Annotated in this window: 59 protein-coding genes (2 of these 59 only partly in view); 23 read left to right on the forward strand and 36 right to left on the reverse strand. The window is 70.1% G+C overall.

The genetic code is table 11. The features are described from left to right. The 4 genes from cysS to PXH83_RS12970 form a co-directional block, all read right to left on the reverse strand. Window positions 1–565, reverse strand: partial view of a cysteine--tRNA ligase gene (cysS, locus tag PXH83_RS12955; protein WP_274560073.1) — the 5' portion only. It extends 839 nt beyond the left edge of the window; 565 of the gene's 1404 nt are visible here — the first part of the coding sequence; it begins with the start codon at window positions 563–565; the stop codon falls past the left edge of the window. A 73-nt stretch (window positions 566–638) separates the two neighbouring features. Further along, window positions 639–1151, reverse strand: coding sequence for a 2-C-methyl-D-erythritol 2,4-cyclodiphosphate synthase (gene ispF, locus PXH83_RS12960; RefSeq protein ID WP_274560075.1), 513 nt, complete (start codon window positions 1149–1151; stop codon window positions 639–641). After that, entirely contained in the window at window positions 1141–1896 is a 756-nt protein-coding gene (ispD, locus tag PXH83_RS12965; RefSeq protein ID WP_274560077.1) for a 2-C-methyl-D-erythritol 4-phosphate cytidylyltransferase, read from the reverse strand. Before ispD ends, ispF begins: the two co-directional genes overlap by 11 nt. A gap of 325 nt (window positions 1897–2221) precedes the next feature. Then, the gene (locus PXH83_RS12970; protein WP_006380568.1) at window positions 2222–2704 is read right to left on the reverse strand and encodes a CarD family transcriptional regulator; all 483 of its coding nucleotides are present in this window, start codon (window positions 2702–2704) and stop codon (window positions 2222–2224) included. A gap of 600 nt (window positions 2705–3304) precedes the next feature. Here PXH83_RS12970 and PXH83_RS12975 point away from each other — a divergent pair. Continuing rightward, complete coding sequence (locus PXH83_RS12975) at window positions 3305–3985, forward strand: DUF461 domain-containing protein (RefSeq protein ID WP_274560080.1); 681 nt, start codon at window positions 3305–3307, stop codon at window positions 3983–3985. 89 nt (window positions 3986–4074) lie between these two features. Here the strand turns inward: PXH83_RS12975 and phoP are convergent, their stop codons facing one another. Both phoP and phoR read right to left on the reverse strand, forming a co-directional pair. Next, window positions 4075–4755, reverse strand: coding sequence for a two-component system response regulator PhoP (phoP, locus tag PXH83_RS12980; RefSeq protein ID WP_028814608.1), 681 nt, complete (start codon window positions 4753–4755; stop codon window positions 4075–4077). Next, entirely contained in the window at window positions 4752–6017 is a 1266-nt protein-coding gene (phoR, locus tag PXH83_RS12985; RefSeq protein WP_274560085.1) for a two-component system sensor histidine kinase PhoR, read from the reverse strand. Before phoR ends, phoP begins: the two co-directional genes overlap by 4 nt. Window positions 6018–6203: 186 nt before the next feature. Between phoR and phoU the strand changes: the two genes are divergently transcribed. Next, a complete protein-coding gene (phoU, locus tag PXH83_RS12990) occupies window positions 6204–6887 on the forward strand; it encodes a phosphate signaling complex protein PhoU (protein WP_274560086.1) in 684 nt (227 codons plus the stop codon). A 212-nt stretch (window positions 6888–7099) separates the two neighbouring features. Beyond that, on the forward strand, window positions 7100–7258 hold the full coding sequence (locus tag PXH83_RS12995) for a hypothetical protein (protein WP_274560087.1): 159 nt from the start codon (window positions 7100–7102) through the stop codon (window positions 7256–7258). Between the two features lie 63 nt (window positions 7259–7321). Here the strand turns inward: PXH83_RS12995 and PXH83_RS13000 are convergent, their stop codons facing one another. Next, on the reverse strand, window positions 7322–8083 hold the full coding sequence (locus PXH83_RS13000) for a phosphoglyceromutase (protein ID WP_274560088.1): 762 nt from the start codon (window positions 8081–8083) through the stop codon (window positions 7322–7324). A gap of 133 nt (window positions 8084–8216) precedes the next feature. Here PXH83_RS13000 and PXH83_RS13005 point away from each other — a divergent pair, with 133 nt between their 5' ends. Beyond that, the gene (locus PXH83_RS13005; protein WP_274560089.1) at window positions 8217–9512 is read left to right on the forward strand and encodes an MDR family MFS transporter; all 1296 of its coding nucleotides are present in this window, start codon (window positions 8217–8219) and stop codon (window positions 9510–9512) included. Window positions 9513–9919: 407 nt separating this feature from the next. Here PXH83_RS13005 and PXH83_RS13010 read toward each other — a convergent pair whose 3' ends face one another. Together PXH83_RS13010 and mshA are read right to left on the reverse strand one after the other, a co-directional pair. Further along, complete coding sequence (locus PXH83_RS13010; RefSeq protein WP_274560090.1) at window positions 9920–10432, reverse strand: type III secretion system chaperone family protein; 513 nt, start codon at window positions 10430–10432, stop codon at window positions 9920–9922. Then, window positions 10425–11771, reverse strand: coding sequence for a D-inositol-3-phosphate glycosyltransferase (mshA, locus tag PXH83_RS13015; RefSeq protein ID WP_274560091.1), 1347 nt, complete (start codon window positions 11769–11771; stop codon window positions 10425–10427). Before mshA ends, PXH83_RS13010 begins: the two co-directional genes overlap by 8 nt. 219 nt (window positions 11772–11990) lie before the next feature. Between mshA and PXH83_RS13020 the strand changes: the two genes are divergently transcribed. The 3 genes from PXH83_RS13020 to PXH83_RS13030 all read left to right on the forward strand — a co-directional run bounded on the left by PXH83_RS13020 (window position 11991) and on the right by PXH83_RS13030 (window position 15704). Beyond that, window positions 11991–12800, forward strand: a complete 810-nt coding sequence (locus PXH83_RS13020) for a class I SAM-dependent methyltransferase (RefSeq protein WP_274560092.1) — start codon at window positions 11991–11993, stop codon at window positions 12798–12800. Window positions 12801–13001: 201 nt separating this feature from the next. Next, window positions 13002–14051: a C40 family peptidase gene (locus tag PXH83_RS13025; protein ID WP_274560093.1), complete on the forward strand. Its 1050-nt coding sequence runs from the start codon at window positions 13002–13004 to the stop codon at window positions 14049–14051. A 297-nt stretch (window positions 14052–14348) separates the two neighbouring features. Next, window positions 14349–15704, forward strand: a complete 1356-nt coding sequence (locus PXH83_RS13030; protein ID WP_274560094.1) for a PP2C family protein-serine/threonine phosphatase — start codon at window positions 14349–14351, stop codon at window positions 15702–15704. Window positions 15705–15750: 46 nt separating this feature from the next. Here the strand turns inward: PXH83_RS13030 and PXH83_RS13035 are convergent, their stop codons facing one another. From PXH83_RS13035 to PXH83_RS13060, 6 genes are all read right to left on the reverse strand, one after another. Further along, on the reverse strand, window positions 15751–16095 hold the full coding sequence (locus PXH83_RS13035) for a DUF2516 family protein (protein ID WP_274560095.1): 345 nt from the start codon (window positions 16093–16095) through the stop codon (window positions 15751–15753). A 111-nt stretch (window positions 16096–16206) separates the two neighbouring features. Beyond that, window positions 16207–16791, reverse strand: coding sequence for a hypothetical protein (locus PXH83_RS13040; protein WP_274560096.1), 585 nt, complete (start codon window positions 16789–16791; stop codon window positions 16207–16209). A gap of 20 nt (window positions 16792–16811) precedes the next feature. Next, window positions 16812–17201 carry a helix-turn-helix domain-containing protein gene (locus PXH83_RS13045; RefSeq protein WP_214929047.1) on the reverse strand — a complete coding sequence of 130 codons (390 nt, stop codon included), beginning with the start codon at window positions 17199–17201 and terminating at the stop codon, window positions 16812–16814. 209 nt (window positions 17202–17410) lie between these two features. Continuing rightward, entirely contained in the window at window positions 17411–17914 is a 504-nt protein-coding gene (locus PXH83_RS13050) for a DinB family protein (protein WP_274560097.1), read from the reverse strand. Between the two features lie 112 nt (window positions 17915–18026). Next, entirely contained in the window at window positions 18027–20066 is a 2040-nt protein-coding gene (locus tag PXH83_RS13055) for a HelD family protein (protein WP_274560099.1), read from the reverse strand. A gap of 42 nt (window positions 20067–20108) precedes the next feature. After that, a complete protein-coding gene (locus tag PXH83_RS13060) occupies window positions 20109–20723 on the reverse strand; it encodes a TetR family transcriptional regulator (RefSeq protein ID WP_274560100.1) in 615 nt (204 codons plus the stop codon). 109 nt (window positions 20724–20832) lie between these two features. On the opposite strand from PXH83_RS13060, the gene PXH83_RS13065 reads away from it, so the two are divergent. Next, entirely contained in the window at window positions 20833–21822 is a 990-nt protein-coding gene (locus PXH83_RS13065) for a zinc-binding dehydrogenase (RefSeq protein ID WP_274560101.1), read from the forward strand. Between the two features lie 210 nt (window positions 21823–22032). Here the strand turns inward: PXH83_RS13065 and PXH83_RS13070 are convergent, their stop codons facing one another. From PXH83_RS13070 to PXH83_RS13095, 6 genes are all read right to left on the reverse strand, one after another. Further along, window positions 22033–22572 carry a cupin domain-containing protein gene (locus PXH83_RS13070; protein ID WP_420803159.1) on the reverse strand — a complete coding sequence of 180 codons (540 nt, stop codon included), beginning with the start codon at window positions 22570–22572 and terminating at the stop codon, window positions 22033–22035. Then, the gene (locus tag PXH83_RS13075) at window positions 22569–23792 is read right to left on the reverse strand and encodes a cytochrome P450 (protein WP_274560102.1); all 1224 of its coding nucleotides are present in this window, start codon (window positions 23790–23792) and stop codon (window positions 22569–22571) included. Before PXH83_RS13075 ends, PXH83_RS13070 begins: the two co-directional genes overlap by 4 nt. Window positions 23793–23834: 42 nt before the next feature. Continuing rightward, a complete protein-coding gene (locus tag PXH83_RS13080) occupies window positions 23835–25001 on the reverse strand; it encodes a type III polyketide synthase (RefSeq protein WP_274560103.1) in 1167 nt (388 codons plus the stop codon). Between the two features lie 219 nt (window positions 25002–25220). Beyond that, window positions 25221–27209 carry an aminoglycoside phosphotransferase family protein gene (locus tag PXH83_RS13085; RefSeq protein ID WP_274560105.1) on the reverse strand — a complete coding sequence of 663 codons (1989 nt, stop codon included), beginning with the start codon at window positions 27207–27209 and terminating at the stop codon, window positions 25221–25223. 140 nt (window positions 27210–27349) lie between these two features. Continuing rightward, entirely contained in the window at window positions 27350–28093 is a 744-nt protein-coding gene (locus PXH83_RS13090; RefSeq protein WP_274560106.1) for an HAD family hydrolase, read from the reverse strand. Beyond that, window positions 28093–28974, reverse strand: a complete 882-nt coding sequence (locus PXH83_RS13095; RefSeq protein WP_274560107.1) for a GntR family transcriptional regulator — start codon at window positions 28972–28974, stop codon at window positions 28093–28095. Before PXH83_RS13095 ends, PXH83_RS13090 begins: the two co-directional genes overlap by 1 nt. A 163-nt stretch (window positions 28975–29137) precedes the next feature. On the opposite strand from PXH83_RS13095, the gene PXH83_RS13100 reads away from it, so the two are divergent. Together PXH83_RS13100 and PXH83_RS13105 are read left to right on the forward strand one after the other, a co-directional pair. Further along, window positions 29138–29326 (forward strand): hypothetical protein, encoded by a 189-nt coding sequence (locus tag PXH83_RS13100; RefSeq protein ID WP_274560108.1) that lies wholly within the window; start codon window positions 29138–29140, stop codon window positions 29324–29326. A 169-nt stretch (window positions 29327–29495) separates the two neighbouring features. Further along, entirely contained in the window at window positions 29496–29684 is a 189-nt protein-coding gene (locus tag PXH83_RS13105) for a hypothetical protein (RefSeq protein WP_214929038.1), read from the forward strand. 29 nt (window positions 29685–29713) lie between these two features. Here the strand turns inward: PXH83_RS13105 and PXH83_RS13110 are convergent, their stop codons facing one another. The 3 genes from PXH83_RS13110 to PXH83_RS13120 all read right to left on the reverse strand — a co-directional run bounded on the left by PXH83_RS13110 (window position 29714) and on the right by PXH83_RS13120 (window position 32698). Continuing rightward, the gene (locus PXH83_RS13110) at window positions 29714–30958 is read right to left on the reverse strand and encodes a GNAT family N-acetyltransferase (RefSeq protein WP_274560109.1); all 1245 of its coding nucleotides are present in this window, start codon (window positions 30956–30958) and stop codon (window positions 29714–29716) included. Between the two features lie 110 nt (window positions 30959–31068). Beyond that, entirely contained in the window at window positions 31069–32040 is a 972-nt protein-coding gene (locus PXH83_RS13115) for an asparaginase (protein WP_274560110.1), read from the reverse strand. Window positions 32041–32095: 55 nt separating this feature from the next. Next, window positions 32096–32698 (reverse strand): RsiG family protein, encoded by a 603-nt coding sequence (locus PXH83_RS13120; protein ID WP_274560111.1) that lies wholly within the window; start codon window positions 32696–32698, stop codon window positions 32096–32098. 125 nt (window positions 32699–32823) lie between these two features. Between PXH83_RS13120 and dtd the strand changes: the two genes are divergently transcribed. Beyond that, window positions 32824–33249, forward strand: a complete 426-nt coding sequence (dtd, locus tag PXH83_RS13125; protein ID WP_214929034.1) for a D-aminoacyl-tRNA deacylase — start codon at window positions 32824–32826, stop codon at window positions 33247–33249. Between the two features lie 41 nt (window positions 33250–33290). Here dtd and ygfZ read toward each other — a convergent pair whose 3' ends face one another. The 3 genes from ygfZ to PXH83_RS13140 are packed head-to-tail and all read right to left on the reverse strand — an operon-like array spanning window position 33291 to window position 35329. Further along, the gene (gene ygfZ / locus PXH83_RS13130; RefSeq protein WP_274560112.1) at window positions 33291–34256 is read right to left on the reverse strand and encodes a CAF17-like 4Fe-4S cluster assembly/insertion protein YgfZ; all 966 of its coding nucleotides are present in this window, start codon (window positions 34254–34256) and stop codon (window positions 33291–33293) included. A 32-nt stretch (window positions 34257–34288) separates the two neighbouring features. Continuing rightward, on the reverse strand, window positions 34289–34726 hold the full coding sequence (locus tag PXH83_RS13135) for a Fur family transcriptional regulator (RefSeq protein ID WP_274560113.1): 438 nt from the start codon (window positions 34724–34726) through the stop codon (window positions 34289–34291). Window positions 34727–34756: 30 nt separating this feature from the next. Continuing rightward, window positions 34757–35329, reverse strand: a complete 573-nt coding sequence (locus tag PXH83_RS13140; protein WP_274560114.1) for a heme-binding beta-barrel domain-containing protein — start codon at window positions 35327–35329, stop codon at window positions 34757–34759. 356 nt (window positions 35330–35685) lie between these two features. Between PXH83_RS13140 and PXH83_RS13145 the strand changes: the two genes are divergently transcribed. Beyond that, entirely contained in the window at window positions 35686–36048 is a 363-nt protein-coding gene (locus PXH83_RS13145; protein WP_274560115.1) for a DsrE family protein, read from the forward strand. 27 nt (window positions 36049–36075) lie between these two features. Here the strand turns inward: PXH83_RS13145 and PXH83_RS13150 are convergent, their stop codons facing one another. From PXH83_RS13150 to PXH83_RS13180, 8 genes are all read right to left on the reverse strand, one after another. Continuing rightward, a complete protein-coding gene (locus PXH83_RS13150) occupies window positions 36076–36336 on the reverse strand; it encodes a DUF3099 domain-containing protein (RefSeq protein WP_214929029.1) in 261 nt (86 codons plus the stop codon). Window positions 36337–36436: 100 nt separating this feature from the next. After that, on the reverse strand, window positions 36437–36724 hold the full coding sequence (locus PXH83_RS13155) for a DUF1416 domain-containing protein (protein ID WP_185029473.1): 288 nt from the start codon (window positions 36722–36724) through the stop codon (window positions 36437–36439). A 32-nt stretch (window positions 36725–36756) separates the two neighbouring features. Then, window positions 36757–37596: a sulfurtransferase gene (locus tag PXH83_RS13160; RefSeq protein ID WP_274560116.1), complete on the reverse strand. Its 840-nt coding sequence runs from the start codon at window positions 37594–37596 to the stop codon at window positions 36757–36759. A gap of 179 nt (window positions 37597–37775) precedes the next feature. After that, complete coding sequence (locus tag PXH83_RS32465) at window positions 37776–37859, reverse strand: putative leader peptide (protein WP_374225205.1); 84 nt, start codon at window positions 37857–37859, stop codon at window positions 37776–37778. A gap of 192 nt (window positions 37860–38051) precedes the next feature. After that, window positions 38052–38750 carry an LmeA family phospholipid-binding protein gene (locus PXH83_RS13165; RefSeq protein ID WP_274560117.1) on the reverse strand — a complete coding sequence of 233 codons (699 nt, stop codon included), beginning with the start codon at window positions 38748–38750 and terminating at the stop codon, window positions 38052–38054. A gap of 98 nt (window positions 38751–38848) precedes the next feature. Beyond that, on the reverse strand, window positions 38849–40048 hold the full coding sequence (locus PXH83_RS13170) for a hypothetical protein (protein WP_420803160.1): 1200 nt from the start codon (window positions 40046–40048) through the stop codon (window positions 38849–38851). Next, the gene (locus tag PXH83_RS13175) at window positions 39984–40238 is read right to left on the reverse strand and encodes a MoaD/ThiS family protein (RefSeq protein ID WP_214929025.1); all 255 of its coding nucleotides are present in this window, start codon (window positions 40236–40238) and stop codon (window positions 39984–39986) included. Before PXH83_RS13175 ends, PXH83_RS13170 begins: the two co-directional genes overlap by 65 nt. A gap of 44 nt (window positions 40239–40282) precedes the next feature. Next, the gene (locus PXH83_RS13180) at window positions 40283–41245 is read right to left on the reverse strand and encodes an alpha/beta hydrolase family protein (protein WP_420803161.1); all 963 of its coding nucleotides are present in this window, start codon (window positions 41243–41245) and stop codon (window positions 40283–40285) included. Between the two features lie 219 nt (window positions 41246–41464). Between PXH83_RS13180 and PXH83_RS13185 the strand changes: the two genes are divergently transcribed. The 5 genes from PXH83_RS13185 (at window position 41465) to PXH83_RS13205 (ending at window position 46909) form a co-directional block, all read left to right on the forward strand. Next, window positions 41465–42292, forward strand: a complete 828-nt coding sequence (locus tag PXH83_RS13185; RefSeq protein ID WP_274560131.1) for a response regulator transcription factor — start codon at window positions 41465–41467, stop codon at window positions 42290–42292. A 24-nt stretch (window positions 42293–42316) separates the two neighbouring features. Beyond that, window positions 42317–43345: a LacI family DNA-binding transcriptional regulator gene (locus PXH83_RS13190; protein ID WP_274560132.1), complete on the forward strand. Its 1029-nt coding sequence runs from the start codon at window positions 42317–42319 to the stop codon at window positions 43343–43345. A gap of 214 nt (window positions 43346–43559) precedes the next feature. After that, window positions 43560–44642, forward strand: coding sequence for a S1C family serine protease (locus PXH83_RS13195; protein ID WP_274560133.1), 1083 nt, complete (start codon window positions 43560–43562; stop codon window positions 44640–44642). 120 nt (window positions 44643–44762) lie between these two features. Beyond that, window positions 44763–45482: a response regulator transcription factor gene (locus tag PXH83_RS13200; protein WP_214929020.1), complete on the forward strand. Its 720-nt coding sequence runs from the start codon at window positions 44763–44765 to the stop codon at window positions 45480–45482. After that, window positions 45479–46909, forward strand: a complete 1431-nt coding sequence (locus tag PXH83_RS13205; RefSeq protein ID WP_274560134.1) for a sensor histidine kinase — start codon at window positions 45479–45481, stop codon at window positions 46907–46909. The genes PXH83_RS13200 and PXH83_RS13205 overlap by 4 nt, the downstream gene beginning before the upstream one ends. 67 nt (window positions 46910–46976) lie before the next feature. On the opposite strand, the gene PXH83_RS13210 is transcribed toward PXH83_RS13205, so the two are convergent. Beyond that, entirely contained in the window at window positions 46977–48800 is a 1824-nt protein-coding gene (locus tag PXH83_RS13210; RefSeq protein ID WP_274560135.1) for a bifunctional metallophosphatase/5'-nucleotidase, read from the reverse strand. Window positions 48801–48919: 119 nt separating this feature from the next. Here PXH83_RS13210 and mshD point away from each other — a divergent pair, with 119 nt between their 5' ends. The 6 genes from mshD to PXH83_RS13240 all read left to right on the forward strand — a co-directional run. Further along, the gene (gene mshD / locus PXH83_RS13215; protein WP_274560136.1) at window positions 48920–49846 is read left to right on the forward strand and encodes a mycothiol synthase; all 927 of its coding nucleotides are present in this window, start codon (window positions 48920–48922) and stop codon (window positions 49844–49846) included. 97 nt (window positions 49847–49943) lie between these two features. Beyond that, window positions 49944–50342, forward strand: coding sequence for a GntR family transcriptional regulator (locus tag PXH83_RS13220; protein ID WP_274560137.1), 399 nt, complete (start codon window positions 49944–49946; stop codon window positions 50340–50342). Continuing rightward, a complete protein-coding gene (locus tag PXH83_RS13225) occupies window positions 50339–51241 on the forward strand; it encodes an ABC transporter ATP-binding protein (RefSeq protein WP_274560139.1) in 903 nt (300 codons plus the stop codon). The genes PXH83_RS13220 and PXH83_RS13225 overlap by 4 nt, the downstream gene beginning before the upstream one ends. After that, window positions 51238–52263: an ABC transporter permease gene (locus PXH83_RS13230; RefSeq protein WP_274560141.1), complete on the forward strand. Its 1026-nt coding sequence runs from the start codon at window positions 51238–51240 to the stop codon at window positions 52261–52263. Before PXH83_RS13225 ends, PXH83_RS13230 begins: the two co-directional genes overlap by 4 nt. A gap of 239 nt (window positions 52264–52502) precedes the next feature. Beyond that, window positions 52503–54734: an RNA degradosome polyphosphate kinase gene (locus PXH83_RS13235; RefSeq protein ID WP_274560143.1), complete on the forward strand. Its 2232-nt coding sequence runs from the start codon at window positions 52503–52505 to the stop codon at window positions 54732–54734. 43 nt (window positions 54735–54777) lie between these two features. Continuing rightward, on the forward strand, window positions 54778–54964 hold the beginning of the coding sequence (locus PXH83_RS13240; RefSeq protein WP_274560145.1) for a CHAD domain-containing protein. It continues 890 nt past the right edge of the window; only the first 187 of its 1077 coding nucleotides appear in the window; its start codon is at window positions 54778–54780; its stop codon lies beyond the right edge, outside the window.

Consider the following 54964-nt stretch of genomic DNA (forward strand, 5'->3'; position numbering starts at 1 on the left):
CGGGCTTGCTCGCCTTCCACATGGCGAAGTCGCGCGGGTCGCGCTTGCCGGTGATGCCTTCCTCGGAGGGCTGGCGCAGGTCGTCGATGTCCTGGTTGGACAACGCCAGGTATTCGGGGAAGGACCGCACGTCGAAGTAGACGCTGCCGTCGGCCTCGTACGCGTGCCCGCGCTCGATGAGGCCGCGCATCATCTCGACCATCTCGGTGACGTGGCCGGTGGCGCGGGGCTCGTAGGTGGGCGGGAGGCAGCCGAGGGCGTCGTAGCCGTCGTTGAAGGCGCGCTCGTTCTCGTACCCGATGGACCACCAGGGGCGGTCCTGGACGGCCGACTTGTGGATGATCTTGTCGTCGATGTCGGTGACATTGCGGATGAACGTCACGTCGTAGCCGCGGTAGGAGAACCAGCGGCGCATGATGTCGAAGTTCAGCCCCGACCGGATGTGGCCGATGTGCGGGGCGGCCTGCACGGTAGCGCCGCAGAGGTAGATCGAGACGCAGCCCGGCGTGAGCGGGGAGAAGTCGCGAGTCTGCCGGGCGCTGGTGTCGTACAGCCGAATAGTCACTACACCAGGGTAGTGGGCGCACGACAGTGCCCTGCGACCCTTTCCCTTACCCGTGCGCCCGCTGAGGAGAAACTCAGCCTGTACGGACCACCAGCGCCGTGGCGATGGCCGCGAGCCCTTCACCTCTGCCGGTGAATCCGAGACCGTCGGTGGTGGCGGCGGACAGCGAGACAGGGGCGCCGGCGGCGGCCGAAAGCACCTTCTGCGCCTCGTCGCGGCGCTTGCCGATCTTCGGGCGTACGCCGACGACCTGGACGGCGACATTGCCGATCGCGAAACCCTCGGCCCGTACGATCCGGGCGGCTTCGGTCAGCAGCGTGATCCCGGAAGCGCCGGACCACTCGGGGCGGCCGGTGCCGAAGTGGGCGCCGAGGTCGCCGAGACCGGCGGCGGAGAAGAGGGCGTTGCAGGCGGCATGGGCGACGACGTCGGCGTCCGAGTGGCCGGCCAGGCCGGGGCCTTCGCCCTCCCAGAGCAGGCCGCCGCACCAGAGCTCGCGGCCTTCCACGAAGGCGTGAATGTCGGTGCCGATGCCGACGAGGGGCAGCGGGGGGAGAGCCGGGATCGGGGGGTTCTCAGAAGCCATCTTTGGCCCTCCTGCGGGCGAGTACTGCATCGGCCAGGACGAGGTCCAGGGGCCGGGTCACCTTGAATGCCTCTTCGTGGCCGGGTACGACCACGACCTGTACGCCGAGCTGCTCGACCATGCCCGCGCAGTCCGTCGCGCCTTCGCCGTTCGGCGCGATCGCCTGGTGTGCGCGGACGAGGGTGTCGCGGTCGAAGCCCTGCGGGGTCTGTACGGCGCGCAGCAGCGCCCGATCGGGGGTGGCGACGACCGGCTCGGGCTCGCCCTTCTCCCGGGGCTCGACCTGCTTGACGGTGTCGGCGAGCGGCAGGGCGGGTACGACGGCGGGCGCTCCGTCCCGTACGGCCTCGATGACCGCGTCGACCGTGTCGACGGGCACGAGCGGGCGGGCCGCGTCGTGCACGAGGACGGTGGTGATGCCGGGGGGCAGTGCGTCGAGGCCGAGGCGCACCGACTCCTGACGCGTTTCGCCGCCCGGTACGACGAGGAAGTCGGTCCGCTCGGGCAGCGCGTGTTCGTCGAGGAGGTTCTTGACCTCGACGGCGCCGTCCGGTGGGGCCACCACGACGACGAGGGAGACGGCCCTGGAGTTGGCCATGGCGCGCACCGCGTGGATCAGCATCGGGGTGCCGCCCAGCATGCGGAGCGCTTTGGGGGCGCCCGGGCCGAGCCGTACGCCGCGGCCGGCCGCCGGGATCACGGCGGCGGTGCGGGGAGAGGGGGTGGGGCGCGGTACGTCTGTCATCGGTAGCTCCGGGGCCGACTGGCTTCAGGGACGGGTTGGCTCCGCCAGGTTTGTGTCCGCGCCCGAGGTGGGTATGGCCACAGCGTGCCGGGCGCGACGCCTTGACCGGCCCCTTCCGTGACGACTGGTCGAGCCAGCTGCCCGGGCCCGGCACGCCAGAGCTTCAGGCGCGTATGGGCGGACGTGTCCCGGGGGTACCTCGGGGTGTACGGCGGTAAACGGAGAGATGCCGCAGTGCCCGGCGACAAAGGCTGGACGGCCTTGTCAGCGGGCACCACGGCATCGAAATCACTGGGTGTCAGGGGAGCGCCCCCCGGACCCGGAGTCAGGACGCGAGGACCTCGTCGAGCAGAGCCTCGGCCTTGTCTTCATTGGTGTTCTCCGCGAGTGCGAGCTCGCTCACCAGGATCTGGCGCGCTTTGGCGAGCATGCGCTTTTCACCTGCGGAGAGACCGCGCTCACGCTCACGACGCCACAGGTCGCGCACTACCTCGGCGACCTTGATGACATCGCCCGAGGCAAGCTTCTCGAGATTTGCCTTGTAGCGTCGGGACCAGTTCGTCGGCTCTTCGGCATACGGTGCGCGCAGCACCTCGAAGACCCGGTCGAGCCCTTCCTGACCGACTACGTCGCGTACACCGACGAACTCCGCATTGTCCGCAGGCACACGAACAGTCAAGTCACCCTGGGCGACCTTGAGCACCAAGTAGGTCTTGTCCACGCCTTTGATCTGGCGAGTTTCGATAGCCTCGATCAGCGCGGCCCCGTGATGGGGATAGACCACGGTGTCGCCAACCTTGAACGTCATGTGACAGGTACCCCTTCCGTGGCTATCCAGAGTAACACGGATGAGGCTTCTTCTGAATGGCGTTTCCGCAGGTCAGGGCATATCTCGGGGCTTGACAACAGCAACAGGAACGTGCTGCGCAGGGCTTCCGGAAGCGGGTATTCGCAGGTCGGAGCGGCTGCGCGGGGCGGGAGAAACGCGTACGGTACACGCACCGCGAACCCCTCATGACGGACCGAACGTCCCGTTTTGCCGGGTTCGAAGCGGTGAACTTCGAGTACTCCGTTCGGAGATCGGTCACCCGTTCGGCCCGAATCCAGAATTGATCACGGGCCGCCGTGATCAATTCTCCGTACCCCCATACATTCCTTACGGATAATCCGCACTCGGGTCGCTCTCGTACCATCCCCGCGATATGTGAACGGCGTACGAAACAGACCGCACGGGCGGACAGGACCACAGCGGGACTACGGGCAGGACCGTGGCAGCGCCCTGTACGGACGGGGCGGGTGGGGCGGGTCGGGTGCAAGGGCCGGGCGACGGCTCGGTAACCTAAGCGCGCCGAACACCCCTAGGGCGGCTCAACGCCGCTCGACCCCGTCAAGAGGAGATGCCGCCGCCGTGAGCCGCAGCCTTCGACGCGGTGCCCTCGCCGCCACCGCCATCGTGTTCTCGATCGCTTCGCTCGCCGCCTGCGGAGCGGGCAACGACGCACAGTCGCTGGGGGTCAAGCCGGACAACGCGGCGACCTCCGTGGACAACATCAAGATCCAGAACGCCGCGATCGTCACTCAGCCGAAGCTCGACGCCGAGGGGCCCGCGGTCGTCACCGCAACGCTGTTCAACAACGGCACCAAGGCCGAGACCCTTGAGTCGATCAAGCTGCCGGGCAACGACGTACCCGTGAAGCTCAAGCCCGCCAAGGGCTCGGGCCCGGTGACCGTGCCTGCGGGCGGCTCGCTCCTCCTCGGCGGCGAGGGCAACGCCTCCGCCGTGATCGAGAAGGGCCGCGAGGCCGCCAGGGACGGCGACGCGCAGCCCGTGGTCTTCGAGCTCAGCTCCACCGGTTCGGTGGAACTGCGGGCCTTCGTGATCCCGGCGACGCACTACTTCAAGGGCTACGGCCCGTCCGAGGCCCCGAAGCCGCCGGCCGCCACGCCGACCGGCTCGGCGACCGCGACGCCCGCGGGCACGCCGACCGGGACGCCGGAGGAGCCGCCCGCCGGTGGCGAGGGCCACTCGGCGTCCCCGACGCCGACGGAGGGGTCCGCCGAGGAGCAGGACGCGGGAGCCGGGCACTGACGCCCGTACCCGTACGTAAGGGGGGCGCCCCGCCGGAGATATCCGGCGGGGCGCCCCCCTTACGTACAGGCCGTGCAACCGGGTCCGGTTTACGGCTCGAACTTGTAGCCCAGACCTCGCACCGTCACCAGGTAGCGCGGAGCGCCCGGGTCGGGTTCGATCTTGGCGCGCAGGCGCTTCACGTGGACGTCCAGCGTCTTCGTGTCGCCCACGTAGTCCGCGCCCCAGACGCGGTCGATGAGCTGCATGCGGGTGAGGACTCTGCCCGCGTTGCGCAGGAGCATCTCCAGGAGGTCGAACTCCTTCAGCGGGAGGTCGACCTTGCCGCCGCCCACCGTGACCACGTGGCGGTCGACGTCCATCCGGACCGGGCCCGCCTCCAGGGCCGCCGGTGTGACCTCCTCCGGCTCGCCGCGGCGGCGCAGGACCGCGCGGATGCGGGCGACCAGCTCCCGCGAGGAGAAGGGCTTCGTGACGTAGTCGTCGGCTCCTATCTCCAGGCCCACTACCTTGTCGATCTCACTGTCTTTGGCCGTCACCATGATGACCGGAACATTGGAATGGCTGCGCAGCTGGCGGCAGACCTCGGTGCCGGGCAGGCCCGGGAGCATCAGGTCGAGCAGGACGAGGTCGGCGCCGTTGCGCTCGAACTCGTCGAGCCCGTCGGGGCCCGTGGCCGCGATGGCGACCTCGAAGCCCTCCTTGCGCAGCATGTAGGACAGGGCGTCGCTGAAGGATTCCTCATCCTCGACGACGAGCACTCGGGTCACGGAAGGACCTCCGGGGCAGGAATGGGTTCGCGTGCAGTGGTCTCGTGCGGGCCGCCGTCGTCCTCATCGACGCCGTCGTCCGGTGTGGCGGCCGTCGACCGGCCGCGCGGTGCGGCTTCGGGCAGCCGCAGGGTGAACGTGGAGCCCTGTCCCTCGGAGCTCCACACTGTGACTTCCCCGCCGTGCGAGGCAGCCACATGCTTGACGATGGCGAGGCCGAGTCCCGTACCGCCGGTTGCCCGGGAGCGGGCGGGGTCGACGCGGTAGAAGCGCTCGAAGACGCGCTCGCGGTCCTTCTCGGAGATTCCGATGCCCTGGTCGGTCACGGCTATCTCGATCAGGTCGCCGCCGGGTGCGGAGACGCGACGGGCAGCTATGCCGACCCGGGTGCGGGCCGGGCTGTAGTTGACGGCGTTCTCGACGAGATTGCCGAGTGCGGCGGCGAGCTGGCCGCGGTTGCCCCAGATGTGCAGGTCCGCGGCGCCGCCTGCGGCCATCGTGATGTTCTTGGTGGACGCGGCGTGGCGGGTGCGGTCGATCGCCTCGGCGACCAGTTCGTCCACGCGGACCGGCTCGGCGTCCTCCAGCGGGTCGTCGTTCTGGACGCGGGAGAGGTCGATGAGCTCCTGGACCAGGTTGGTGAGGCGGGTCGCCTCGATCTGCATGCGGCCCGCGAAACGGGTGACCGCCTCGGGGTCGTCGGAGGCGTCCATGACGGCCTCCGAGAGCAGCGAGAGCGCGCCGGTGGGGGTCTTGAGCTCGTGGCTGACGTTCGCGACGAAGTCGCGCCGTACCGCCTCTATGCGGCGGGCCTCGGTGAGGTCCTCCACCAGCAGCAGCACCAGGCGGGAGCCGAGCGGGGCCACGCGGGCGGAGACGGCCAGAGCCTCGCCCCGGCCGGTGCCGCGGCGTGGCAGGTCCAGCTCGACCTGCCGTATCTCACCGTCGCGGCGGGTGTCGCGAGCCATGTGGAGCATGGGGTCGACGGCCAGTTTTCCGCCCCTGACGAGCCCCAGGGCGTACGCCGCCGAGCTGGCCTTGACGACGCTGTCGCTCTCGTCCAGTACGACGGCGGAGGAGCGCAGCACGGACAGCACGGTGTCGACGCCCGGTGGCAGCACGGCGTTGACGTCGGGGCGCAGGGAGGACCGGGTGGGCCTGGCCTGCTCGCGCTCACTCCAGCGGAACGTCAGCACGGCGATCACGCCGGTGCACAGACCGGCGATCGCTGCTGCTGCGGCGACTGCCGCGTTCACGTCCATGCACCCAGGTTAAGCGGGGTCTCGGACAGTCCCCCAGCCAAACGGGTGGCCGCTCGAACACTCGTCGCTCAGAGTTCACCGAGGGGACGGGGCTGGTTCACTTGTGGTGCCGGCAACAGACGCGTAACGGACAGAACGTGGGAGCGTGGGGTTCAGAGACCTCAGAAGGACGAGAGAGGGACTTTCATGCGCGACGCGTACCACGAGGAACTTGACTCGATCGGCGAAGGCCTGGTCGAGATGGCCCGGCTCGTCGGTTCGGCGATCGGGCGGGCCACCACATCCATGCTCGACGCAGACCTCAAGCTCGCCGAGAGCGTGATCGCCGGCGACCAGAAGGTCGACGACCTGCAGCACGACCTGGAGGCCCGAGCGATAGCACTGCTGGCCCGCCAGCAGCCCGTGGCGACGGATCTGCGGATCGTTGTCACGTCGCTGCGGATGAGCGCCGACCTGGAGCGCTCCGGCGACCTGGCCCAGCACGTGGCGAAGCTCGCCCGGCTGCGCTTCCCGGCCTCGGCAGTGCCGAACGACCTGCACGCGACCATCCTGGAGATGGGCCAGCTCGCGCAGCGCCTGATGGCGAAGGCGGCGGAGGTCATCATCACGAAGGACGTCGACCTGGCGCTCCAGCTGGAGCAGGACGACGACGAGATGGACCTGCTCCACCGCACGCTGTTCCAGCATCTGATGGACGACCGCTGGAAGCACGGCATCGAGACGGCGGTCGACGTCACGCTGCTCGGCCGCTACTACGAGCGCTTCGCCGACCACGCGGTGTCGGTCGCGAAGCGTGTGGTGTACCTGGTGACGGGTGAGTATGCGGACGAGATCCAGGCGGCGGCTGCGGCACCGGCCGAAGGGGCCTGAGCCACACGGCCCGACGGACGGAGTCCGGCGCAGCGGCCCCGAAGCCTGAGAGGCGCCCCGGCGCCGAACAGTGCGAGGGACGCATGGAGAGGGGCCGGCCCACCCAAGGGGCGTAACGCGTCATTGCACCTGTGCGCCGTTGATGCGCCCGCTGGAATGGGCATGGAATGGGCAGCAGGAGTACGCCGCGTACCTCTTCGAGGAGGAACCTCATGGCCGATTCCCCCACGCCCACGCCCCAGCAGGAACCGCACGTCGAAGTCGCCCTCCTGCCCACGCTGCCCATCCTGGGCGCCTGCGGCTGTGGCTCGGGCTGCGGCTGCGGCTGCCAGTCGGGTGCGCCGTGCCAATGCGGTGGCTGCTGCGGCTGACCGTACGGAAACGGAAAAGGGCCCCGTCCGAATCTTTCGGACGGGGCCCTTCCGTTGCGGTGCCTACTTCTTCTTGCCCTGGTTCTTCACGGCCTCGATGGCGGCCTTCGCGGCCTCCGGGTCGAGGTATTTGCCGCCCGGGGTGACCGGGCGGAAGTCGGCGTCGAGCTCGTAGTAGAGCGGGATGCCGGTCGGGATGTTCAGGCCGGTGATGGCGTCGTCGGAGATGCCGTCGAGGTGCTTCACCAGGCCGCGCAGGGAGTTGCCGTGGGCGGCGACCAGGACGGTGCGGCCGGCCAGCAGGTCCGGGACGATGCCGTCGTACCAGTACGGCAGCATGCGCTCGACGACGTCCTTGAGGCACTCGGTGCGGGGGCGCAGCTCGCTCGGGATCGTCGCGTAGCGGGGGTCGTCGCTCTGCGAGAACTCCGTGCCGTCCTCAAGGACCGGCGGCGGGGTGTCGTACGAACGGCGCCACAGCATGAACTGCTCCTCGCCGAACTCGGCGAGGGTCTGCGCCTTGTCCTTGCCCTGGAGCGCGCCGTAGTGGCGCTCGTTCAGGCGCCAGGAGCGGTGGACGGGGATCCAGTGGCGGTCCGCGGCCTCCAGCGAGAGCTGGGCGGTGCGGATGGCGCGCTTCTGGAGCGAGGTGTGCAGTACGTCGGGCAGCAGGCCGGCGTCCTTGAGCAGCTCACCGCCGCGCACCGCCTCCTTCTCGCCCTTCTCGGTGAGGTTGACGTCCACCCATCCGGTGAACAGGTTCTTCGCGTTCCATTCGCTCTCGCCGTGGCGGAGGAGGATCAGCTTGTACGGTGCTTCGGCCATGCGGACGAGCCTAATCGACCTCTTGTGGGCGGTCGACGCTTGACGGTTGCCGTCAATTGACTGGCGGGCGAGAAGTGGCGGTGGGTAACTTGCGGATGCCTGACACGCCACTTACAAACCCGGGGGAACCGCCATGTCTGTCGCCAGTCTCAGACGGGCCGCACGAGAGAGCGTCTCGGGTCTGCCTCGCGAGTTCTGGTGGCTGTGGACTTCGTCCCTGATCAACCGGATTGGTGCGTTTGTCGCTACTTTTCTGGCGCTGTACCTGACCGTGGAGCGGGGGTATTCGGCCTCGTACGCCGGTCTCGTGGCGGCCCTCCACGGGCTCGGCGGGGTCGTCTCCTCGATCGGCGCGGGGGTGATGACCGACCGGCTGGGGCGTCGGCCGACCCTGATGATCGCGCAGGTCTCGACCGCGCTGTCGGTGGCGCTGCTCGGCTTCATGACCGATCCGATGGCGATCGCCGCGGTCGCCTTCCTGGTGGGTATGGCGAGTAATGCGTCACGGCCCGCCGTGCAGGCGATGATGGCGGACATCGTGAAGCCCGAGGACCGGGTGAGGGCGTTTTCGCTGAACTACTGGGCGATCAATCTCGGGTTCGCCATCTCCTCGGCCGCCGCGGGCTTCATCGCCGAGTACAGCTATCTCGCGGGCTTCCTCGGCGAGGCGGCGCTGACCCTGGCGTGTGCGGTGCTCGTCTTCGTCAAGGTGGCGGAAACGCGGCCCGTACGGGATACCTCGGCGGGGGCGAAGGCCGAGCCGGAGGTCGGGCTCGGGACGGTGCTGCGCGACCGGCGCTTCATGGGCGTCGTGGGTCTGTCGTTCCTGATCGCGCTGATCTTTATGCAGGCTCATGTGGGGCTGCCGGTGGCAATGGGCGAGGCGGGATTCTCGGCGGCGGACTTCGGCTTGGCGATCGCGGTCAATGGCGTGCTCATCGTGGTGCTGCAGATCCCCGTGACGCGTTTCATAGAGCATCGGGATCCGCGGAAGCTGTTGATCATCTCGGCCGTGGTGGCGGGGTACGGCTTCGGGCTCACCGCCTTCGCAGGGTCGATCGCGGTGTACGCGCTGACGGTGTGCGTATGGACGCTGGCCGAGATCGTGAACGCACCGACCCAGACCGGGCTCGTCGTGCGGCTTTCGCCGGTGCACGGACGGGGCCGCTACCAGGGGATGTACACCCTGTCCTGGTCGGCGGCGGCGCTGGTCGCCCCGCTGATGTCGGGCTTCGTCATCGACCGCTTGGGGGCGGACTGGCTGTGGGGCGTGTGCGCGGTGCTGGGGACGGGGGCGGCGCTGGGGTACTGGCTGCTGATGCGGAGCCTGCCGGAGGAGGAGTGGGAGGGGGAGAGGGAGGCCCTTGTTCCGTCCCCCTCCCCTCCCGTCGCCTCGAATCCCGTCGCCTCGAAGGAAGTCAGCGCGTAAGGGCGCGCTGCACCTCGCTGATGCCGACGGTCGCGCTGTACGGGGCGATCCGGTCGATTTTGACGAGCCCGGTGCGGGCGTTGGTGACGGTGACGTTCCAGTGGGTCAACTACCTGGTCCTGAAGGATCGGGCCTGTCCGTGCCGTGATGAGCGCACGGACGGTTCCCGGAGCTTCGCCGCGCGACGGCGGCCGTGAGGACCGGGTTTGCTCTCGTGGTCCCGAATGGCTTCCGGGTTTCCCGTAGCGTGCGACGAGTTGACAGCTGCCCAGGCATCTACGCCGCGGTCGGCGATATTGATGCCCGCGAAGTGGTCCGCATGCCCAGCGAGGCCGCAGCATTCACACCGGAACCGCCCCGCGAGGGCCGGTTCCGCCTCGACACATGCCCACAGGCAAAGGGGGTGGTCAGTCGGTCGGGCGTTCCGTCAGGTGGGTGAACGCCGCCAGGTTTCTCGTCGACTCGCCGCGCGACACCCGCCACGCGTACTCCCTGCGGATCGCGCTCGCGAAGCCCAGTTCCAGCAGGGTGTTGAAGCTGCCGTCCGCGGCTTCCAGGACCGAGCCCAGCAGGCGGTCCAGCTCCTCCGGGGTCACGGCGGCGAGGGGCAGCTTGCCCGCGAGGTAGATGTCGCCGAGGCTGTCGATCGCGTAACTCACGCCGTAGAGGCGCAGGTTGCGTTCCAGCAGCCAGCGGTGGACGGCCGCGTCGTTCTCGTCCGGGTGGCGGATCACGAAGGCGTTGATCGACAGGGAATGGCGGCCCAGGCGCAGGGAGCACGTCGTGGACAGTTTGCGCGTGCCGGGGAGCTTTACGACGTACGAGCCGGGTTCCGGGCTCTCCCACTCCAGCTCCGCGTCCTTCAGCGTCTGCTCTAGCGTCTCGGTGATCTGCGTGATCGGCGGGAGTGCGTCAGCCATGGTGCGAGCGTACGCGACGGCGATGTTCGTGCATCGCGGCCGTGTACACGTCGGCCGTGCCGGACGCCGCCGTGTCCCAGCCGAAGGACTGCGCGTGGCGGGCGGCCGCCGCGCCCATGCGGTTCACCAGGCCGGGGTCGTCGATGAAGCGGCGCAGGGCCCGGGCGTATCCGGCCGGGTCGTGGCCCTCGACCAGGAAGCCCGTCGAACCGTCCCGTACGGCGACCGGAAGGCCGCCCACCGCCGCCGCGACCACCGGCGTACCGGAGGCTTCCGCCTCTATCGCGACGAGGCCGAAGGATTCGCTGTACGAGGGCATGACCAGCACCGACGCCGCGCGGAACCAGTCCGCGAGGCGGTCCTGGCCCACGGGCGGGCGGAAGCGTACGACGTCGGCGACGCCGAGGCGTGCGGCGAGTTTCTGGAGGCCCTCGGGCTTGGCGAGGCCGCTGCCGCTGGGGCCGCCCACCACCGGCACGACGATTCTGGAGCGCAGCGACGGGTCCTCGTCGAGGAGCAGGGCGACCGCGCGCAGCAGGATGTCGGGGGCTTTCAGCGGCTGGATGCGGCCCGCGAAGAGCGGAATCAGCGCGTCCTGCGGCAGCCCGAGGCGCTCGCGGGCCGCTGCCCGGCCGTCGGCCGGCCGGAAGCGTTCCAGATTGACTCCCGGGTGTACGACGGCGACCCCGCCCGGGTCGGCCTCGTAGTGGCGGACCAGCTCGTCGGCCTCCTCGGCCGTGTTGGCGATGAGCCGGTCGGCCGCCCGTACGATCTGCGTCTCGCCGATGACGCGTGCGGCGGGCTCGGGGGTGTCCCCGTCCGCGAGGGCCGCGTTCTTGACCTTGGCCATGGTGTGCATGGCGTGGACGAGGGGAACGCCCCAGCGTTCGGCGGCGAGCCAGCCGACGTGACCGGAGAGCCAGTAGTGGGAGTGGACGAGGTCGTAGTAGCCGGGGCGCTGGCCTGCCCATGCCTGCATCACGCCGTGGGTGAAGGCGCAGAGCTGGGCGGGCAGCTCCTCCTTGGCGAGGCCTTCGTAGGGGCCGGCGTCGATGTGGCGGACCAGGACGCCCGGCGCGAGCTCGACGCTCGGCGGCAGGCCGCCCGTCGTCGCCCGGGTGAAGATCTCGACCTCGATGTTGATGGCGGCGAGGCGCTTGGCGAGCTCGACGATGTAGACGTTCATGCCGCCCGCGTCGCCCGTCCCGGGCTGGTGCAGCGGGGAGGTGTGGACGCTGAGCATGGCGACCCGGCGCGGTTTGCGGTGGTGGCCGCCGGGGAGCCGGAGGCGGTGCGGGGTCGCCAGTGTGCCGGCGAGTCGGGAGACGTACTGGCTCACGTCGGCGGTCCTCCTCGCACTCGGGGCATGGCACGGAGGCGACGCAGGTTCCCGCGCTTGGTTCCCCTCCGAACAGGCCAAACAGCGGAATGCCCCCTTCCCATTTCCGTTTTGCCAAATCATTACTTCAGCTGCCTCAACCCTTTACGCGGCAGAAGGCGGAGCAGGAGGCGGCGATACGCGGCAGGGCGCGACCACACGGGCGCTTACCCTCGCTTCATGGCCTCCCGCATTTCCCCGTCGCGCCCCGTCGGCGCCGTGACCCGCGGGACGACCAACCCCAACCGCCTGCGCCGCATGGACCGCTGGATAGCGGCCGTCCACGGGCCCGAGCTGCGCCGCCACGCCGCGGCGCCGGTCGCGGTCGACCTCGGCTACGGGGCCGCGCCCTGGACCGCCGTCGAGCTGCTCGGCCGCCTGCGCACCGCCGCGCCCGCCACCGAGGTCGTGGGCATCGAGATCGAGCCGGCCCGGGTGGCCGCCGCGAGGCCGTACGAGCGCGACGGCCTCACGTTCCGGCACGGCGGCTTCGAGGTGCCCCTGCCCGACGGCCGCAGGCCCGCCCTGATCCGTGCGGCGAACGTCCTGCGGCAGTACGACGAGGGGGAGGTCGCCGCCGTCTGGGCGCGGCTGTGCGCGCGGCTGGCACCCGGCGGCCTGCTGGTCGAGGGGACGTGCGACGAGATCGGGCGGCGGCACGTGTGGGTCGCGCTCGGCCCTGCGGGACCGCGCACGGTCACCTTCGCGACCCGGCTGGGGTCGCTGGACCGCCCGTCCGATCTGGCGGAGCGCCTGCCCAAGGCGCTGATTCACCGCAATGTGCCTGGCGAGCCGGTGCACGCCTTCCTCCGGGACTTCGACCGGGCATGGGCGGCGGCAGCTCCGTACGCCTCGCTGGGCGCCCGGCAGCGCTGGATCAAGGCCGTGCGTGACCTCTCGGCAGACTGGCCGCTGGCGGACGGGGAGCGCCGGTGGCGGCAGGGCGAAGTCACGGTGAACTGGGCATCTCTCCAGCCCCGCACCGCCTGAAACCCGGATCGGATCACTCGAAAGGTCACCCGGAACGGGGAACGCGGACTGCTGCCTGTTCGTCAGAAACCTGTGGGCGGGGGCCTCTGTCGCTTTTACGGGCGGCGTGGCAGCATCACGGCATTGCCAGCCAAGTTACTGACGGTAAATCACATTCGGGATGCAGGATGTGATGTGGGATTTGGGACCCGGGGGGAGATCGTGAACCGACGTAGCAGCGCAGCTGCCGCAATCGCGCTGGTCTGCGCCTTGACCGTGCTGGCGGCACCTGGGCAGGCGTTCGCCGACCCGAAGCCGGCCAAGCCTCCGAGAAGCGAGCAGAGCCTCCAGGAAGTACGCGGCGAGATCGACGCCCTCTACCGCAAGGCAGGGGCCGCCACGGACGCGTACAACCTCGCCGAGGAGCGGGCCGACAAGCAGTCGGCCGAGATCGTGAAACTGGCCAAGGAGATCGTCAAGGGCCAGAAGCGGATCGACGGGCTGAAGAAGCGGGTGGGCGCCGAGGCGCGCGCGCAGTACCGCAACGGCGGCCTGCCGCCCGAGGCCCAGATGATGCTCAGCGGCGACCCCAGCCACTTCCTGGACGGGGCGGGCCGGATCCGCGAGGGCCAGCAGGCGGCCAAGGGGCTCCTTGGCGAACTGGCCCGCACGCAGGCCGACTTGGAGGCCTACACCAAGGACGCGGCCTCCCAGTGGGAGCAGCTGGAGGCCGGCCGCAAGAAGAAGGAAGCGGCGAAGAAGGAGATCAAGAAGCAGATCTCCGCCGCCGAGAAGCTCGAAGCCACGCTGGAGAAGGAGGAGCGCGAGCGGCTCCTCAAGATGGAGCAGGACGCGGCGTACAAAGCGCAGACCGCCTGGCTCGACTCCGGCGCGCTCAGGGGCATCGGCGGCGAGGCGTCGGACGCCGGGAAGACCGCCGTGGCGTACGCGACGGCGCAGATCGGCAAGCCGTACGTGTGGGGTGCGGAGGGTCCGGGGTCCTTCGACTGCTCCGGCCTGACGTCGCAGGCGTGGCTGGCGGCCGGGCGCGGCATACCGCGCACGTCGCAGGAGCAGTGGAAGCGGCTGCCGCGCGTCGACGTGAAGGACATGCGCCCCGGCGACCTGATCGTGTACTTCGACGACGCGAGCCACATCGGGATGTACGTGGGCGACGGAGCGATGGTGCACGCCCCGCGTCCGGGCCGGGACGTGACGATCGCGGGGGCGGGCTCGATGCCGATCCTCGGCGTCGTACGGCCGGACAGGTGAATCGCGCCGGTGAAATCGGACAGGTGAAGCCGGGCGAATAAGCCGGTGGGCAAAAGGGAGAAACGGGAGTAACGGGGATCACGCGGGGCGTCCTGGACGGGCGCTCCGGGCGTGATGTTCGTCATGGGGCCGTTCCGCCCCAACCCCTCCGGATGCGTTGCGGGACGCGGCATATGACTGCGGCGGCTTTCAGATCGCCATTCCGTTGCGGCGCCCGGTAACGCTAAGGTCCCCGTTTGGCGGCGCGTCGATCGATGTGTCGCCGCGCCCTCGGGGGGAGGGAAGGAAACCGAACCGATGCCCGTACCCGTACCGCGGCAGCGACAGAGTCCGGCCGTGGAGAACGGTCAGGCCGTCCTGCCGAAGCAGCAAACCGGGAGCGCCCTGGACGGCAGAGAGGCCACGGCGCCCACCGCGCCCGCCATGTCCGCCGTCTCTGCCGTGTCCGCGAACAAGCACGACCTCACCCTGCTGGTGATCGAGGACGACCCGGCGGGGACGTTCACCGTGCCCTCGCTGCTCGACGCCGCCGGGACCCGGGTACGGATCCGCACCGCCCGCAACCTCACCGAGGCCGAGCGGCTGCTCACGGACGACGTCCACTGCATCCTCCTGGACCTGTCCCTCCCGACCCCGTCCGGCTCCGACGAGGGCGACGAGCTGGCCACGCTGCGGCACGTACTGCGGCTCGCGCCGGGTCACGCCGTGCTGGCGCTGACCGCCGAGACCGACGCCGAGCGTGCCGCTGACGCGGTGCGCGTCGGCGCGCAGGACTACCTGTTCCGCGACGAGCTCGACGGGCGCCAGCTCAGCCGCGCCATCCGGTACGCGGTCGAGCGCAAGCGCGCCGACACCGCGCAGCACAAGCTGGCCGAGTCGCGGCTGCGTGCCCAGGAGAACGCCCGCCTGGAGCGCGGCCTGCTGCCGACCCCGCTGCTCGAAGGCTCGAACCTGCGCTTCGCCTCCCGCTACCGGCCGGGGCGCTCGCGCGCGCTGCTCGGCGGCGACTTCTACGACACGGTCCGTACGTCCGACGGCACGGTCCACGCGATGATCGGCGACGTCTGCGGCCACGGCCCGGACGAGGCGGCGCTCGGTGTCGAACTGCGCATCGCCTGGCGGGCATTGACCTTCGCGGGCCTGTGCGGCGACGAGCTGCTCTCCACGCTGCAGCAGGTCCTGGAGCACGAGCGGGAGAACGACGAGATCTTCGCGACGCTCTGCACGGTCGACATCGCGCCGGACGGACGGCGGGCCGGCATGTGCCTGGCCGGCCACCCGTCACCGCTGATAGCCCGCCAAGGCCGGCCGGCGCAGCTGCTCCCGTACGACGACGGGGGCCCCGCGCTCGGCCTGTTGCCGCGTGCCCGCTGGTCGCGCCGCCAGGTCGAGCTGGGGGGCTCCTGGAGCCTGATGATGTACACGGACGGCCTGATAGAGGGACGCGTCGGCCCGCCGGAGGCGAAGCAGCGGCTCGGTCAGGACGGAATGGTCGAAATGATCAACCGCCAGCTGGCGGCCGGTCTCAGCGGCGAGGCGCTCCTGGAGGCCGCGGTCAACGAGGCGCGGGACCTGAACGGCGGTGAGCTGACGGACGACGTGGCGCTCCTGCTCCTCGACCGCAGAGAGGACCTGAGGCCCGCCAGGACCTGAGGCCCTCCGGGGCCTGAGGTCCTCCGGGGCCTGAGGCTTTGAGCGCTCAGCGCCCGCCGTTGTACGGCCCGTAGGGGCCGTCGCTGCTGCTGCCGCCCCGGCGTCCGCCGCGGCCGCCGCCGCCCGAGACCTGCTTGATCGCGGGCCGTACGTCGACCATGAACACGATCGTCGCGACCAGCCCCGCGATCTGCAGGAACAGCATCGGAACGAACAGGTTCACGGCCACCGTGACGCCGAGGAGGACCAGCCAGAAGACCTTGGTCTGCTTGTCGGCGGCTCGGTACGCGTCCTCACGGGCCGTCACGGCGAAGAACAGCGCCACCACGGCGAGGACGAGCATGGCGAGGTAGAGCAACGACACCAGATTGCCGAATCCCGAGAGCAACATGCTGTGCACCGCCTAAAAAGTGGATGAGCGCCTCGCGGCCAAGGTACCTGGACAACGAGCCGGACACCCATAATGGTGCCCGGCCCGCGCCGCAGAGCTAACTCTGCCTGCCTACTTGTCGGCGGGCGGCGTGGTCTTCTTCGCCGCCGGCTTGCGCGCGGGCGCCTTCTTGGCCGGAGCGGCCTTGGACTCGGCGGCCTTGGGCTCCTCCGCCTTGGCCTCCGACTCCGCCTTGGGCTCGGTGTCGGGCTCGACGGCGACCGCGATCTCGGTGAGCTCCTCGGCGGCCTCGCCGCGCCACGCCTTCACGCTCTGCTCGCCGTGCTCGGCGACCTTCTCGTACGTCTCACGCGCCTTGACCGCGTACTCGGCGGCCACGCCCACGCTCCGCAGTGCCAGGTGCTGGGCCTGCTCGCCCATCTTCTTCAGGTCGGTGTCCAGGGTGCCGAGCACCTCGCTGACCTTCGCCTGGACGGTGGCCTGCGCCTCCTTGGCCTGGCTGGCCACCTTCTCCTGGACGGCCTTGGGGTCGGTGTTGCGCACGGCTTCGATACGGGCCGGAGCCTCGGCGCGCAGCTGCCCGATCAGCGCGGGCACCTTCTTGGCCTGCTGGACGGCGAGGTCCGCGGTGCCGGCCGCGAAGTAGAGGGGAGTCGGGTCGGTGAGGGTCTTACGCAGGTCATCGGTGATGGCCATGACTGTGGTCCTCCCGGATCTCAGTTCTCGTTCGAGGGTGAGGGGGCATCACTACCGGCGGGATCCGTTCCGTTTTCCTTCCGGAACGAGTCGTAGATCTGCAGCAGCACCTGCTTCTGCCGCTCGTTTATCGAGGGGTCGGCGAGGATGACCGCACGCGTCTCCAGCTCCTCGCGCTCCCGCTCGTCAAGGATCCCGGCCTGGACGTACAGCGTCTCGGCGGAGATCCGCAGCGCCTTCGCAAGCTGCTGCAGGATGTCCGCGCTCGGCTTGCGCAGGCCGCGCTCGATCTGACTCAGGTACGGATTGGACACCCCGGCGGCTTCGGCGAGCTGCCGCAGCGACAGCTGCGCACTGCGCCGCTGCTCGCGCAGGTACTCGCCGAGGTTGCCGACGTTGAGTGATGCCATACCTCGATGGTGCGCCATCGGTGCTAACTATTGCAAGCGAACGCTTGCAATAGTGTCCTACGCCACCGGATCGGGCGTAGCTGAGGGGGTCGTCGTCCGGGTCGGCCCACATGTTGGGGTAGACGGGTGCCCGGCTCCATCGTGCGGTTTGGTCACTGATGCGTTCCATGTCCTTTTGTGAGGGCCCAAGCTCGCTAGTGCGTGGCCTCCTAGACGCCGGTCCGACCGTCGGCCAGCTCCCGCAGCATGTCGAGATGGCCGTTGTGCCGGGCCGTCTCCTCGATCAGGTGCAGGATGACCCAGCGCAGATTGACGTGCGTGCCGTTGCGCGACGGGGTCTTGGCCTTCGCATCGAGTTCGGTGGCGGCGACCAGCTCCCGGTAACGGGCGCTCTGCGCCTCGTACTCCGCCAGAAGTTCCGCCAGCGGGATGTCGACGGCGATCCGCATCTCGCGGTCGGGATCCTCGTCCGTCCACGGCCCCTGGTCCTCTTCCCCGAGGAACGCCACCTGGAACCAGTAGTACTCGACCCAGCGGAGGTGATTGATCAGCCCGCACAGGGTCATCAGCGGCGACCCCGGGAGCGGCGCCTTGCGCGCGTCTTCCGCCGATACGCCGTCGCACTTCGCGCGAGCGGTGTCCCTGACGTAGTCGAGGAAGGTGGTCAACGAGGCGCGCTCGTCGAACGTCGTTGGCATGTCAGTTCGTGTCATTGGGCTGAATAATCATCGGCCCTTGGTCCCCTGTCGAGCCATTAAGGGACCAAGCCCCGGGCGAGCGAGGCCGGATGGGCCACCGGCCCGACCCCGCACCCGACGGATGACCTCACCCCACCATCTCCACCGGCAGCGGCAGCCGGTGCAGGACGACCAGCCGGCTGACCGCCCGCGTCAGCACCACGTACAGCCGGTGCAACCCCCGCCCCTCGGCCCCCACAATCGCAGCCGGCTCCACCACCACGACATGGTCGTACTCCAGCCCCTTGACCATCGCCGCAGCCACCACGGACACCCGAGCCTCCTCAGCCAGCCCCGCCACCCCCAACGCCTCTCGCAAAGCCCCTACCTCCCCCGCATCCGCGATCACTCCCACCGACCCCTCCCTCCCCAGCGCCACCCGCACCGCATCCACCGTCGCCGCCACCACATCCGGCACCTCACGTATCGTCAGCTCCCCTCCCCCGCGCAGTGACCGCCCGAGCGGTACGTCGACATCCAGCGCCCCGAGCAGCCGGTTCGCCAACGCCACAATCGCCTGCGGTACGCGAAAGCCCGCCGTCAGCGGGACGACCACGGCCGTGTCCTTGCCCAGGTGCGCAAGGAGTTCCGGCCACGTACGGGCCGCCCACGGCGTCGTACCCTGCGCAAGATCGCCCAGCACCGTCACCGAGCCGAAGTCGACGCGGCGGGCGATCGCCCGGCACTGCATCGGGGAGAGGTCCTGCGCCTCGTCGATGACGATGTGGCCGTAGCTCTCCGGGCGTTCGATCAGGCCCGCGACCTCGTCGATCAACACCAGGTCCGCGGCCGACCACTTGGCGCTCTTCCAGGAGCGCGGCGGCGCGGCCCACCGGATCGCCCGCCGCTCAGCGGCCGTAAGAAGCGGGTCGCAGGGGTCCGCGAGCACCCCCGCCACCACCTCCTCCGCCCGCACCTTCGGCCACACGGAGTCCACGAACGCCCCGATCGCCCGAGCCCGTCCCATCCTCCTCAGCCACTCGTTCCCCGGCGGCCCCGCCCGGCGCTCGGCCTGCAGCTGAAGGGCGCGGACGGCACGCGTCCGGACGCGTTCGCGGCCGACGGCGTACGGCGGCGCCTCCGCCCGTACCTCCGCGACGATCCGCTCCAGTTCGCCGAGCGGAATCCTCCAGCGGTACGAGCCGTCCGGTACGGCGACGGATTCGACGGGCGCCGACACCCGCCCGTAGAGCGCGCGGCGCAGCACCGCCGCCATCCGGGCATCGTGCTTGACGACGGCTGCCGCCGGCTCGTCCTCCGCGCGTATCGGATGGCGGGCCAGCTCGTCGTCGACGGTCGACTGCCGGATGCCCGTCTCGCCAAGAGCCGGAAGCACCTCGGAGATGTACGAGAGGAAGGCCCGGTTGGGCCCGAGGATGAGCAGACCGCTGCGCTGCAGGCGCTGCGGATACGTATAGAGCAGGTACGCGGCGCGGTGCAGCCCGACGGCGGTCTTCCCGGTGCCGGGTGCGCCCTGTACGCAGACCGACGCGGCGAGCTCGGAGCGTACGAGATCGTCCTGTTCGGGCTGGATCGTGGCGGCGATGTCGCGCATCGGGCCGACGCGGGGCCGTTCGATCTCCCCGGCGAGGATGCCACCCGGTGCGCCACCGGGGCCTCCATCCGGTGCGCCACCGGGGCCGACGCCGGGGCCGCCACCAGGAGCGCCCCCCATCAGCCACTCGTCCTCCAGCCCCGTCAGATCCTCCGACGCCCCCTTGCTCCACGGCGCCCAGCCGAACCGGCGTCGCACCACGACCCCCTGCGGGTCGCGCGCGCTCGCCCGGTAGAAGGTGCGGGACACAGGCGCGCGCCAGTCGATCACCAGCGGCGGATCGGCCGGGTGCTCGGCGATGCGGCGGCGGCCGATGTGGTGGCTCTGCCCGTCGGCCAGGTCGATGCGCCCGAAGAAGAGCGGGCTCTCGGGCTCCTCCCGCAACTCCTTGGCGTAGCTGCGCAGATGGAAGCCGAGAACTTCGGCGTCGGCGCCGGAGGCGGAGACGTCCTCGCCGGTGACGACCTGTTCACCGGTGCCCTCGGTCATCCGGGTCAGGGCAGCGCGGCAGGCGTCGTGGAAGGTCCGTTCCTGGCTGAGTGCATGGCTGAGTGCATGGTCGGGTGACGTCATGCACCAAGAATAACGTTACCTAGTAACAAAATAGAGCGAGCACTAAAATTGGCCCCCGAGCCCCTCCCGCAACTGCCCGAACGCCCGGTCCGCCGCCTCCACCGCCCCCGGCAGCAACACCTCCGCGCTCTCCCCCGCCTCGATCCGCCGCCAGTTCTCCTCGGCGAGGATCCGCTGTACGGCGACGATCTGACCGGCGGCGAGCCGCGAAGCGAGTACGTCGGGCCCGTCCAGGGCGGCGGCCAGCGCCTCCTCGGAACGGTTCAGGTAGGCGAAGAGCCTCGCGACGAGGCTCGGAGTCCCGTACAGCAGCCGGTGAAAGGCGAGCACCTCGGCGGCATCGCTCAGTCCGGTCACCGGATCGCGCGCTTCGAGCCGGGCCACGAAGTGCCGGTGCAGGGCGTCCAGCGGCGAAAGCCCCTCCGCCCGTCCGGCGAGCACGACCCGGGCCGGCTCGTCCTCGTGGTCGGCGAACCGGTGCAGCGCGAGGTCCTCCTTGGAGGGGAAGTAGCGGAAGAGGGTCGGCTTGGAGATGTCGGCCGCGGCGGCCACCTCCGCCACGGAGACGTTGTCGAAGCCCTTCTCCAGGAAGAGGGCGATCGCGACGTCGGAGATCACCCGGTACATCTGCTGCTTCTTACGCTCCCGCAAACCCATGACCAGGAGCGTACGCGCTTGACCTCAATCGGACTTGAGGTCACAGACTCGTGCGCAGCACACGGGCACACAGGCACACAGGCACACCGAGTGAGTGGGGAGAGACGTCATGCGCGCAATTCAGGTGACGGAATTCGGCGGTCCGGAGGTCCTGGTGGCGACCGAGCTGCCGGACCCGGTGGCCGGGCCGGGCGAGGTCGTCGTAGGGGTCGCGGTGGCCGACACCCTCTACGTCGAGACGCAGATCCGCAGCGGCTGGGGCGAGTACTTCGACGTCACCCCGCCCTACGTGCCGGGCGGCGGCGCCGCCGGCACCGTGCTGGCAGTCGGCGAGGGCGTGGACCCGGCGTGGGTCGGGCGCCGGGTCGTGGCGGGCCCTGGTGTCAGCGGGACGTACGCCGAGCAGGTCGTCGCCCCCGTCGACCGGCTGACGCCGGTACCGGACGGCCTCGGCCTGCGCGAGGCCGCCGCACTCGCCCACGACGGTGTCACCGGCACCGGCATCCTCGACGCGATACGCATCCGGGCGGGCGAGCGGGTCCTGATCCTGGGCGCGTCGGGCGGCATGGGCACGCTGCTGGTGCAGATGGCGCACGCGGCCGGGGCGCATGTCGTGGGGGCGGCGCGGGGCAAGCAGAAGCTGGATCTCGTACGGGAGCTGGGAGCCGACGCGGTCGTGGACTACTCCGAGCCGGGCTGGACGGAGCGGGCCCGCGAGGCCCTGGGTGGCGTCGGCGCGGACGTCCTCCTTGACGGCGTGGGCGGTGAACTCGGCCTCGCTGCCTTCGCGTTGACGGCCGACGGCGGCCGCGTATCGGCGCACGGCGCACCGAGCGGCGGCTTCGCGGCGATCGACGCGGGCGAGGCGGAGCGCCGCGGCATCACGCTGCGGGGCATCGCGGAGGTCCAGTTCGCGGCGGAGACGATCACGCGACTGTCGGGGAGGGCGCTGGCAGAGGCGGCCGCGGGACGGCTTCGCCCGGTGATCGCCGCGACGTTCCCGCTGGAGGGGGCGGCGGATGCGCACAGGGCGATCGAGGCACGGTCGGTGGCGGGCAAGGCACTGCTCACGGTCGGCGAGGGCACCTTGCGCAGGTAGGGCGAGGGGCCACCGTGGCGCGAGGGGTCCCAGTGGCGCGGGGCGCCCAAGCCACGCAAGGACCCAGCCACGCAAGGACCCAGCCACGCAAGGACCCAGCCACGCAACGGCCCAAGCCACGCAACGGCCCAAGCCGCGCAGCGGCCCAAGTAACGCAACGCGCCCCAGCAGCGCGCCCGAGCAGCGCGCCCGAGCAGCGCGCCGCACCATTCAGCCGTCGTGCCGCAGCGGCGTGATCTGTTCGATGTCGTAGCGCACGCGCAGAGCGGCGATCGCCGCCTGGTCGACGCCCGACCCACCGGCACTGTTCAGGATGTCGAGCAGTTCCTCGAAGTACTTCTCGTGGTCCGGGGGCGGCGACGCCTGGAAGAACATCCGGGCAGGGTCCGACGTCGGGTTGGCGAAGGCGTGCGGACAGCCCGGCGGGACGAGGATGACCGTGCCCGCCGTGGCCCGTACGTACCGGCGCCCGGACGCCGACTCCCACTCCCGCCAGTTGTCGGGCGTCCGCACGCGCGGCTCGAAGGCGAGCACGTCGAGCTCGCCTTCGAGTACGTAGAACAACTCCTCGCTGCGGGCGTGCGCGTGCGCCCCGACATCGAAGCCCGGCGGAACGACCACCTCGAAACTGGACGCGCCGCGCGCGTGATCCCCGGTCACCTTGAACGTCACCCGCTGCGCCGCAGCGGCCAGAGTGCGCCCCTCGCCCGGCGGCACGACCAGGCCCTCCGGAGGGCTGACGAGAGTCACCAGGCGACCGGCAGGGCACGCGGGCCCCGGATGAGCGGACGCGGGGTCCAGGTGATCTCCTCGGCGGGTACGGCCAGCCGCAGATCCGGGAACCGTCGCAGCAGGGTGGAAAGCATGACCTCGGACTCCATCCGGGCGAGCATCGCGGCCAGACAGTGGTGCTGCCCGTGGCCGAAGGACACATGGGCGTTGTCGGTCCGGTCGAAGTCGATCCGGTCCGGGTCCTCGAACGCCGCAGGGTCGCGGTTCGCGGTGAGGTACGAGGCGTAGACGATGTCGCCGGCCGGGATGACGACCTCCCCCACCGCCACGTCCTCGGTCGCGATCCGGCCGATGCCCACTCCCCTGCGGTGCGGGATGTACCGCAGCAACTCCTCGACAGCGGCGGGCAGTACGGCCGGATCGCTCCGCAGCCGGTCCCACAGTCCGGGGCGGGTGAGCAGCAGATACACCATGTTGGCGCTGTTGTTGGTGACGGCGTGCAGCCCGCTGATCTGAATGGTGACGGCGAGTGCGACGGCCTCCCCCTCGCTCAGGTGCCCCTGCGCGAGCTCGGCCGCCAACAGGGCGGCGACGTCGTCCCCGCGTTCACCGGCGCGGCTCTGCAGAAGAGTCCCGAAGTACGCCTGGATCTCCTGCTGCGCCCGTTCGCTGTCCTCCCGGCTGTGGGCCGCCGACAGGATGAGCTCGGTGCACCGCGCGAGCGCGGGGCGGTCCGGCTCGGGCACCCCCATCAGTTCGCTCGTCACGGCCATCGGCAGCGGCCTGTGCAGATGGGCGACGAGGTCCAGGGGAGGTCCGTGGTCGGCCATGGTGTCCGCCAGTTCGTCGGCGATCCTGCGGGCCCGGACCCGCAGGCTGTCCACGCGACGGGAGGTGAAGGCCTTCGCCACGGTCCGGCGCAGCCGGGTGTGCTCGGGCGGGTCGGCGTACCCGACGGCTTCGTTGGCCGCGACCTGGTGCGGCGACATGCGGGTGACGTCCTTCCCGGCGACTTCGGTCCGGCTGAACCGGGGGTCGGAGGTGACGAGCCGGACGTCTTCGTAGCGGGTCACCAGCCAGGCGTGGCCGGTGCCGTACGGCAGCCGGATGCGGGAGACGGGCTCCTCGCGCAGCTGACGGGCGAGGAAGGGGTCGAATTCCATCTCCGGTACGTCTTCCAGGTCCCAGAGGTGGACCGGGGGAGGTGTGGTGACGGTGGGGGGAAGCAACTCGGTCATCTCCGGTCCTGTGTTCACGGTCCTGTGTTCACGGTCCTGTGTTCACGGTCCTGTGTTCACAGTGCTGTGTTCACACTGCGGGGCATTCCCTTCCAGCACCGCGACCGCAGGCAGCCCGGCGGTCATCGGGGAGAGGAAGGTGCGTACGGGGGCAGGAACGGTGTCCGTGACCCAGCTGCCGAGGGTGATCTCGGCCGTGATGCCCGGCCCGAAGCCCGCGATGAGACCCCGCGCGGAGTCGACGGCGGAGCCTTCGTCGAAGAATCTGCCGAGGGCGTCCAGCACCACGGCGCTCGCGATATTGCCGTACTCGGTCAGCGTCGCCCGGCTGAAGCGGAATGCCTCGGGGGGTACGTCGAGGAAGCGGCACAGGTCGTCCAGGATGCGCGGACCGCCGGCATGCACGAGGTAGAAATCGAGCTGTCCGGCGTCCCAGCCGTGCTGGGCGGCCAGTTCCTTGAGAGCCGGGGCCAGTGGCTCCATGGTGCCGGGGACTCGTTTGTCCAGCAGGAAGTGGAATCCGGTCTCGCGGACGCTGTACGCGATCCAGTCCTCGGTGTCGGGCACCAGGTGGGAGCCGTTGCGCTCCAGCGATATGCCGGTGCCTCCGGTGCCGCGCAGGGCGACGGCCGCCACCGCGTCACCGAACAGCCCGTTGGAGAGCAGCGATCCGATGCCGATGTCGGTGGGCTGGTAGCAGAGCGAGCAGAATTCGCACGAGACCACCAGCGCGTTGGCGCCCGGATAGGCGGTGCAGAAGTCGTGGGACCGGTTGATCGCCGCCCCGCCCGCCGCGCAGCCGAGCTGGGCGATCGGCATCTGCCGGGTGTCGGAGCGGAACCCCATGGTGTTGATCATCCAGGCTGTCAGGGACGGCATCATGAAGCCGGTGCACGAGACGTAGACGATGAGGCCGATGTCGGCCGGCCGTAGTTCGGCGTGGTCGAGCGCGCGCCGTACGACCTCCGGCACCCGGGCCTTGGCCTCGGACTCGTATCGCAGGTTGCGCGCCCGGAGCCCTGGGTGGCGCAGGGTCTCCTCGATCGGCTGGACAAGGTGGCGTTTTCGTACGCCGGTGTTTTCGATCAGCCTTAGCGCCAGAGCGAGTTGAGGATGATCGGCGTGCAGCGTCCGGGCCAGGTCGAGCGTCTGCTCGACGGTGATGATGTGCTCGGGTACGGAAACAGCCGGTCTGCACAGCGTTGCCATCGGAGCACCCCTCAAGGTCATGCGATGCCCCAATACGGGCTACCGCTCGTCTGCGGCCGGGTAGGACCCTGAGCAAATTTCCCCATGAGCGGGCATACGCCAATCGCATAAGATGACGAGTGCACCCGAACGTGTCTCAAGTGCGGGCCCACCGGCCCCGCCACCCTGCCCCGGCAGCGGACTCCGGCTACCCTTCGGCCCGCGTGTCGGAGAGGCTGTTCAGGAGGCGGACGGCGTAAGTGTCGCCAGGGCAAGGCAAGGATTGTCCGTCCTGGCGCCCCGCAGACCGAGGGAAGCCGTGGCCGCCTGCAAGGTCATCGAGTACGAGTCGACGGCCCTGCGCACATTGGGCGCGTCCAGGCTCGCCCCGGTGACCAGACGGTCGAGGTCCACGTAGGCGGAGCGGACGGTCTCGATCCAGCGGTACGTGCGCAGGTCCTGCTCCCAGCCGTCCACGTATGCGTCGCCGCGCGCCCCCAGCCTGCGTTCCCAGCGCTCGTACATCCGCCGCCGGATCTCGGGCCGGTGCGGGGTCAGGTGCAGATGGCGCACCAGGTCGTACAGCGGGTCGCCCACCATCGCCATCTCCCAGTCGATGAGGACGAGTTGGCCGGACCGGTCGCCTCGGACGAGGTTCCAGGGGTTGAGGTCGCCGTGCAGCAGGACCGGGGCGCGCGGGGTGACGGTGTGCCGCGCCAGGATCTGCTTCAGCCGCTGTGCGCCGGGCAGGCCGAGAACGCGGGCCAGTTGGAGAGACTCCTTGGGCAGGGCGCCGACCATCTCCACGAGACGGTCGCTCAGCCAGTGGTAGAAGCCGTCCTTGCCCATGGTGGGGTCGAGGGCGGCGGCGTCCACGTCGACCAGGGCGCAGAGCTGGTCGACGAGATCGTCGGCTTCGTGCGGCAGCAGGCCGTTGACCGGGTGGTTCGGCGGCCGTGACCCGTCGGCCGGGCCTTCGTAGGAGTGCACGGCGAACCGGTCCGACAGTGCGCTGACGCCCGTCGCGTAGATCCTGGGCGCCCGCACCCTGCCCCGCAGGCCTTCCAGTGCTTTCAGCACCACATGCTCATCGAGGAAGCACGGCTCCCTGCGGCCGGCCGCGTTCAGTTTGCGGCGTACGACGACGGTGGCACCGGTGCTCGGGACCTGTACGACGGTATTGAGGTGCCCGGTGCCCTTGAACACCCGCCGGGCGGGGGCGGCTCCCTCCGCGGCGAGGGCCTCGGTCACCGCGCTCCAGGGGAAGGCGGGGTCTTCGGGAATGTGCTCGTCCGTCACCCAGGAGACGGCGGGCGAGGATGCGGGCAGGCAGGTTCCGGACCGGCCGACGCGGGCCGCGTGCCAGCGGTAGAGGATTCGCTCGATCTCGGCTCTGCCCGGCACGTCGGACAGCCTCAGCGGCTGCCGCGCGAGGCCGAGCGCCCGCTCCACGGCCTCCGCCGCCGCCTCCAGTCCCTCGGGCTGCTGCTCCCGCCCCAGGGATCTGGCCGCGAGCATCACGTCCGGATATACGGACTGGGCGTACTCGAAGTCCACGTAGTGGCGCAGGTCGGATTTCAGGCCGTTGGCGGCCGCCGGTCTCATCCGGAGCATGGCCCGGTACCAGGCGCGCTCGGCCTCCTCCCGCTGAGATTCGTCCGGGTACCGCATCCGCACGAGGTGGGTGGCCAGATCGTGCAGCGGGTCTCCGTACGTGGCCCGCCTCCAGTCCGCGCAGGTCACCGGCGGGTCCGCATGCGGGAAGACGATCACGTTGTCCCGGTGCAGGTCGGTATGGAGCAGGCCGAACGGGCGGCCGACCATGGGCGGCACCCGCGCGGCAAACGCCGTCAGAGCGTCCTCCGGGATTCCCAGGGCCGCGAACAGCCCGCCGAATTCGGGCCGGTTCGGCCGGCATACGTGCTGTTCGGTGAGCAGGGCCAGCTTGCGGAGGAACGACCGGCCGTGTCCGTCGCGGGGCCACTCCGGGGGCAGCCTGGGCAGGTCCTCCCGGCGCAGTACGGCCAGTTGCGCGAGGAGTCCGGCCAGCGCCTGGATCAGCCACGAGTCGACGGGCTTGCCGTTCTCACTGATGCTGGAGAGCCGCACGCCTTCCGCATACCTATGCAGAGGGTCGGGTGCGTGGGGCAGCACCTTTTTGACGGCGGCAAGGACCTGGGCTTCGTCCTGCCAGGTCCTGATCACCACGGCCGCAGGGAGACTGCCCACGGGCCTCTCCTGGATACTCGCGCGGGGGGATCTATGACGATGCGCACAGAGTAACTGCGAAGTTCCTTGGTTACACCGTGACTTGGGGCACCTTGGGCCTAGCGGGTGACGCCTGCTCCGAACGGGGTACGGGTGACGGCTCAGGCCCGGCCCAGCTTCCGTACCAGGTGGAGCACCTGCCCCAGATCGTCGACGACCGTGGCCGCGCCCGCCTTGCGCAGGCGTTCCATGCGCGGCTGGTCGCGTCCGTAGCCGAGGAACCTCACGCCCGCCCGCCGGGCCGCGATCAGGTCCGAAGGCGTGTCGCCGATCATCAGGGAGGCTGCGGGGCGGGCACCCAGCGCGGTCAGGGCGCGGTTGAGGCAGTCCGGGGCCGGCTTCAGCCGGTCCAGGTCGGTGGTGCGGCCGTAGATGTGGGGTCTGAAACAGTCCGCGAGGCCGCGGCCGGTCAGGTACTGCTCCGCCACCAGCGGGGAATTGTTCGTCGTGATCGCGAGGCGGCTTCCGACAGCGCGCCAGGTGCGTATCAGCGGATCGGCATAGGGCGTGGGGCGGGCGGTGGCGGCTGCCCGCAGCTCCTCGCGGGTGAGTTTCTCCTCCAGCGCCTCGACCAGGTCGCTGCCGGGATGCATCCGGGCCACGGCCTTCAGTACGTCCTGCGGGTCGTCCGAGCCCAGTTCCTCCTCCGTCAGCAGTACATGCCGGCCGCGCTTCTCCAGCCAGTCGACCAGGCTGTCCGCCACCCGGTGTGCCTGGTGTCCGGCGAACAGCCGGCAGATGGGGCCGTCGAAATCGAAGAGCACACATTCCGCACCCGTGATCAAATCCCGCACTTTTTCGATCACAGATGCCGCCTGTCCGGTTTGAGTCGCGTCAGAAGTCACTAAGAGAGTGTCAGGTCCGACGTGATGGTGTTCCAGAGTGCGTTGAACCAAGTCTGGGACTCCTCAACGAACTTGGCGTTGCGCGCACCCTCGTCCGAACCGAACGAGAACAGCAGCGATTTGAGGCCGAGCGTGTCGTACATCTCCGTCGTCACGTCCTCGATCTCCTCCTCCCGCTTCTGGATCATGTAGTAGCCGAACAGCGCCTCGGAGCCGTTGAGGAGGTAGAGCTTCACGGGCGGCGTGAACGGCAGCGCCCGGAATGTCACCCTGACGTCGATGCCGTGCGAGCGCCGCAGCGCCAGCAGGTTGTGGCGCAGCACCTGCCCCTGGGAGTTGCGCTGGGCGAGCCAGCGCTCGTGGACCGGGCCGTCGTCGGTCGGGTCCACCACCGGGGTGGGGAAGGCCAGCGCGATCTCCCGGCTCGGGAGCAGGATCCGGGCCTCCACGGTTTCCGGCCTGATGCGGCCTTCGTGGATCTGCCGCAGCGGCTCGCCCAGCGCGATCGTCAGCGACTCCGAGGTCAGGCTGACCGCGTCGATGCGCACCTGGGGTTCCGCGAAGGCCGTGGTGATGCGCGGCCCCAGGCTGACCATCGTCGGCTGCGCCTGCTCCGGCGCCGCAGGTGCGCCGGGCGGTGTGTCCGCGATACGGGCCGGAGCGCCCCGCGTGACACCGGTGAGGAGGCCCTCCTCCTGGAGGACCCGCAGCGCCTTGCGGATCGTGCCGCGCTCGACGCCGAACTCGCCGGCCAGGCGGGTCTGCGTCGGCATGGGGTTCCCGGCCTTGAGGTCACCGCTGTGGATGCGCTCGCGCAGGGCGTCCGCCACTTCCACGTACGAGAGCTTTCTGCCGTTCACTGTCAGCTTCTCCTGGTTCACAACTCGACGCTACAACTACTCGCCATCTAACGGGAGTTGTTTGCAAGTTGTTTATTCACCTCGGCCAAGTGGGCACAAACTTGGTGTAGTTGGTTGCCAACTCGACCGACTTGGCGAAGCCAGCACCAGCCCCTCGCAGCCCCGCCCCGAAGGAGGGACCACCATGCCCGCGCTCCTGTTGCTCGCCGTTGTTGTCGTCGTCGGGTTCGAGAAGTTCGCCGAGTGGCAGTACGGCACCCTCAGCGCCGTAGGGCTGCTGCTGATCGCCGTCGGCGTCAAGGCCAAGAGCCCCACCTGCGCCGGAATCGGGGCCGTGGTGATCGCCATGCAGGTGACCGGCCCGACGGCCTGAACCACATCTCCGACACAACTTCTCCAACTCCGCACTATTTAGCGGGAGTTGGAAGCGGAATGGTTACCTCTCGATCCAAGTGGGGGACAACTTCCTTAGAGTTGGTGGCCAACTTGAACAACCTGGCCAACCAGCTGCCAAGTGGGACGAATCCCAGGGAGGGACCGCAATGCCGCTCATCGCCATCCTCCTCGCCGCAGTCTTCTTCACCCTCGAAGAGCTCATCCAGTGGCAGTTCGGCGCCATGGGTCTGGTCGCCGTCGCCCTGCTGTCCATCGGCGTAAAGGCCAAGAACACGGCATGCCTGAGCCTCGGCGCCATCGTTCTGGTCCTGCTCTTACAGCCCGCGTTCGGCTAGGGGGTGTCCCCGGCGGATCAGGCCGGGGCTCAGAAGATGTCCGGGCACCACGGGCGCCTGGACGTACGGAACAAGGCGTCGGCAATGACGGCGGCGCCCGCCGCCTCCTCCGTCACCCGCCCCAGCGCCACCAGCCGCACCGCGGACTCCTCACCCAGGTACAGCGCACCCAACTCCCGCACATCCAGCGTCAGACCGGGCGACTCGGACGTCGGGACACACACCGCACCGTCCGGCGCCGCGTCCAGCCGGAAGCGCCCGCCCGCAAGCCCCGCCGCGTCGTGCACCTCCAGCACGAGCGAGGCGGGCACCGCATACGTACGTGCCTCAAGGGCCCGTACGACGTCCAGCAGCCGCACCCACAGGAAATCCGCCTGACTGACGATCCTGGCAGCCCGGGGATCCGGGAGCAGGAGGGGAAGCAGATCGTCACTGGCGCGGTATCCGGACCGTACCGACGTGATCCAGTCGACCGCGCAGACGAAGTGCCACAGCGCACGCTCCGCGGCCGGCGTCACCGCGATCATGCCGCGTACGGTCGCCGTGTTCAGCGGCTGCTTGGCGTCCGCCCACTTCTCGTCGGAATCGAAGACCATCAGGCCCTCGACCTCGCCGTGCGCCGAACGGTAGACGGCGTAGAACGGCTTGCTCCAGGGCTGGTGCGCCTGGGTCACCTGCCCGGTGTTGAGCTGCCACCAGCGCTCGTCCCGGTCGATCGCACCGTGCTGCACCGCCCGGAAGCGCTCGTACAGCTCGGGCCCGAGCTTGCGTACGTCGGCCCCGTCGGTCAGATCGACGCGGCCGCCGTCGTCGGGCCCCGCCCAGCGCGGGTCGAGCCCGGACCGGGGCACGTCGACCTCCCACTCGGTGAAGCCTGCGGCGGGCCCGAATCCGTACCGCCCGTAAATGGGGTACTCGGCGGCGATCAGGGTCGACAGGACGTCGCCGCGCTCCTTCGCCGCCGCCAGGTCCGTGTCCATCATCCGGCTGAGCAGACCACGCCTGCGGTGCGTGGCCGTCACGGTCACGTTGCTCACGGCGCTCGCCGGAAGCTGTGCGCCGCCGGGCACCGTGAGCTCCTGTGCGAAGGAGCGGTACGTCGCGACGCACCGCCCGTCGTCGAACGCGCCCTGCACACGCTCCAGGCCCGTGTACGCCATGCGTTCGGCGACTTCGGCCTCCGAGGCGACGGTCCGCCGGAGAAAGCCGGTGGCCAGGGCAGCGAGCCAGTCGGGGTACTCGGACGCGGTGATCGTACGGACGTCGACAGTCATGCGCACACGCTAGGCACACGAGACACCGCCTGTCGCCCGTATTGAGCGCCCGCAAATGACACGCCCGCAATCCAGGCCCACGCCCCCGCCGTTGGCCCCGGGCCGGGCCCTCAGAGCGCCGCGCGTATCTCCCCGACCTCCGCCGCCCCGCCCATCAGCGGCGACCGCCCGATGCGGTCGACGACCGGCCCGTCCACGCCGAGCTTGCGCAGTACGCCGGCCAGCACCGGGCCGAGTGCCCGCGTCGCACCGTCATCGATCTTGAACGCGAGGGCGCGGCCGTCCGGCAGAGCCACCGCCTGGACCGCCTCGGCGCCCATCTTCGACAGCGTTCCCGGCACCTCGCGCATCAGCCACGTGTCGGGGCGGCGCGTACCGGCGACGTACTCGGGGTGGGCGCGCATCGCGTCCGCGACGCGGCGCTCCGCCGTGCCCGGCTCGGCGACGACGAAGTGGCGGAAGGCGCGGGCGAGGCCGGTGAGGCTGATCGCCATCAGCGGGGCGCCGCAGCCGTCGGTCCCGACCGCCGTGACGCGCTCGCCGCTCGCCTCCTCGACCACCTTCAGGACCAGCTGCTGAAGCGGGTGCGAGGCGTGCAGGTACGTTTCGGCGTCCCACCCGTTGACCGCGCACACGGCCAGCATCGCGGCGTGCTTGCCCGAGCAGTTCATGGTGAGGCGCTCGCGGACCCCGCCCGCGGCGAGGTACGCCTCCGCCTCCACCGGGTCCAGCGGCAGGTCCGGCGGTGTCTGGAGGTCCGACTCCGTGAGGCCCGCCTCCGCCAGCATTTTCCGTACGAGATCCAGGTGGAACGGCTCCCCGGAGTGACTCGCGGCCGACAGCGCCAGCCGCTCCCCCGACAGCTCCAGACCGGCCCGCAGCACCGCGGCCGCCTGCATCGGCTTGTTGCTGGAGCGCGGGAAGACGGGGGCGTGCGGGTCACCGATCGCCAGGTCCACACTGCCGTCCGCCGCCAGGACGACGAGCGATCCCCGGTGGTGGCCCTCGACGAAACCGGAACGAACGACTTCGGCGAGGACCGGGGAGGGGGATATGGCAGGGGCGGCGGTGCTCGATGACATCTTCGACCTTCCGGGGAGGGCTGGACCAGGCTCCCCGTAAGGCCAGGTCAGTGCCTCAGGTCAGCAGGTCGTCTACTTGCGCTTCCCCATCACGGTACCTGCGGGCAATCTCGGCACTGCAATCGTCCGCCGTCCGCTGAAGCTGTTGCCTGCGCCGCGAGACCTGCTGCTCGTAACGGACCAGCCGTCCCATCGCCTCGTGCAGCTCCTCGTCCGTACGCGCGCCGAGGTCCGACAGCTCGACATCCGCGAGCATCTCGGCGGCCAGCAGCCGGGACTCCTCGCTGTGCGGCGTGGACATCGTGACGTGCCGGGCGGAGGAGCGGTGGCTCGACGGGGCGTCGGCGAGGATCTCGGAGAGCCGGTCCACGACCGGGGACTCCGGCCCCGTACGCCGTGAGAGCTCGGCCCTGAGAATGTCGATGCGCCCGTGAAGCAGGCGCCGCACATAGCTGAGGTCCGCCTCGTTCCGCTGCGAGTCACGGCGCAGTGCGCGCAGTTCGGGCAGCCGGAGCAGCGACAGGACACCGGCATCGCTGTCGCCGGTCCGCTGCGCCGGTGGTCGTGCGGCGGAAGCGGAGGCGGCAGCGGCGGACGCCAGCTGGATCAGCGGCATAGGTACGGGCCCGGGTGGCTGCCCGATGCCAGGTGTGCTCATGGATGTTCCGTCCCCTCGACCGGTGCGCACCGGTGCGGCGCGCACCGCCTCCGTGCATCGTGCCACTCCTGACGGGGGGTACGCAGGCGCTCGTCGCCCGTTCAGCCCCGGATAGGTTGGTCCGTATGCGTGCAGTGGTTCAGCGGGTGGACGGCGCGAGCGTCGTCGTGGCGGGGCAGACGGTCGGCGAGATCGTCGGCGAAGGCCTGTGTGTGCTGGTGGGAGTGACCCACGAGGACACAAAGGACAAGGCGGCACAGCTCGCCCGCAAGCTGTGGTCGGTTCGGATCCTTGCGGGCGAGAAGTCCTGCTCCGATGTGAATGCGCCGCTTCTGGTCATTTCACAGTTCACTCTCTACGGGGACGCCCGCAAGGGCCGCCGCCCCACCTGGAACGCCGCGGCGCCCGGCGAGGTGGCCGAACCGCTGGTCGACGAGGTGGTGGCGCAGCTGCGGGCGCTGGGCGCGCACGTGGAGACGGGCCGGTTCGGAGCGGACATGAGGGTCTCGCTCACGAACCACGGCCCGTTCACGGTGATCGTCGAGGTGTAGGGCCCGCTTTACGGCTTACGACGTATCGGCTCTGCGACGGCTTACGGCTCTACGACGACTTCCTGTGCGGCGGCGGTGTTCCCCACCAGCAGCTCGGCGTCGACCGGCACATTGCGCTTCACCAGCGCGAGCGCGATGGGCCCCAGCTCGTGGTGGCGGGCCGACGTTGTGATGAACCCCAGCTGGCGCCCCTCCTCGCCGTCCGCAGCGAGCCGCACCGGAGTGCCGGGACCGGGCAGCAGAACCTCGCTGCCGTCCAGGTGCAGGAAGACCAGCCGGCGCGGCGGCTTCCCCAGGTTCTGGACCCGGGCGACAGTCTCCTGGCCCCGGTAGCAGCCCTTCTGGAGGTGTACGGCGCTGCCGATCCAGCCCAGCTCGTGCGGGATGGTGCGGTGGTCGGTCTCGAAGCCGAGGCGGGGCCGGTGCGCTTCGACGCGCAGGGCCTCGTACGCCAGGATGCCGATCGCGGGCCCGTGGGTTTCGGCGTACGACTCCAGGTCGCCGCGCGGCAGGAAGAGGTCGCGCCCGTACGAGGTCTCCCGTACGGCTACGCCTTCGGGAACCTCGGCGATCGAGCCTGCCGGGAGGTGGACGACGGCGAAGTCGTCGGTCCGGTCGGCGGTCTCCACCCGGTAGAAGAACTTCATCGACTCCAGGTACGCGATGAGATCGCCCTGCGTGCCCGGTTCGACATGCATCCACACCGTCTCGCCGTCGTCGACGAGATACATCGCATGCTCGACGTGCCCGTGCGCGGTGAGGATCAGCGCCTCGGTGGCCCGGCCCGCGGGCAGCTCGCTGACATGCTGCGTGATCAGGAGGTGCAGCCAGTTCAGCCGGTCGCCGCCGGTGACGGTGACGACACCGCGGTGCGAGAGGTCGACGAAGCCGGTGCCGCCGGCGAGCGCGCGCTGTTCGCGGAACAGGTCGCCGTAGTGCGCGGCGACGCCTTCGTCGCGCCCTTCGGCGGGGACGGCGCCGGGCAGGGAGAGCAGGGGACTCTTCATACCGGTCAGCCTACGACTTGCCTGCGACACACCTACGACTCGGCGGCCGACGCCGCGGCCGTGCACTTCCTGCAGCGGCCGAAGATCGCGAAGTGCTTCATGTCCGTCTCGAAGCCGAAGGTCTCGCGCAGCTTGCCGATGAAGTCGGCGGCGACCTCGGTATCGGCCTCGATCACGTTCGTACAGTCGCGGCAGACCAGGTGGATGTGGTGATGGCGGTCGGCCAGGTGGTACGTCGGCGCCCCGTGCCCGAGGTGCGCGTGGCTGACCAGTCCGAGCTCTTCGAGCAGCTCCAGCGTCCGGTAGACGGTGGAGATGTTCACGCCGGACGCGGTTTTGCGCACCTCGGTGAGGATGTCGTCGGGCGTCGCGTGCTCCAGCGCGTCGACGGCTTCGAGGACAAGCTGGCGCTGCGGTGTCAGCCGGTAACCGCGCTGCCGCAGATCACTCTTCCAGTCGGTGCTCACCACGCCCCCAGTGTAGGGGGACGGGGTGCAGGCCTACTTGAAGAAGGCGATGCCGTCGTCCGGGAGGTCACCGAGGCTCTTGGCCATCTGCTCGACCTCTTCCGGCGTGACGACCTTCTTCAGATGCGCCGACATGTACGGGCGCAGCTCGACGTCCGGGGTGGCCTTCTCGCCGACCCACATGAGGTCGCTCTTGACGTACCCGTAGAGCCGCTTGCCACCGCTGTACGGACCCGATGCGGCGGTGCGTGCGACCGCGTCCGTCACCAGGTCGATCTGCGGCTTCTGGTCGGCCAGCTCGCCGTACCAGATCTCCACGACGCCCTGGTCGCGGATCATGACGACCTCGACCTTGCGGTCCTTGTCGATGCGCCAGTAGCCGGATTCGGTCTCCAGGGGCCTCACCTTGTTGCCCTCGGCGTCGAGGATCCAGGAGTGCGAGACGTACTCCAGGAAGTCGCGGCCGTCGTGGCTGAAGGTGACTTCCTGGCCGAAGTTGGCCTTCTCCTCGCCGGGGAAGTCGGTGACGCCCGCGCCCGTCCAGTTTCCGAGGAGGAAGACGAGGGGGACGAGGTCCGGGTGGAGGTCGGACGGGATCTCGATCATGAGCTGCTCAGGCGATCTGTGAGGGGAGGGGTGGGTTAGCGCTGACCCTGGTAGAGCTTCTTCACTGCCAGCCAGGTGAAGGCGAGAACGCCGACGCAGACCAGAACCAGCAGAGCTTCGAAGAAAATCGTCACGGGGTGCTCCTTGCGTGAGCCGTGGGCGGTACGGGACCGGGCCCCAGCTTAATGGGCGGGGGTCCGGCGTTCTCTGCGAGGGGCGTGCGGGGGCTCAGCCGAGCAGCTGGTTCTGCAGGACGACGTGCGGCTTCGACTCGTCGTACACATGCCGCTCCGGGTAGTCGACCAGTGCGGCCCGCTCCTTTCCCTGGTTGTACAGCGGCGGATTACAGTTCGGACATGGCGAAGAAGCTCGTGATCAAGGTGACTGCCGGGGCCGATGCCCCGGAGCGGTGTTCGCAGGCCTTCACGGTGGCGGCGGTGGCCGTGGCCAGTGGGGTGGAGGTTTCGTTCTGGCTGACCGGCGAGTCCTCGTGGTTCGCGCTGCCGGGCCGCGCCGCCGAGTTCGAACTGCCGCATGCGGCGCCGCTGCCGGATCTGATCGAGTCGATCATGGCCGCCGGGCAGATCACGCTGTGCACGCAGTGCGCGGCGCGGCGCGAGATCACCGAGAAGGACGTGATCGAGGGCGTACGGATCGCAGGCGCGCAGGTCTTCGTCAGCGAGATCACGGGCGAAGGCGTCCAGGCGCTGGTGTACTGAGCGACTCTTGCACTGAGTGCGACGGGCTTACGGGTGGTGCTTCTTGCCGTCCAGTTCGTCCCACCACTCGTCGGACTTCGGGTCCCCGGACGGATCGTCCCACCAGCGGTCCTCCGGGCCTCTCCGGTTGGCGATCATCGCCGCGATCGGCGGTATGACCATGGCGACGACGCACATCCCGACGGCCACGGGCACGGACCACAGGCGCACGACGGACCAGGCGGACACGAAGAGGAAGAGGCATCCGCCCATCAGCAGGAAATAGTTGCGACGGCGCCGCGCGTACATACCTCCACGGTACGACCGAAGGGCCGCACCCGGTCCAGGTAGCGTCCAAACCCCCTGGGGTGCGGCCCTTCGGCCAGTATTCGCGCAGGATTCGCAGGAATCAGACTGCGATGGCCACCTCTGCGAGGCCGCCCGTCTGCGCCACGACCGTACGGTCGGCCGTGCCGCCGGGGACGAGTGCGCGCAGGGTCCACGTGCCCTCGGCCGCGTAGAAGCGGAACTGGCCCGTGGCCGAGGTCGGGACCTCGGCGGTGAACTCGCCGGTCGAGTCCAGCAGTCGGACGTAACCGGTGACGGGCTCGCCGTTGCGGGTCACGCTGCCCTGGATGGTGGTCTCACCGGGCTTGATCGTCGAGGCGTCGGGGCCGCCGGCCTTCGCTCCACACATGTTGTTCTCCAGATTCTCGAAGGTCGCGGGGATTACTTGTTGGCGCCGAGCTCGATCGGAACACCGACGAGCGAGCCGTACTCGGTCCAGGAACCGTCGTAGTTGCGGACGTTCTCCTGGCCGAGCAGCTGGTGCAGCACGAACCAGGTCAGGGCCGAGCGCTCACCGATGCGGCAGTACGCGATGGTCTCCTTCGAGAGGTCGACCTGCTCGTCCTCGTAGAGGGCCTTGAGCTCCTCGTCCGACTTGAAGGTGCCGTCGTCGTTGGCGTTCTTCGACCACGGGATGTTGCGGGCGGACGGGACGTGGCCCGGGCGCTGCGACTGCTCCTGCGGGAGGTGCGCCGGGGCGAGCAGCTTGCCGCTGAACTCGTCGGGGGAGCGCACGTCGACGAGGTTCTTGTTGCCGATCGCGTTGACGACGTCGTCGCGGAAGGCGCGGATCGAGGTGTCCTGCGGCTTGGCCTTGTAGTCCGTGGCCGGACGCTGCGGGACCTCGGCGACCAGGTCGCGGGAGTCGAGCTCCCACTTCTTGCGGCCGCCGTCGAGCAGGCGGACGTCCTGGTGACCGTAGAGCTTGAAGTACCAGAAGGCGTACGAGGCGAACCAGTTGTTGTTGCCGCCGTAGAGGACGACGGTCGTGTCGTTCGCGATGCCCTTCGCCGAAAGGAGCTTCTCGAAGCCCTCCTGGTCGATGAAGTCGCGGCGGACCGGGTCCTGGAGGTCCTTGGTCCAGTCGATGCGGATCGCGTTGCGGATGTGGTTCTTCTCGTACGCGGAGGTGTCTTCGTCGACCTCGACGATGGCGACCTTCGGGTCCTCGATGTGGGCCTCGACCCAGTCTGCGTCTACCAGTACGTCGCTGCGGCTCATGCTGTTCTCCTCCGGGGCAGTGTGCGGCGGTTATGCGCGAGGGGGGTGCGGGTGTGCGGGTACGCCGAGCGAGGGGGCGTACGGCCGTACCGGGGTGGCCCTGAGGCGACCGTCATAGGTCGGGAGGGCCGGGGGGAACGCGGGGTGTCGGAGGCTTCCGCTGCTCCGGACAAACCCACTCAGACAGTGCGACAGAGCATGGCGGCGACGCGGCACAGGTCTACTGCCCGCCGCTTCGTGAGGTCCGCCTGTCGCTTCTGCATGGGTCCGATCGTAGGGACGTCACGTCCGACGTGTCACCGGTGTGTCGGATGTTGAGACGCGATCGTCCGCATTGCGGGATGAGAGTACGGCGCGGACCGCTTGCCCGTGCCCCGGAACGCGCCGCGTCCGCCCGTCATCTGAGGGGCGGACGCCTGCGTCTCACTATCCGGCCAAGTGGTCTTGCGGCCGGCTCATCCGGCCAGGTTCACATCCGTACCCGTGACGGAAATCTCTACGCCACCCTCGGCCGCCTGGACCTTTTCGAGCTTCAGCCCGTCCGGCAGGCCGCCGATCTGGCGGTCGAAGTCGGTCTTCCGGCGGACCATTCCCTCCAGCCCGGGGATGCCCTCGCCCGGAACCGCGTCGGCCCGCACCCGGATCGTATTGCCGTCGACCAGGCTGACGGTGGAGAGCACGCTGCGCGTGACATTGCGGCCGAGGACGGCGACGGTGCCGGTGACCTTCACCTTGCCGTTGCCGCCGTACGAGAGGGTCACGTCGCTCTCGGAGGCCTCGGAGAGGTCCTCGTACGAGACGTTCGCGGTGCCCGTGGCGCGCGCCGCCGTCGCACTGGAGAAGCCGGTGAGGCTGCCCCGGAGCGTTACGTCGTGGAGCTGGGCGGTCATCTCACCGACCCGCACCTTGCGGCCGGCCGCGTTCGCCTCGATGCCCTTGAGAGTGACGTCGACCTGGTCGAGCTGCTTGGACATGACCTGGGTCAGGAAGGGAAAGCCCTTGATCGACACCTCGGTGCCGCCTGCCGGCCCCTGCTGGGCCTGGACCCGCTCCGCCACCTCGGACTCGGCCATGCCGGCCGCCCAGCGGTCCAGGGCGACGAAGATGCCGCCGAGGATCACGCCGACGACCAGCAGTATTCGCAGTGCACGCATTGCTTGCGGTTCCCCCACCTGTCTCGCCGGGCCGCCGTACGACGGCCCGTTCACGCCCCCTTGACCTTTGCGAGCCTACTGGTAGGTACCACTCGGGCTCAGGCGATGACCCGGCCGATCAGGTACACGGCGGGGGCGGCGGCGGTGAGCGGCAGGGCCACGCCGGCCGTCATGTGGACGAACCGGGACGGATAGTCGTAGCTCGCCACCCGCAGCCCGATCAGCGCGCACGCCCCGGCGCCGAGCCCGAGCAGCGCGCCCCCGGTGCCCACGTCCGTCATCCCGCCGGCCGCGACACCGGCGCCCGTGGCGGCGAGCAGCGCGACGACGACCGACGCGACGCCGGGCAGAGGCAGCGCGCGGGCCAGTACGGCCACGGCGACGGCCACGCCGCCGACCGTCACGGCCTCGTGGGCCGCAGCGAGGTGCCCGGCCGCGACGACAGCGAGTGCGGCCGAGGTGACGGTGGCCGTCAGGCCGTACATCCGCTCGTCGGCGGGGGCGCGGTTGCGCAGCTGGAGTACGAGCGCGAGCAGCACCCAGACGCCGAGCGTGCCCAGGATCGCGGCGGGCGCGTGCTCGGCGCCGACGGCCAGCAGTGCGATGTCCGCGGTGACGCCGCCGAGGAAGGCGAGCGCGATGCCCTGCCTGGCGGGCCACATCCCGTTGAGCCGGAACCAGCCCGCGGCGGTGACCGCCTGCAGCAGCACCAGCGGCACGACGAGGGCGTACTGGCCGACGGCTGCGGCGACGGCCATCAGCAGCGCCAGAGCGGCGGTCAGCGCGGCGGGCTGCATCCCGGGCGCGATGATCGGCGACCGCCCTTCGGCGCGGGCGCGCTGGGCGTCGGTGATCCGCGCGTTGCCCGCGGTGGTCGGGGAGCTGTACGCCGCGGAGGAGGCGGCGGGGGCAGCCGCGGCCGGTTCCCGTGCGGGGACGGGCTCGTACGGCGCCGGGCCCTGGGCGTACGTGGTCGGCGAGGGGGCCTCGGGCGGCAGCGGGTAGGCGCCGCTCTGGGGCGGGAAGTACGAGGTGTCGACGGCGGCCTGGGGCTGCGCCTGCGCCTGGTACGGCTGCTGCTGACCGTACGGCTGCTGGACCGGCTGGTGCTGCGTGTCCCAGGTCTGCGCGTCCCAGGTCTGCGTGTGGGGCTCCTGGGCGTACGGCTGCTGCTCCGGGTACCCGTCGTTCCCCTCGTACGGGTAAGGCTGCTGGTTGCTCATGATCTGGGGGTCATCCTCCTGCGAACGGCGGGAGCACCTCGACCGTGCCGCCCTCGGCAAGCCGTACGGTCTCATGACCGCGGGTCCCGACGGGGGAACCGTCGATGAGGAACGAACACCGCTGGAGTACGCGCGTCAGCTCCCCGGGGTGGCGTTCGCGCACGGCGTCGAGCGCCTCGGCGAGCGTCCCGGCCGCGTACGGCTCCTCTGCGATCCCGGCGGCGGCCTTGGCCGCGGCCCAGTAGCGGATGGTGCCCACTGCCATGGCGGCGCTCCTTACGTCGGGGTCCGTTCGGCTTCCATGATGAGCTATGCCGCTGTGACCTCGGCGAGCCAGGCCGCGATGCGGGTGAGGAGCGTCTCGTGGGCCGCGTTCTCGGCGTGCCCCATGCCGGGCTCGATCCAGAGTTCGTGCAGGCCGGAGGCATCGGCAGCGGCGCCGGCGGCAGCGGCGGCCAGCATGCGCGGGTGGTCCAGGGGGAAGTACGGGTCGCGGTCGCCGTGCACGACCAGCAGCGGCGTGGCCGACGCGATCCGCGCCACCGCCTCGACCGGCGAGAGCGGCACCGGATCCCACTCCCGGCCGTGGATCCGGGTACGGAACCCGAAGCGGCCGACGAGGCGCCCCACGGGCCGGGTGACGACCCAGTGCAGCCGCCGCATGGGGGCGGTGCCGCGGTAGTACCAGCGGGCGGGGGCGCTGACAGCCACGACCGCGTCGGTGTGGGCGGGGCCGCTCGACTCCACGATCGCATCGGTGTGCGCGGGGGCGCTCGACGCCACAGTCATGGCCGTACGCGCTTCTGTGCGCCCCCCGTGCGCACCCGGCCCGTTCCCGTACAGCGCCGCGTGCCGGAGCGCCACCGAGCCGCCCATCGAGAAGCCGACCGTCACCACCCTCGCGTAGCCCAGCGAACGCGCCCACCGCACCGCCGCCGCCAGGTCCAGCACCTCGCGGTCGCCCACCGTGGAGCGGCCGCCGGAGCCGCCGTGGCCGCGGAACGAGAATGTGATTACCGCCGCATACCGCGTGAATACCCGCGCCGCGCGCCGCACCGCGGGCCGGTCGACCGACCCCGTGAAGCCGTGCGCGACCACGATGGCCAACTCCCGCGTGGCACCCCCGGACAGGCCGCCCGACGTGCCGTCCCACGGCTCGTACAGCGCCTCGATACGTACGCCGTCATCCGTACGCAGAGTCGTGCGCCGGGGCCTGCGCGTGATCAAGGGAACAATTGATCTGCGGCTTTGCCCCTCTGCCTCGGAACCCATGTGAGCTATTCTGATGGGAAGAGGACCTGGGCAATGTTGCCCCCGGGTCCTTTTGTGTTTTCTGACCGTTGTTACGGACAGATGACGCGGGCGGCTCCAGGGCGCGGGGCCGCATCGTACGAAGCAGTGCCGCATACGTCCTCGCAGGGACCGAGGAGGAACCGACGTAATGGGCAAGCGAAACGTGCATGACCGGACGACCCGGGCAGGTGGCGGACGATGAGTTCTCTGCTGCTCCTGACCAATGCCCTCCAGCCGTCGACGGAGGTGCTTCCCGCCCTCGGCCTGCTTCTGCACAGTGTGCGGGTGGCTCCCGCCGAGGGCCCGGCCCTCGTCGACACCCCTGGTGCCGACGTGATCCTGATCGACGGCCGCCGCGACCTCCCGCAGGTCCGGTCGCTGTGCCAGCTGCTGAGGTCCACCGGACCCGGCTGCCCGCTGATCCTCGTCGTGACGGAGGGCGGCCTCGCGGCCGTCACCGCCGACTGGGGCATCGACGACGTACTGCTCGACACCGCCGGTCCGGCCGAGGTCGAGGCCCGGCTGCGGCTCGCGACGGGCCGCCAGCAGATCACCTCGGACGACAGCCCGATGGAGATCCGCAACGGCGACCTGTCGGTCGACGAGGCGACGTACAGCGCGAAGCTCAAGGGGCGGGTCCTGGACCTGACCTTCAAGGAGTTCGAGCTGCTGAAGTACCTGGCGCAGCACCCCGGCCGGGTCTTCACGCGCGCACAGCTCCTCCAGGAGGTGTGGGGCTACGACTACTTCGGCGGTACGCGCACGGTCGACGTGCACGTACGACGGCTGCGGGCGAAGCTCGGCCCCGAGCACGAGTCGCTGATCGGGACCGTACGCAATGTGGGCTACCGCTTCGTGACGCCCGAGAAGGTCGAGCGCGCGGCGGCGGCCGAGGAGGCCAAGGCGAAGGCGAAGGCCGATTCCCGGGCCGCGTCGGAGTCCGCGACCGCGACCGCTTCGCCCGTCACCCATGCGGCGGAAACGGCCTCCCTGGAGGAAGCAGCCGTACGGCCTGCCCAGCGGTAGGTCACCACGCGTAGACTGCCGCGCGTGGCCAAGGTGACGCGGGACGATGTGGCACGACTGGCGGGGACTTCGACCGCGGTCGTCAGTTACGTCATCAACAACGGACCCCGGCCGGTTGCCCCGGCCACGCGCGAGCGTGTCCTCGCCGCGATCAAGGAGCTCGGCTACCGGCCGGACCGGGTCGCGCAGGCCATGGCGTCCCGGCGTACGGACCTCATAGGCATGATCGTCCCGGACGCGCGGCAGCCCTTCTTCGCCGAAATGGCGCACGCGGTCGAGCGGGCCGCCGCCGACCGCGGAAAAATGGTCCTGGTCGGCAATTCCGACTACCGCGACGAGCGCGAGGTCCACTATCTGCGGGCCTTCCTCGGAATGCGGGTCTCCGGGCTGATCCTGGTCAGCCAGGGCCCGAGCGAGCGGGCCGCCGCCGAGATCGAGGCGTGGGACGCGCGGGTGGTGCTGCTGCACGAGCGGCCCGAGGCGATCGACGACGTGGCGGTCGTGACGGACGACATCGGCGGCGCGCAGCTCGCGACCCGTCACCTGCTCGAACACGGTCACGCGTACGTGGCCTGCCTGGGCGGCGTGGAATCGACACCGGCGGTCGGCGACCCGGTGGCGGACCACGTCGAGGGCTGGCGCAGGGCGATGCAGGAATCGGGGCGGTCCACCGAGGGCCGCCTCTTCCAGGCCCCGTACAACAGGTACGACGCCTACCAGGTCGCCCTGACACTGCTCGCGGGCCCCGACCGGCCGCCCGCGATTTTCTGCTCCACGGACGACCAGGCGATCGGTGTGCTGCGCGCCGCGCGTGAGCTGCGTATCGACGTACCGGGCGAGCTGGCGGTGGCCGGCTTCGACGACGTGAAGGAAGCGGCGCTGACCGATCCGCCGCTGACGACGGTCTACTCCGACCGGCCCGCGATGGCACGGGCGGCGGTGGACCTGGTGCTGGACGAAGCGCTGCGAGTGGCGGGGTCGCGGCGGGAGCGGCTGAAGCAGTTCCCGTCGGCACTGGTGGTACGCCGCTCCTGCGGCTGCGATCACTCTTAGACGCGCCACTCGTCTTGGACGCGCCACTTGCGCCTCTCGGCCCCAGGGGGCCTCACGGGCTTCGAGACCGCTGCGCCGGACTCCGTCCGTCGGGACGGCCGTCCCCGGCGGCGTAACGCTTTCGACGGTTCTTTACATCGGGCATACGCGGTTCTGTCGGGCTTCTCAGCGGCTCCTCAGACGGTTCTCATGAGCGCTGACGAAGCTCTGGGACATGACCGAGAGCCCCCGCCGCAGCGGCGAGTACCCCGAGCCCGAGCAGCAGCCCTCCTACGGATCAGGCGACGAAGCGCGGCAGCGCGCCAGGTACGACGCGGATCGTGCGGCGCAGGCGTACGCCGGCGCCTACCCGCCGCCGCCCGTATACGAACCGGCGCACCCCGGCACCCCCGATTCAGAGCCGAGGGCCGGGCGCAGGCGGGCCAAGCGGCCCGTAGCACTGCTGGCCGCGGTCGCCATCGTCGCCGCCGCGATCGGCGGCGGCGCGGGGGCCTTCGCCCGGGGCCTCACGGACAACGGCTCGGGCACCGGCACCGGCGTCACCGGTACGAACGTCGCGCAGAGCAGCAAGGGCACCGTCTCCGGGGTAGCGCAGGCCGCGAGCCCGAGCATCGTCGAGATCAGTGCGACGTCGGCGTCCGGTGCGTCCACCGGGTCCGGGGTGGTCATCACCGGCGACGGCGAGATCATCACCAACAACCACGTCGTGTCCGGTGCCTCCTCGGTCAAGGTCAAGCTCAGCGACGGCAAGACGTACACCGCCGATGTGGTCGGCACCGACCCGGACAAGGACCTCGCCCTCATCAAGCTCCAGGGAGCGACTGGTCTGAAGGCAGCCACGCTCGGAAGCTCCGAGGACGTGAAGGTCGGCGACCAGGTCGTCGCGATCGGCTCGCCCGAGGGGCTGACCGGGACCGTGACCAGCGGGATCGTCTCCGCCCTCGACCGGGACGTGACGGTGTCCAAGGAGGAGGACCGGGGGCAGGGCCAGGAAGGTCAGGGGCAGCAGGGCGGCGGCCAGTGGCCGTTCGAGTTCGGCGGGCAGGAGTTCAATGGCGACACGGGATCGTCGAAGACGACGTACAAGGCGATCCAGACCGACGCCTCCCTCAACCCCGGCAACTCCGGCGGCGCCCTCATCAACATGAACGGCGAGATCATCGGCATCAACTCCGCGATGTACGCCCCGAGCGGAGCCACCGGGTCCACTGCGGGCAGCGTCGGTCTCGGCTTCGCCATCCCGGTCGACACGGTCAAGGCCGACCTGGCGAAGCTCCGCGCGAGGGACGACGAGTAACGACAACGACCGGCGCTGCAGCACGCCCGTGCGACGCTGGATGGCCCGCGCAGCGACCGAGACCGAGACCGATCCCGGTCCTGGCCCCGATCCCCATCCCGAGGAAGACCGAGAAGACCGATGAGCAGCCCCGCCGAGCGCATCCTGATCGTCGACGACGAGCCCGCCGTGCGCGAAGCCCTCCAGCGCAGCCTCGCCTTCGAGGGGTACGGGACGGAGGTCGCCGTCGACGGAATCGACGCTCTCGCCAAGACCGCGTCGTACGAGCCCGACCTGATCGTCCTCGACATCCAGATGCCGCGCATGGACGGTCTGACCGCCGCCCGCCGCATCCGGTCCTCCGGCGACACCATCCCCATCCTGATGCTGACCGCCCGCGACACGGTCGGCGACCGCGTGACCGGGCTCGACGCGGGCGCCGACGACTACCTGGTGAAGCCGTTCGAACTGGACGAGCTGTTCGCCCGCATCCGTGCGCTGCTGCGGCGCAGTTCGTACGCGGCCACGGGTCCGGGCGGCGAGGAGCCGCCCGGCCACATCCTGTCCTTCGCCGACCTGCGGATGGATCTCGCGACGCGCGAGGTGACGCGCGGCAGCCGGCGGGTGGAACTGACCCGCACCGAGTTCACGCTCCTGGAGATGTTCCTCGCGCACCCGCGCCAGGTGCTGACCCGTGAGCAGATCCTCAAGGCGGTGTGGGGCTTCGACTTCGAGCCGAGCTCCAATTCGCTCGACGTGTACGTCATGTACCTGCGCCGCAAGACGGAGGGCGGCGGCGAGCCGCGCCTCGTGCACACCGTGCGCGGTGTCGGCTACGTACTACGCGGGGGTGAGGCGTGAGCGGTCCGCTGCGCAGATTCCGCGCGCTGCCGCTGCGGTCGCGGCTCGCGCTGCTGACGGCGACGGCGGTGGCGGTCGCTGTGGCGGCGGTCGCCGCGTCCTGCTGGTTCGTGACCAGGGCGGAACTGCAGGAACAGCTGGACGACTCGCTCCGCAACGTCAAGGTCGACAACGCCTATGTGCGGAACCTGCGGCAGGCCTGCGCGGGCGGCACCCCCATCGTGCCGCCCGAGGGCTCGTACCGGGTGCAGATCGTCTTCGCCTCCGGCGAGACCTGCACCCCCCCGAGGTCCTCGCCGATCCCGGCGCAGCCCGGTGACGTCGCCGTGGCCACGCGCCGGCAGAGCGACGCCCTGCACACCACCGATGCCGACGACGGCGCGGAGATGCGGGTGTACACCTACGCGTTCGACGACGGCCCGGAGAATCTGTTCCCCGGTTCCGCGCTCGCGGTCTCCGTGGCCCGTCCGATGAGCGAGGTCGACGACCCGCTGGGCTCGCTCGCCTGGGTGCTGCTCGTTCTCTCGGGTATCGGAGTGCTGGGTGCGGGAGCGACCGGGCTGTGGGTCGCCCGCGCGGGCCTGCGTCCCGTCGACAAGCTGACCGACACCGTCGAGCATGTGGCGCGTACGGAGGACCTGACCGTACGCATCCCCGTCGAGGGCGAGGACGAGATCGCCCGCCTCTCGCGCTCCTTCAACGCCATGACCAGCGCCCTCGCGTCCTCCCGTGACCGCCAGGCCCAGCTGATCGCCGACGCGGGGCACGAGCTCCGCACTCCGCTGACCTCGCTGCGTACGAACGTGGAGTTGCTCGCGCGCAGCGACGAGACCGGGCGGGCCATTCCGCCCGACGACCGGGCCGCGCTCATGGCGTCCGTCAAGGCGCAGATGACCGAGCTGGCCTCCCTGATCGGTGACTTGCAGGAGCTGGCCCGCCCCGACACGGCCGACCAGGGCAGCCCGCTGCGCGTCGTAGCACTGCACGAGATCGCGGCCGCCGCTCTGGAACGGGCCAGGCTGCGCGGCCCCGAGCTGACGATCAACGCGGACCTCTCCCCCTGGTACGTACGGGCCGAGCCGGCGGCTCTGGAGCGGGCGCTGGTCAATGTCCTGGACAACGCGGTGAAGTTCAGCCCGCCGGGCGGGGCGGTCGACGTGGCGCTGAACCAGCACGGCGAGCTGACCGTACGCGACCACGGCCCGGGCATCCCGGAAGGCGAACTCCCGCACGTCTTCGAACGCTTCTGGCGCTCCCCGTCCGCCCGCGCCCTGCCCGGTTCGGGCCTCGGCCTGTCGATCGTCGCCCGTACGGTCCAGCAGGCGGGCGGCACGATCACGCTGCGGCGCCCGAGGGACGAGGCCGGCGGCACGGAGGCCCTGATCAGGCTGCCGGGGGCGCCGACGCCGCCGCCCGAGACCGCGTGAACAGCAGCGTGGGGCGGCACCCGGTTTCCCGGATGCCGCCCCACGTTGGACTACCGCTCCGCAGCGCCTACTTGACGACCGTGATCCGGTCGGCCGCAGGCGGGGCGATCGGGCTCGCCGCGCTGGAGTTCGCCGCCAGGTAGGCGTTGAAGACCTCCAGGTCGGACGCGCCGACCAGCTTGTTCTTGTGCTCCTTGAAGACCGGGAAGCCGTCGCCGCCGCCCGCGAGGAACTCGTTCATCGCGACGCGGTACGTCTTCGCCGGGTCGAGCGCCACGCCGTTCAGCTTCACCGACGCCGCGTCGATCCGCGCCGCGCCCGTCTTCGTCATGTCCAGCGTGTACGTGAAGCCCTTCGAGACCTGAAGGATCTTCGGCGAGGCCTCGTTCGGGCCGCTGACCTGCTGCTGCAGCGCGGTGATCAGCTGGGCACCAGTCAGGTCGACGACGTTCATCATGTTGGTGAACGGCTGGACGGTGAACGCCTCGCCGTAGGTCACCACACCGTCGCCCTCGCTCCCGCTCGCCTTGTAGACGAGGTCGGAGCGGATCCCGCCCGGGTTCATGAAGGCGATCTGCGCCCCGCCCTTGTCGGTCGGCGCCAGGCCCTCCAGCTGCGCGTCCGCGATCAGGTCGCCGAGCGGCTTCTCGGGGGTGGTCGCGCCTCGGCCGTTGATGTCGGCGGAGATGTAGCCCTGCGACTTGTTGGCGATCGGGGCGGCGAGGGTGTTCCAGCGCCCGATGAGGTCGGTCATGTCCGCGGCCTTCGGCTGGTCGCGGCTGACGATGTGGTTGGCGGACTTGGCAGTGGTCACCGACGTACGGACGATGTCCTTGGTCCTGCGGTCGTACGTCAGCGTGGTGTCCGTGTAGAGCTTGCCGTACGAGGCCGCCGAAGTGACCATGCGCGGCTTGCCCGCGGGGTCCGGGACCGTGCAGACGTACGCCTGGTGCGTGTGCCCGGTGACCAGCGCGTCGACCTTCGGGGTGATGCCCTTGGCGATGTCGACGATCGGGCCCGAGATGCCGTCGCCCGCGCCCGGCGAGTCACAGTTGTAGTTGTACGAGCCGCTGGCCGGCGAGCCGCCTTCGTGGATCAGCGCGACGATCGACTTGACGCCCTGGCGGTCCAGTTCCCTGGCGTACTTGTTGACGGTCTCGATCTCGTCGTGGAACTTGAGGCCCTTGACGCCGTTGGCCGTGACGATGTCCGGCGTGCCTTCGAGGGTGACCCCGATGAAGCCGACCTTGATGCCGTCCTTCTTCCACACCGTGTACGGCTTGAGGATCGGCTTGCCGGTCTTCTCGTTCGTGACGTTCGCGGCAAGGTAGGGGAAGTCCGCTCCCTCGAACTCCTTGCCCTTCTCGAAGCAGCCCTCGACCGGGTGGCAGCCACCGTTCTGAAGGCGTGCCAGCTCGGTCGCGCCCTCGTCGAACTCGTGGTTGCCGACGGCCGTCACGTCGAGGTCGAGCTTGTTCAGCGCCTCGATCGTCGGCTCGTCGTGGAAGAGCCCCGACATGAGCGGGCTCGCGCCGACCATGTCGCCGCCGGCCGCGGTGACGGAGTACCGCTTGCCCTCGCGCGCCTTGCGCAGCGAGGTGGCCAGGTACTCGACGCCACCGGCCGGTACGGCCTTGGTCGTTCCGTCGGCCTGCGTCTCGGTGACGGTGCCGGCCGAGCCCGCCGGGGGCTCCAGGTTGCCGTGCAGGTCGTTGAAGGACAGCAGCTGCACGTCCACGGTGCGCGACGGCTTGGTCTTGTGGCTCGGCGCGCTGTCCGGAGCGGCGCCGGCCGGCATCGCGGCGACGAGCGCGCCGGCGGTGGCGAGTCCGGCGGCCGAGGCGAGTATTCGCCGGGTCGCGCGGTGGTGCGTACGAGGGTTCGCTGACATCGGTCCCCTTGTGAGTTCAGCGTGAAGGTCGAGCCGCAGCCTAAAGTCAACGCGCGTAGCGCAACAGGGGGTGACGGGTTACAAGCTGGTTGCCTTGTGGCGGCCGTAGGCTCGTACTCATGACGACTGACCCACCAGCCCCCGCCCCCCTCAGGAAGATCGAGACCCTCGACGAGCTCACCGAGGAGCAGGCCCAGCAGGTCATCGACCTCCTCGACGAAGCCGCCCGCGTCGACGGCATGCAGGCCGTCTCCGAGCAGGGCAGGCTCCAGCTCCGCGGCGGTCACCGTGAAGGCATCCGGCACTTTCTGCTGTACGTCGGCGACGGCGCCCTCCTCGGTTACGCCCAGCTGGAGGACACCGACCCCGTGGAGGCGCCGGCCGCCGAGCTGGTCGTACACCCGGCGTACCGCGGGCACGGGCACGGGCGCACGCTCGGGACGACCGTGCTCGACGCGTCGGGGAAGCGTCTGCGCGTCTGGGCGCATGGCGGGAAGTCGGCGGCGCGGCATCTGGCGCAGGTCCTCGGGCTCACCCTCTTCCGGGAACTGCGGCAGATGCGGCGCCCGTTGACGACACCGGACATTCCCGAGCCCGTGTACCCGGCCGGTGTGAGCGTCCGTACCTTCGTGCCGGGACAGGACGACGCGGCGTGGCTGGCCGTGAACGCCGCAGCCTTCGCCCACCACCCCGAGCAGGGCGGCATGACCCAGCGGGACCTGGACGACCGCAAGGCCGAGCCGTGGTTCGATCCGAAGGGCTTCTTCCTGGCGGAGCGCGGCGGCGAACTCGTCGGCTTCCACTGGACCAAGGTCCACGCCGAGGAGCAGCTCGGTGAGGTGTACGTCCTCGGGATCCGCCCCGACGCGCAGGGCGGCGGCCTGGGCAAGGCCCTGACGCTGACCGGCCTGCGGTACCTGGCGGCGCAGGGGGTGCCGACGGCGATGCTGTACGTCGATGCGGACAACACGGCGGCGCTGACGGTGTACGAACGGCTGGGCTTCGTCACGCACGAGACGGATCTGATGTACCGCACGGAGTCGTAGGGCCCGCGAACGGACAAGGGGGCGGCGCCGGTTGACACCGTCCCCTTCTTCGGATCATGCTTCCACTACTTAATTAGTGAAAGGGGGGTGCTAGCACGTGGTCGAGTTCCGAATCGACCGGCGCTCCGGCGTCGCCACCTATCTGCAGATCGTCCAGCAGACCAAACACGCCCTCCGCCTGGGCCTGTTGGAACCGGGCGACAAACTCCCCACGGCCCGCGAGGTCGTCGAGGCCACCGCGATCAACCCGAACACCGTGCTCAAGGCGTACCGCGAGCTGGAGCGCGAGGGGCTGGTCGAAGCGCGACGGGGGCTCGGCACGTTCGTACGGAAGTCCCTGGGCAGCGCCCCGGCCGACTCACCGTTGCGCGGCGAACTCGTGGAGTGGGCCGCGCGGGCCCGTAAGGCCGGGCTGGAGAAGGACGACGCCGTCGCGCTCTTCACATCCGTACTGGACGAACAGTTCAAGGATCAGTTCAAGGGAGATCACGCATGACCGACACCGCCATCGAGGCGGCCGCCCTGGGCAAGAGCTACGGGCGGCGGGGCTGGGCCCTGCGCGACTGCTCCTTCCGGCTGACCGTGGGACGCGTCTGCGCGGTCGTCGGCCCCAACGGCGCCGGCAAGTCGACCCTGCTCGCCCACGCGGCCGGGCTGCTGCGCCCCACCGAGGGCTCACTCACCGTGCTCGGCACCGACCCCGCGTCGGCCCGCCACCGCATTGCGTACGTCGCCCAGGACAAGCCGCTCTACCCGCAGCTCACCGTGGCCGAAACCCTCCGCCTGGGTGCCGAGCTCAACTCGGGCCGCTGGGACGCGCGCATCGCCGACCGCGTCGTGGAGGAAGGTGAACTCGACCCCGGGGCGCGGATCCGTACGCTCTCCGGCGGTCAGCGCACCCGCGTCTCGCTCGCCCTCGCGCTCGGCAAACGGCCCGAACTCATGCTGCTGGACGAGCCGATGGCCGACCTGGACCCACTGGCCCGGCACCAGTTGATGGGCACGCTGATGGCCGAGGCCGCCGAGCACGGCACCACCGTCGTGATGTCGTCGCACATCATCGGCGAACTGGCCGACGCCTGCGACCATCTGCTGCTCGTCTCCGGCGGCCGCATCCGCCTCGGCGGCGGCATCGACGACCTGCTCGCCGCGCACGCCCGGGTGACCGGACTGGCGCCGGCGGCGGACCTCGCACCGCACACCGTCATCGAATCCCGCGCCACAGGGCGTGGGATCACCGCCCTGATACGCCCCGAAGGCCCGGTCGGTGACGGCTGGCAGGCCGATGAGCCCTCCCTGGAGGAACTGTTGCTCGCCCATCTCCGCTCCCCGGACGCGCCCCCGCTGCTCGCCCCGGGCACGACGGCCCGCGTGGCGCGGGAGGTGACCGCGTGAGCACCACGACCATGACCTCGCCGGACACCGACCCGAGCACCTCGGACGCCGCCCCGCGCGGCGCCCTGCGCGGGCCCCGCTGGGCGCTCCTGCGTATTCACCGCATCCCCCTGTGGACGGCCCTCGCCTTCATCGTCCTGGCAGCAGCGGTTACGGGCTTCCTGCGCTGGGCGGCGTCGGCCTACCCCGACGAGAACGTCCCCTGCCCGAGCGGCTCCGGCGTCTGCCCCAACACCTTCCTCGGGTGGGCCAGCGCCCAGATCCTCCTGAGCGAGTACATAAAAAACGGAGCCAACGCCCTCCTGCTCCTGCCCCTGCTGGTCGGAGCCTTCGTCGCGGGCCCGGTCGTCGCCCGCGAACTGGAAGCAGGGCTTCACCGCCTCGCCTGGACCCAGTCGGTCCCGCCCGCGCGTTGGCTCGCGTCAAAGCTCGCCCTGGCCGCAACGCTCACCGTGGCGGGGACGCTCGCCCTCATGGGCATCTTGAAGCTCGGCGGGTGGGAAGTTCTGAGTGGACGGACCGGGCGCTGGGCCGATCCTGGCGTGTACGAGGCGTCCGGCCCGGCCCTCATCGCCTACTGCCTGCTCGGTGTCGCCGTGGGCGCGCTCATCGGCCTGCTCGTACGCCGCACGCTCCTCGCCATGTCGATCACGGGCGTGATCACCGGCACCGTGCTGATGGTCATGGGCAGCCTGCGGTGGAGCCTGATCCCGGTACGCACTATCACCGAGCCCGGCAATGAGCAGGGTTTCCCCGGCCCGTACCCGCCCCTGAAGTCCTTCATCATGGACAGCGGGGTGCAGAATGCCGCCGGCGATCGCTTTGAGCGCCACGAGTGCGTCACGCACAAGATCCCCGGCGCCTACTGCCCCACCGACGTCCAGGTCACCAGCTGGTACGTGGACTTCCACCCCTACGCACACTTCTGGTACGTCCAGTTGATCGAGACCGGCATCCTGCTGGCCCTCACCGCGGCGGCCGCCTACGCCGCCTTCCGCGTCCTGCGCCGCCGCCACGCCTGACGACCGGACCCGACACCCGCCCGACCCGGCGCACAGGGGCTCCCGGGGACGCCGAAAGGCACCCCGGGAGCCCCTGCGTCGCATCCCGGACGTCATGTCCCCGTTACCGGGCATTCAGACACGCTTGCGACCCTCTCGGAATGCAGCCCGCTGTGCCACCCTCCCCGAACGGGAGAGCCGCCCGCACATCACCCCTTCTCGACGCGCCTGCCGACCCTCCGGCGCGGAACAATGGGGTCATGAGCCAGCAGCCGAGCGCCGATACCCCTGCCCAGCACGTTCAGCCGTCCGTCGGGTCCATCGCCGCGCACCGCTCGCACACCGTGGCGGCCTCGCGGGTGCCGAATCTGGACCCGGACCTGGACTCCGATCTGGATGCGTACGTCGAGGACGGCGAGGGCGACGCCGAGCTGCCCCAGGGCCGGTTCCTCGACCGGGAGCGCAGCTGGCTGGCATTCAACGAGCGCGTCCTCGAACTGGCCGAGGACCCGGCCACTCCGCTGCTCGAAAGGGCGAACTTCCTCGCGATCTTCGCCTCGAACCTGGACGAGTTCTTCATGGTCCGGGTGGCGGGACTCAAGCGCCGCATCGCGACCGGGGTAGCCACCCGTTCCGCGTCCGGACTGCAGCCCCGCGAGGTGCTGGAGCTCATCTGGACCCGCTCGCGCGAGCTCATGGCCCGGCACGCCGCCTGCTTCCAGCAGGACATCGCCCCGGCCCTCGCCGACGAGTCGATCCACCTGATCCGCTGGCCCGAGCTGACCGAGAAGGAGCAGGCACGCCTCTTCACGCTCTTCCGGCAGCAGATCTTCCCGGTCCTGACACCGCTGGCCGTGGACCCCGCACACCCCTTCCCGTACATCTCCGGGCTGTCGCTCAACCTCGCCGTGGTCGTACGCAATCCGGTCAGCGGCCACCGCCACTTCGCCCGCGTCAAGGTCCCGCCGCTGCTGTCCCGCTTCCTGGAGGCGTCGCCCCAGCGGTACGTACCTCTTGAGGACGTCATCGCCGCGCACCTCGAAGAGCTCTTCCCGGGGATGGAGGTCCTCGCGCACCACATGTTCCGGGTGACGCGCAACGAGGACCTGGAGGTCGAGGAGGACGACACCGAGAACCTCCTCCAGGCCCTGGAGAAGGAGCTCATGCGGCGCCGCTTCGGGCCGCCGGTGCGGCTGGAGGTGGAGGAGTCCATCGATCCGTACGTCCTGGACCTCCTCGTCCGCGAGCTCAAGATGTCGGACGCCGAGGTGTATCCGCTGCCGGGTCCGCTGGACCTGACCGGGCTGTTCGGGATCGCCGCGCTGGACCGGCCGGAGCTGAAGTTCCCGAAGTTCATCGCCGGTACGCACCGGGATCTGTCCGAGGTCGAGTCGGCGTCCGCGCCGGACGTCTTCGCGGCCCTGCGGGAGCGCGACGTACTCCTGCACCACCCCTACGACTCCTTCTCGACCTCCGTCCAGGCCTTCCTGGAGCAGGCGGCGGCCGACCCGGACGTCCTCGCGATCAAGCAGACGCTGTACCGGACGTCGGGCGACTCCCCGATAGTCGACGCGCTGATCGACGCCGCCGAGTCGGGCAAGCAGGTCCTCGTCCTCGTCGAGATCAAGGCCCGTTTCGACGAGCAGGCCAACATCAAGTGGGCGCGCAAGCTGGAGGAGTCCGGCTGCCATGTCGTGTACGGGCTGGTCGGGCTGAAGACGCACTGCAAGCTGTCGCTGGTGGTCCGGCAGGAGGGCGACACCCTGCGCCGCTACTCGCACGTCGGGACCGGGAATTACCACCCGAAGACGGCGAGGCTCTACGAGGACCTGGGGCTGCTGACGGCCGACCCGCAGGTCGGCGCGGACCTGTCGGACCTGTTCAACCGGCTTTCGGGGTACTCGCGCCGCGAGACGTACCGGCGGCTGCTGGTGGCGCCCAAGTCGCTGCGGGACGGCCTGGTCGCCCGTATCAACAAGGAGGCCGCGCACCACCAGGCGGGCCGCCCCGCGTACGTGCGGATCAAGGTCAACTCGATGGTCGACGAAGCGATAATCGACGCCTGCTACCGGGCGGCGAGGGCCGGCGTACCCGTGGACATCTGGGTGCGCGGGATCTGTGCGATACGTCCCGGGGTCGCCGGACTCTCCGAGAACATCCGGGTCCGCTCGATACTCGGCCGATTCCTCGAACACTCCCGGGTCTTCGCCTTCGGCAACGGCGGCGAGCCCGAAGTGTGGTTCGGCAGCGCCGACATGATGCACCGCAACCTCGACCGTCGCATAGAGGCACTGGTCCGGGTCACCGACCCGGCCCACCGCGCAGCCCTGAGCCGGTTCCTGGAGACCGGCATGTCCGACACCACGTCCTCCTGGCACCTCGGTCCCGACGGCAACTGGACGCGGCACGCGACGGACGCGGACGGGCAGCCGCTGCGGAACGTACAGGAGATGCTCATAGACGCCCGGAGGCGCCGGCGTGCAACACCGTGAGACCGCATCGCGAGCCCGCGACGCCGCAACCGGGGAGGGCGCAATGGGTGACGTCGTTACGAGTGACCTCGTTACGGGTGACCTCGTTACCGGTGGCCTGGGTGACGTCGTAGCCGGCGAGGTCCTGGCTCCCTACCTCCACGCCCAGGCCTCGGACTTCCTGCGCAGCCTCCGCCTGAACCGCGAGAGCGGCCAGGACCCCCAGGGGGCGGCCGACGCCGTGGAGGCGG

The organism is Streptomyces spiramyceticus, from assembly GCF_028807635.1.
GTDB classification, from domain to species: domain Bacteria; phylum Actinomycetota; class Actinomycetes; order Streptomycetales; family Streptomycetaceae; genus Streptomyces; species Streptomyces spiramyceticus.

Bases quoted from the DNA above. Each gene is read 5' to 3' on its own strand.
- ispF (WP_274560075.1), bottom strand. From the start codon at position 1,151: ATGGCTTCTGAGAACCCCCCGATCCCGGCTCTCCCCCCGCTGCCCCTC.
- ispD (WP_274560077.1), bottom strand. From the start codon at position 1,896: ATGACAGACGTACCGCGCCCCACCCCCTCTCCCCGCACCGCCGCCGTG.
- PXH83_RS12970 (WP_006380568.1), bottom strand. From the start codon at position 2,704: ATGACGTTCAAGGTTGGCGACACCGTGGTCTATCCCCATCACGGGGCC.
- phoR (WP_274560085.1), bottom strand. From the start codon at position 6,017: ATGGACGTGAACGCGGCAGTCGCCGCAGCAGCAGCGATCGCCGGTCTG.
- phoU (WP_274560086.1), top strand. From the start codon at position 6,204: ATGCGCGACGCGTACCACGAGGAACTTGACTCGATCGGCGAAGGCCTG.
- PXH83_RS12995 (WP_274560087.1), top strand. From the start codon at position 7,100: ATGGCCGATTCCCCCACGCCCACGCCCCAGCAGGAACCGCACGTCGAA.
- PXH83_RS13000 (WP_274560088.1), bottom strand. From the start codon at position 8,083: ATGGCCGAAGCACCGTACAAGCTGATCCTCCTCCGCCACGGCGAGAGC.
- PXH83_RS13005 (WP_274560089.1), top strand. From the start codon at position 8,217: ATGTCTGTCGCCAGTCTCAGACGGGCCGCACGAGAGAGCGTCTCGGGT.
- PXH83_RS13010 (WP_274560090.1), bottom strand. From the start codon at position 10,432: ATGGCTGACGCACTCCCGCCGATCACGCAGATCACCGAGACGCTAGAG.
- PXH83_RS13020 (WP_274560092.1), top strand. From the start codon at position 11,991: ATGGCCTCCCGCATTTCCCCGTCGCGCCCCGTCGGCGCCGTGACCCGC.
- PXH83_RS13030 (WP_274560094.1), top strand. From the start codon at position 14,349: ATGCCCGTACCCGTACCGCGGCAGCGACAGAGTCCGGCCGTGGAGAAC.
- PXH83_RS13035 (WP_274560095.1), bottom strand. From the start codon at position 16,095: ATGTTGCTCTCGGGATTCGGCAATCTGGTGTCGTTGCTCTACCTCGCC.
- PXH83_RS13040 (WP_274560096.1), bottom strand. From the start codon at position 16,791: ATGGCCATCACCGATGACCTGCGTAAGACCCTCACCGACCCGACTCCC.
- PXH83_RS13045 (WP_214929047.1), bottom strand. From the start codon at position 17,201: ATGGCATCACTCAACGTCGGCAACCTCGGCGAGTACCTGCGCGAGCAG.
- PXH83_RS13050 (WP_274560097.1), bottom strand. From the start codon at position 17,914: ATGACACGAACTGACATGCCAACGACGTTCGACGAGCGCGCCTCGTTG.
- PXH83_RS13055 (WP_274560099.1), bottom strand. From the start codon at position 20,066: ATGACGTCACCCGACCATGCACTCAGCCATGCACTCAGCCAGGAACGG.
- PXH83_RS13060 (WP_274560100.1), bottom strand. From the start codon at position 20,723: ATGGGTTTGCGGGAGCGTAAGAAGCAGCAGATGTACCGGGTGATCTCC.
- PXH83_RS13065 (WP_274560101.1), top strand. From the start codon at position 20,833: ATGCGCGCAATTCAGGTGACGGAATTCGGCGGTCCGGAGGTCCTGGTG.
- PXH83_RS13075 (WP_274560102.1), bottom strand. From the start codon at position 23,792: ATGACCGAGTTGCTTCCCCCCACCGTCACCACACCTCCCCCGGTCCAC.
- PXH83_RS13080 (WP_274560103.1), bottom strand. From the start codon at position 25,001: ATGGCAACGCTGTGCAGACCGGCTGTTTCCGTACCCGAGCACATCATC.
- PXH83_RS13100 (WP_274560108.1), top strand. From the start codon at position 29,138: ATGCCCGCGCTCCTGTTGCTCGCCGTTGTTGTCGTCGTCGGGTTCGAG.
- PXH83_RS13105 (WP_214929038.1), top strand. From the start codon at position 29,496: ATGCCGCTCATCGCCATCCTCCTCGCCGCAGTCTTCTTCACCCTCGAA.
- PXH83_RS13110 (WP_274560109.1), bottom strand. From the start codon at position 30,958: ATGACTGTCGACGTCCGTACGATCACCGCGTCCGAGTACCCCGACTGG.
- PXH83_RS13115 (WP_274560110.1), bottom strand. From the start codon at position 32,040: ATGTCATCGAGCACCGCCGCCCCTGCCATATCCCCCTCCCCGGTCCTC.
- PXH83_RS13120 (WP_274560111.1), bottom strand. From the start codon at position 32,698: ATGAGCACACCTGGCATCGGGCAGCCACCCGGGCCCGTACCTATGCCG.
- dtd (WP_214929034.1), top strand. From the start codon at position 32,824: ATGCGTGCAGTGGTTCAGCGGGTGGACGGCGCGAGCGTCGTCGTGGCG.
- ygfZ (WP_274560112.1), bottom strand. From the start codon at position 34,256: ATGAAGAGTCCCCTGCTCTCCCTGCCCGGCGCCGTCCCCGCCGAAGGG.
- PXH83_RS13140 (WP_274560114.1), bottom strand. From the start codon at position 35,329: ATGATCGAGATCCCGTCCGACCTCCACCCGGACCTCGTCCCCCTCGTC.
- PXH83_RS13145 (WP_274560115.1), top strand. From the start codon at position 35,686: ATGGCGAAGAAGCTCGTGATCAAGGTGACTGCCGGGGCCGATGCCCCG.
- PXH83_RS13150 (WP_214929029.1), bottom strand. From the start codon at position 36,336: ATGTACGCGCGGCGCCGTCGCAACTATTTCCTGCTGATGGGCGGATGC.
- PXH83_RS13155 (WP_185029473.1), bottom strand. From the start codon at position 36,724: ATGTGTGGAGCGAAGGCCGGCGGCCCCGACGCCTCGACGATCAAGCCC.
- PXH83_RS13160 (WP_274560116.1), bottom strand. From the start codon at position 37,596: ATGAGCCGCAGCGACGTACTGGTAGACGCAGACTGGGTCGAGGCCCAC.
- PXH83_RS32465 (WP_374225205.1), bottom strand. From the start codon at position 37,859: ATGCAGAAGCGACAGGCGGACCTCACGAAGCGGCGGGCAGTAGACCTG.
- PXH83_RS13165 (WP_274560117.1), bottom strand. From the start codon at position 38,750: ATGCGTGCACTGCGAATACTGCTGGTCGTCGGCGTGATCCTCGGCGGC.
- PXH83_RS13170 (WP_420803160.1), bottom strand. From the start codon at position 40,048: ATGAGACCGTACGGCTTGCCGAGGGCGGCACGGTCGAGGTGCTCCCGC.
- PXH83_RS13175 (WP_214929025.1), bottom strand. From the start codon at position 40,238: ATGGCAGTGGGCACCATCCGCTACTGGGCCGCGGCCAAGGCCGCCGCC.
- PXH83_RS13180 (WP_420803161.1), bottom strand. From the start codon at position 41,245: ATGGGTTCCGAGGCAGAGGGGCAAAGCCGCAGATCAATTGTTCCCTTG.
- PXH83_RS13185 (WP_274560131.1), top strand. From the start codon at position 41,465: ATGAGTTCTCTGCTGCTCCTGACCAATGCCCTCCAGCCGTCGACGGAG.
- PXH83_RS13195 (WP_274560133.1), top strand. From the start codon at position 43,560: ATGACCGAGAGCCCCCGCCGCAGCGGCGAGTACCCCGAGCCCGAGCAG.
- PXH83_RS13200 (WP_214929020.1), top strand. From the start codon at position 44,763: ATGAGCAGCCCCGCCGAGCGCATCCTGATCGTCGACGACGAGCCCGCC.
- PXH83_RS13210 (WP_274560135.1), bottom strand. From the start codon at position 48,800: ATGTCAGCGAACCCTCGTACGCACCACCGCGCGACCCGGCGAATACTC.
- mshD (WP_274560136.1), top strand. From the start codon at position 48,920: ATGACGACTGACCCACCAGCCCCCGCCCCCCTCAGGAAGATCGAGACC.
- PXH83_RS13225 (WP_274560139.1), top strand. From the start codon at position 50,339: ATGACCGACACCGCCATCGAGGCGGCCGCCCTGGGCAAGAGCTACGGG.
- PXH83_RS13235 (WP_274560143.1), top strand. From the start codon at position 52,503: ATGAGCCAGCAGCCGAGCGCCGATACCCCTGCCCAGCACGTTCAGCCG.